This window comes from Alteromonas infernus (assembly GCF_902705815.1).
In genome coordinates this window covers 1-57,671 of the sequence record NZ_CACSIG010000084.1, presented here as the reverse complement: position 1 = coordinate 57,671, position 57,671 = coordinate 1, and the positions used below count along the sequence as shown (strand labels likewise).

Genomic DNA, 57,671 nt, shown 5'->3' with positions numbered 1-57,671 from the left:
GTTGCTCAAGGCGCACGGCATTTGTTTGCATAACGCTTTCATCATAAGGTAATGCGCCTTTTGCCATGCCACCGAGCGGGCCCATATTACTGCGCACTAGCTGAAATACCGCTTGGCGATACTGTGTTGCTGCTTTTGCGTGTTTTTCTGAAGATGCTTCTGTTACATCAGCTGCAACTGAAGTTGACATTACGGCACCTACGGTTGCCGCGACGATCATTGCTTTATTTAAAATTTTCATGCCTGTTCCCTCTATTTGCGTTAAGGACATCTGCAATTGCGGTAAAGCAGATGTCTAATATTTTGCTTATAAGTCTATCGTGACGAATAGTTAGTGTCAGCGCAATAAAAATAACGGTGAAACCGCCCTTTCAAGGGATTAGTGCCCGGTTATCGCACACGAAAACTCACCGCTATTTTGCTGCAAAGGAACATTTTGGACAGTCACTTATCTTATCCAAAGTACAGCTTCGGACAGTCACTTACCTTACTCAAAGTACATCTTCGGACAGTCCCTTACCTTACACAAAGTACAGCTTTGGACAGTCACTTACCTTTCTCAAAGCACAGCTTTGGACAGTCACTTGCTTTATCTCGACATCGCGATGTGATTTATCGCTGACATTTACCATTAATAAATACCTAGATACGAAAAAGCCCTCAATAAGAGGGCTTTTGCATTGGTCTCTATTTTAACTAATTAGTTAGTTAAATCGTCAAAGAACTTTTTCACGCCATCGAAGAAACCTTGCGCTTTTGGACTGTGCTTGCTTGAAGCCTTGCCCATAGACTCTTCTAGCTCTTGCAGTAGCTCTTTTTGACGTGATGATAGGTTAACTGGTGTTTCCACCACAACTTTACACATCAAGTCGCCCATAGCGCCGCTTCGAACCGACTTAACGCCTTTACCGCGTAGACGGAACATGCGGCCAGTTTGCGTTTCAGCGCTAATTTTCAGCTTAACTTTACCGTCCAAAGTAGGAACTTCAAGTTCGCCACCAAGGGCTGCTGTAGTAAAGCTTAGCGGTACTTCGCAATACAGGTTGTTACCGTCGCGTTGGAAGATGTCGTGTTCGCGAACGTGTACTTGCACGTATAAGTCACCTGCTGGCGCACCGTTCTCGCCCGCTTCACCTTCACCAGATAAACGGATGCGATCGCCTGTGTCCACGCCCGCTGGGATCTTAACGTTAAGCGTTTTAGTTTTTTCTTTACGGCCATGCCCATGACAGCTGTTACATGGGTCTTCAATGATCTTGCCCTTACCCGAACAGGTTGGACAGGTTTGCTGTACGGCAAAGAAGCCTTGTCGCATTTGAACTTGGCCGTTGCCGTGACAGGTTGGACAGGTTTTAGGTGAAGAACCTTTTTTCGCACCTGATCCATCGCACACATCACATTCAACCAGCGTAGGTACGCGAATATCAACGCTCTTACCGCGAACCGCTTCTTCTAGACTAAGCTCTAGGTTGTAACGTAGGTCTGAACCTTGACGAGCACGCGATTGACGTCCACCGCGACCACCGCCGCCAAAGATATCACCAAAAACATCGCCAAAGATATCGCCGAAGTCGGCACCACCACCGAAGCCGCCGCCACCGCGGTTTGGATCTACACCTGCGTGGCCGTATTGGTCGTATGCTGCACGCTTCTGCGAATCTGACAGAATTTCGTAGGCTTCCTGGATTTCTTTAAACTTATCTTCCAGGCCTTTATCGCCTTGCGTACGGTCAGGGTGATACTTCATCGCAAGCTTTTTATACGCTTTTTTAATTTCACGTTCGCCCGCGCTTTTATCTACCCCGAGTACTTCGTAGTAGTCTCGTTTCGACATATCGTTTACATATCCTACTTTTTTGTCGACAAGCATGTAATGCTTATCGAATCTACATCTGACTGTTGTGAAAATAACCTGATTAGGTTTTCAATAACGCCCAAGGTGGTTTACAAACAAGCTATTTAAACCAAACTATTTAAACCAAGTTATTTACACAACAAAGGCGCAACAAGAAATTCCTGCTGCGCCTGAACTGCTTAAACGGCCCGCTACTTTGAATTAACGGGCCTGACACAACAGTTTACTTCTTGTCGTCGTCTTTAACTTCTTCAAATTCTGCGTCAACAACGTCATCGTTTGCTTGACCAGAAGAAGCTTGCTGCTCAGCGCCTTCTGCGCCACCAGCTGCTGCTTGTTGAGCTTGCGCCGCTTCCATCAACTTGCTAGACGCTTGAATAAGTTCTTGCGTTTTCGCTTCAATTTCTGCTTTGTCTTCGCCTTTAACTGCAGTTTCAAGTGCTGAAAGTGCTTCTTCGATTGGCGCTTTGTCCTCTGCACTTAGTGCATCGCCAACTTCTTCAAGCTGTTTACGTGTGGCGTGAACCATACCATCAGCTTGGTTACGCGCTTGAATCAGTTCTTCAAACTTCTTATCAGCTTCTTTGTTCGCTTCCGCGTCAGCTACCATTTTTTCTACTTCTTCATCGCTTAGGCCTGAAGAAGCTTTGATAGTGATCTTCTGCTCTTTACCTGTGTCTTTATCTTTCGCAGACACGTGTAGGATACCGTCAGCATCTAGGTCGAAGGTTACTTCGATTTGCGGTACACCGCGCGCTGCTGGACGAATACCTTCAAGGTTAAACTGACCAAGAGACTTGTTGCCGCTTGACTGCTTACGCTCACCCTGTAGTACGTGTACGGTAACCGCAGACTGGTTGTCTTCCGCTGTTGAGAAGGTTTGTGACTTCTTCGTTGGAATCGTCGTGTTCTTCTCGATAAGCGCAGTCATTACGCCGCCCATAGTCTCGATACCTAGAGACAGAGGCGTAACGTCTAGCAGTAGTACGTCTTTAACGTCACCAGAAAGTACACCACCTTGAATTGCCGCACCTACCGCTACTGCTTCATCAGGGTTAACGTCTTTACGTGGCTCTTTGCCGAAGAATTCAGTTACATACTTCTGTACCAGCGGCATACGTGTTTGACCACCAACAAGGATGATGTCATTGATATCGCCTACTGATAGGTCTGAATCAGCTAGTGCTTGCTTAAGTGGGTTAAGCGAGTTTTTCACAAGGTCTTCAACCAAAGACTCAAGTTTTGCACGAGTTAGCTTTATGGCTAAGTGCTTAGGACCTGTTGCATCAGCTGTGATGTAAGGCAGGTTAACTTCTGTCTGTTGTGATGAAGAAAGTTCGATTTTCGCTTTTTCACCCGCTTCTTTAAGACGCTGCATAGCTAGCGGATCTTTACGAAGGTCGATACCTTGATCTTTCTTGAATTCTTCAACTAGGTAGTTGATAACACGGTTATCGAAATCTTCACCACCAAGGTGTGTGTCACCGTTAGTCGCTAGTACTTCAAACGTGTGCTCGCCGTCTACTTCATCGATTTCGATGATAGAGATATCAAAAGTACCACCACCTAAGTCGTATACTGCAACAACGTTATCGCCTTGCTTCTTGTCCATACCGTAGGCAAGAGCAGCAGCAGTTGGTTCGTTGATGATACGCTTAACTTCAAGACCTGCGATACGACCTGCATCTTTCGTTGCTTGACGCTGAGAATCGTTAAAGTAAGCAGGAACAGTAATTACTGCACCAGTTACTTCTTCGCCAAGATAGTCTTCAGCGGTCTTCTTCATTTTCTTAAGTACTTCAGCAGAAACCTGAGGAGGCGCCATTTTTTCGCCTTTAGCTTCTACCCATGCGTCACCGTTATCAGCACCTACAATTTTGAAAGGCATGATGTCGATATCGCGCTGTACTTCTTTATCTTGGAAGCGACGACCAATTAGACGCTTAATTGCGAATAATGTGTTTTCAGGGTTTGTTACCGCCTGACGCTTTGCAGATTGACCTACAAGTGTTTCACCATCGTTTGTATAAGCGATGATTGAAGGGGTTGTACGATCGCCTTCCGCGTTCTCAATTACGCGAGGTTTGTCGCCGTCTAGAACTGCGACACATGAATTCGTTGTACCTAAGTCGATACCTATGATTCTACCCATTTCGTGTCTCCGAATAAGTTTCTTAATACTGTACTTTTAGTGGGGTTATTCCCCGGCTTTTCAATAGATGCCAGTAAAAAAACTGACATTTTCGTGTGTTTGTCGCAAAAAAGCGTATTAAGCTTGCGTATCCACACCGTCGCTTGGCGCACGCGATACCATAACCATGGCAGGGCGTAACAAGCGGCCGTTAATTTGATAACCTTTCTGCATAACCGCCATCACTGTATTTGGCTCGTGGTCTGCACTTTCTTGCATCGACATTGCCTGATGCAAATCAGGGTTAAAGGTTTCGCCCTGCGGATCAATAAGGCTTAATCCAAATTTCTCAATAGTGCCTAAGAAAGTTTTGTGGGTCATTTCCACACCTTCTAAAAGCGGTTTAACGGCCTCATTGTCGCCATCAGTCATTTCGATAGCGCGCTCTAGGTTATCGATAACCGGAAGCAATTCGCCCGCAAAACGTTCAAGAGCAAATTTGCGTGCCTTTTCTACTTCACCTTCAGCACGACGACGTGCGTTGTCAGCGTCTGCACGCGCACGAAGCACGCCATCTTGCTGTTCTTTGATGGTTGCTTGCGCCTCAGAAAGTGCGGTTTCTAGTTCATAAATGCGCTGTGCATTTTCATCTAGTTCTACGCCTTCTGCTTCTGACGTTTCAACCTGCGCCTCTTCTGCGCCTAGTACAGTTTCATCAACTGCATTTTCTTGTTCTGCCTGCACGTCGCGATTATCGCTCATGCCTACCTCCACACGTTTTTCTTAATTAGGCGATGCCCAATAACACTCAAATTACTGGGAATTACTTCGTTGCGCTTAGTTATGGGGCTAGTTTTAAGGTGATCAAGGGTATCCACATTATTTTTGTGGGTGATTTTTAAAAAATCGTGGGAGATGCGCCATATGTAAAGAACATGTTATTGTAAATTTTTTTATAAACTCTACAGTCGCGAGTTTTGAAAATGCGTTCAACTGCACGAACTATCTATTACACGGAATAACTATGCTAAGTATATGGACGGTGGGAACTATCGTCGGTTTCTACCTTCTCGCGCTGTTTGCCTTGGCATTTTGGGGCGACAGGCATTTACGCGATAATCGGCAGCACCCTGTTCTCTATAGCCTTGGTTTAGGTGTGCACTGTACCTCTTGGGCGTTTTTCGGCACTACATCGCAAGCGGCACAATACGGCTGGGCAGTTATCCCTACGTATTTGGGTATTACGTTGACCATGGCATTTGCCTTTCCCGTAATTCTTCACATAAGTAGACTATGCCAGCAACACAACATCAGCTCGCTGGCTGACCTCATATCATTGAAGTACCAACACTCTCATTTAATTGCCGCTCTTATCACTTTACTGTGTTTTTTTGGTGTTGTTCCCTATATAGCACTTCAGCTAGACGCTATTACAAAGTCTATTAATTTACTCACTGGTGAGCCCCAAACCACCACACCTTGGTTAAGCATTTATGTGGCCGGTTTGCTCGCCATATTTGCTATAACCTTCGGCACGCGTACGCTGAATTTAACTGATAAGCACCCCGGTTTGCTGCTTACTATAGCATTTGAGTCAATTATTAAGCTTGTCGCCCTGTGGGCTGTGGGTATTTTTGTTTGCTTCTTTTTATTCGATGGCGCATTAGATTTAATATCTAACGCCGCATCCAATGACAGTGCTAGAGACGTCATTTATGCCGATAGCGCGCCATGGGTCTATTTATCACACGTAGCCCTTGGTGTTTGCTCTATGTTTGTACTGCCACGCCAATTCCATATGAACTTTGTTGAGCAGAACGGTGAGGGAGAGCTTAGAACAGCAAGGTGGCTATTTCCCCTCTATTTATTTGGAATGACCCTTTTTATTATTCCTATTGCACTTGCAGGAAAAATGCTGCTGCCGGTGAGTACAAGCTCTGATGCGTACGTGCTTGCCCTGCCTTTACATACTGAAAATATCGCGCTGTCGTCCTTTGCTTTCATAGGCGGTCTTTCTGCAACCACTAGCATGGTGATTGTTGCAACCTTGGCGCTGGGAATAATGATCTCGAACAATGTTGTCACGCCACTTTGGCTAAAAGCGCGACTAAAGACTTCGCCCAACCGCTCAATGCAACCAAACAAAATACTGTCTATACGTCGTATTACCGTTGTGGTCGTACTTAGCATTGCGCTCTGGTATCACTTGAATATAAGTCAGGCTGCTCCTTTAGTTAAAAGCGGAGTTATTGCCATTGCATTATTAGCACAGTGCATGCCCGTGTTAATGTTCGGAATCTATTGGCGGCGTAGCAGCAAAGCCGCTGCTGTATCCGCTTTATTAGTGGGTTCTACGTGCTGGGCGATATTTCTACTCTACCCCAGCCTGCTTTCTAGCTACTATTTTAACCCTGCTCCAACCGACCAAGCGCTTGGGCTAGGATTTGCCTTCTCGTTACTGGCTAATTGCATTACATTTGTTGTTGTGGCGTTCATTTCTTCGCGACACGGGACAAACGAAACCGACACGACACTGCAAAGCAATTCGCCCCCCAATTTACTCGTTAAAGTGCGTGACTTAATGGCGTTAACGGAACGGGTACTCGAAAGCGCCACCCATTCCCAGCTTGTAAAGCAACTTACGATTGATGTTGAGCGTGCATCAAGCAGCGGCTATGCCAGTCAGGCCCTTATTGATAGGGTGAATAAATTGCTTGCCGCCCAAGTGGGAGCGCCCAGTGCTCGAATATTACTAGGCGCTATCGCGGATACTGGTAGAGCTGCCTTGCCGGAGTTAGTTGACTGGGTAGAAGAAGCAACACAGTCTTTTCAATTCAATCACGAGGTACTTCAATCATCGGTACAAAATATTGAACAGGGAATCAGTGTAGTTGATGACAAGCTCCAATTACTGGCATGGAATGATAGATACGTAGAGCTTTTTGCTTACCCTAAAGGCTTTTTAAAAGCAGGTATGCCGATTACCGATATACTGAGTTACAACGCTAAGCGGGGCTTGTTCAACCCCTCATCCATTGATAAACGGGTGAGCTATATGCGTGAGGGTACCCGCCACAAGCATATCCGCAAGCAGCCTGATGGAAAAGTGATAGAGCTAAACGGTGCGCCCCTTCCTGGTGGCGGCTACGTGACTACCTATAGCGATATCACTGAATACATGGCAATTCAAAAAGAATTAGAAAGTGCAAAAGAAGATCTGGAGGAAAGAGTTACTCAACGCACTGCAGAACTAGAGGAAGCTAAGCTTCAGGCTGATAAAGCCAACGAAAGTAAAACCAAGTTTTTGGCCGCGGCTGGGCACGACCTCATGCAGCCTTTTAACGCCGCCACATTATTTGCCAGCATGCTAAGTAAAAAAACGCAAGGTAGCGAACTGGCTACGCTGTCTGAAGGCGTGGTGAATTCTTTGGACAATGCTCAGAGCTTACTTTCAATGCTACTTGATATGACGAAATTAGACGCTGGCGTTCTCATACCGCAAAAGACTGAATTTGCCATCGATGAGATGCTATCTTCGTTGGTACAAGAGTTCAGTGTTATTGCAAAGCAAAAAGGGGTTACGCTGAGGTATGTACAAACGAATGTCATAGTGTATTCAGACAAAAACTTGCTGCGACGTGTGCTGCAAAACTTATTGTCCAACGCGGTTCGCTATACCCCTAAAGGCAGCATTTTAGTGGGCGTTAGGCGCATACAAACTGAAAATACCGAGAAAACAATAAAGCTTTGTGTTTACGATACCGGTTTAGGTATTGCTGCACACCAACAGCATGAAATTTTTAGTGAGTTCCACCAGCTGGATAACAACAAAGGTGAAGGGATTGGATTAGGCTTAACTATTGTAGAGAAAATTTGTCGATTACTCGGCCATCAAGTAGGGCTAACCTCATTACCGGGAAAAGGTAGCTGTTTTAGTGTTACAGCAACACGCATAATGCATACGAGTGGTAATTCAAAACAAGTGCTGAAAACGGAAAGCTATAACAAAGAACTGTTTTTGGAAAACAAACGTTTCCTATTGGTAGAAAACGATGAGCAAGTCGCGAATGCAATGTGTGCTCTCCTTGCCGATTGGGGAGCAAATACAACCCTAATCACCAGTGGCACCGAGGCCCATAATGTTTCCCACCAGCACTTTGACGTACTTATTGCTGACTACCACTTAAACTATGGAGAAAACGGCTTTGATGTAGCGGCGATATTATCTGAAGAAAACGTGAGTTTCGCATTGAAGATATTGGTCACCGCTAATAGAAGCAACGAAATAAGAGAGAAAGCAGCAGCATCGCAATTTAGCTACCTACCTAAGCCTTTAAAGCCAGCGGCGCTAAAGCGCCTGCTTAAACAATCATTACCTCATCACCATTGACACTTCGGCAGTCCGAATTCGCAGGATAAATAAGCCAAACCTAACTTAAGTGCATTGCATTTTTGAACGCAATACCCGCCTTGGTTCTGTTGATAACACCAAGCTTTCGTAACACGGCTGACACATGTTGTTTAACGGTAGATTCGGAAATAGCCAGTTCGTAAGCAATCTGCTTGTTGAGCAAGCCATCTGATACCATTCTTAACACTTTAAGTTGATGAGGTGTGAGTTGTTTCAACCTAGCGGTGAAATCACCTTGGTCGGATACACTACCCGCATTAGAGGCAGCAGAGTTTTGTTGCGAATCTGAAGGCATCTGAACTGTTGGGGGTATCCAAGTTTCCCCATCCAATACGGTATTTACTGCATCAATAATACACTCAACCGAGGCCGATTTAGGTATAAAACCACTTGCACCTAATGCAAAAGACTTTGCCATGACGTCTGCCTCTTCTTGTGCGGTAATGACGATTACAAGCACATCAGGGTATAGCGCATGTACTTGTGCAAGGCCATTTAACCCTTCATTGCCTGGCATGGTAAGATCTAAGAAAAGCAGGTCTATGTCTTGAAAGTCTTCAAGATAAGAAAGGGTATCGGGGAAGGTGGATGTTTCTACAAGCTCGAGGTGCTCCACGCTGGTTAGTGCATGACACATAGCAGCCCTGAACAAAGGATGATCGTCAGCAATCAAAATTTTTACGGACATAATGCTATCAACTTGTAACTACCTTGTTAATTAACATACTATCACGCCGGTTTCAAAAGGTTAATGCTTTAGCGTAACTAGTTACACAACACCTACAACGCCCAACATTCTCGCAGGTACCAATCGCGTAAAAGTGAACACGCCTAAGCATAAAAGCTTAGGCGTGGTGAACAGCGTTTATTTTATCTAAGCCATACCGTTTAGAATCGATAGCCCACCGTAAGATGAACAGTACGCGGGTCACCGTAATAACCGATAAGTGTTGTATCGCCACCAAGACCTGGCCCAAAGTTACCCTCACCGTCTTGAGTGACAAAGTCATATCCACCAACCAGATACTCTTCATCGGTCAAGTTTTTCACGTGTAACCCAGCATACCAGTCGCCTTCAACACTTTCCCAGCGCGCGCTTAAGTTAACCATGCCATAGGCATCTTGTTGAATAAGGTCGCTGGTTTCGAAGATTAGATAATCATCGCGATAATAGTAGTTGGCGTTGAAAGTAATATCCCCGAAACTCGTTTCTAGTAGGTAATTGGCATTAAGATTAAAGGTATTCTCTGGCGTACTTGCTAGACCAATCAACGGAGGAATTGCATTGTTTTTCTTAATCTCAAAGTCAATATAACCGTAAGCAACGTCAAACTGAAGGTTATCCGTGGCTACCCACGTCATCTCCAACTCAGCGCCTTTCGCTGCGGTTTCTGCCGCGTTGCGCAAGCGCTGGTCAAGGGCCGTTGGGTCAGATAAATCACCTTCTACACCAATGTACTGACGATCTTTGTGATCATATGAAAATAAAGTGACATTCATGCGAAGCGCGTCGCTTAAATCGCTTTTTACACCCACTTCGAAGCTATCTACAACTTCAGGTTCTACACCAGGCTCATTGGTTTGAGCTCGAGGATTAAAGGTGCCTGATTTGAAGCCTTGTGAATAGCTTGCGAAGAACATGGTATCGCGGTTCATTTGATATTCCACACCCACTCGCGGGGTAAAGCGAGACCAGCTCTCTACTGCTGGCGCATCTAGAATATCGTCACCATCGGTGTCTGTCCCGAGCACTTGGGGAACAAGTTGCCCATCGGGCCTTACATAGCCATCAACCCAGTCAGTCGACGGGTAAACATTAGCAAATACCAAACCGTTGTTCACAAACGCCGACTTTTCTTCATCGGTATAGCGCGCACCTAACGACAAGGATACTTTATCGCTAATGTCATAGTTCATTTGCGCATACGCAGCCCAACTTTCTGAGTTATTACAGCCGGTAACTTCACGGGTCAAACCGGGGGCTCCTAACGCTTGCCCTAGCACACCTAAAATCGCATCGAAGTTTCCGCAGCTTTCACCGTCGTAAAAGTACAATCCCGAAACAACGCTAAAAGTATCACCCATATAGTTTGCTTGAAGCTCATGGGTATCATTACTATCGTCATACTCTGCTGGCACATCAAAAATAGGCAGTGGCGTATTGTCAAAATCAATGTTTGTGGGTGAATAGCTTTCTCTATGCGAACCAATATACTTAAGCTCTAAATCATCATTCACTTGGTATCGTGCTAGCCAGTTATAGCCTTCTAACTCGACTTTATTCCACGTAGGTAAGCTTGTGTAAGAATCGAAGACTGAATCAGGCACAGGCGCATCCGTTAAAATACTTGGAATTAAGCGATAGCCCCCTTTCGCATTTGACGTATCTTCAGTTTTATCCCAGCCAATACGGAAAAACAAATCTTCACTTGGGTGAACTTCTAGCGTTACACGGGCTGCCCAAAGATCTTTGTTATAGTTCTCTTTATCTTGGTTGGGCAACGCACTTACCAGATATTCGCCAAAGCCGTCGCGGTTTAAATTGGCATAACCCACGCCTAGATACACCGTGTCTTCAATCAATGGTATTTGTCCGGTCACTTTAATATCCCGCTGACTGTAGCTACCTACCGTAGCTTCAACATTCATTTGCGTATCGCCGGTCATTTCTTTCGTAACGTATTTAACCGCACCACCGATGGTATTTTTGCCGTACAGCGTGCCCTGCGGGCCGCGCAACACCTCAATGCGTTGCACATCCAAAAGGTCTAGTACCGCACCTTGGGGGCGCGCAATGTAGACATCATCAACATAAATACCTACGCCTGGCTCGTAGCCCCAAAGCGGGTCTTGCTGACCTAACCCACGAATAAATGCCGTAAGCGTTGAGTTAGTACCACGGCTCGTTTGTAGCGTAGTGTTGGGGGAGAACTGCTGCACTTCAGTCAGCACGCTAATGCCTTTTTCGCCAAGTTCAACCGCACCAATAGACGTAATAGCTACCGGCGTCTCCTGTAGCGACTCTACAGTTTTTCGTGCGGTAACTTCAATGCGTTCTAGCTTTCCTTTTTGCTCTTCGGCGTCGGTATTAGTTTGGCTATCCTGAGCAAATACCGGCGCTGAGCTTAGTACACTTGCCACCGCAAGGGCGCATAAGCTATGCATAGGGCGTTTTACTGAAGCTCTTTTTTGTTCTTCTGTTGTAACAGTGGCTGAATATGGTTGGTAGGGTGATACCAAGCTATTTGTGTGTGCTGATTTAGACATAGTGAGTCCTTGTTGTTCTAAGTTTTAGGGCCTAATGGTCTTTGCTGTACTTCAAAACTTCAAAGATCAATAAGCTCACGTCACTGTCGGATGTATTGCCTACGGTCAAAATCACTTTAGTTAATTAATTGTTAATAGTATGTAGTACCATCGTACTATGGGATTTTGGGAAAAGTAACGTCAAACTTTATGTCTGTTATGAATGCTTTTTATTTGATTTGCATACATTTTGTGGTTTTGGGTGTGCGCAAATCTTTAATCGACTTAACTGTTTCGGATCATCTGCGGTCACAGATTTTTAAGGAATAATAACTATGTTAAGTATGATTGGCTTGGTAGGCGGTCTGTTGTTGCTTATTGTGTTAACAATACGCGGAATGAACCTCTTTATTGCTGCACCACTGTGTGCGCTAGTGGTAGCTCTTACCAATAACATTGGCGTGTTCACAGGCGATGTGAACTTTGTTGAAACCTATATGGGCGGCTTTTCAGGCTTTATCGCTTCTTGGTTTTTTATGTTTTTACTTGGCGCGTTATTCGGTAAATTCATGGAAGACACCGGAGCTGCTGACGCTGTCTCTCGTTGGATCATTACAAAAATTGGCTACAAACGTGCTGTGCTAGCGGTAGTGCTGGCTTGCGCCATTTTAACCTATGGCGGTGTTAGCGTATTTGTCGTGGCGTTTTCGGTTTACCCTATGGCGGTAAGCTTGTTTAAAGATGCTAATTTACCGCGAAGGTTTATCCCTGCCGCTATGGCCTTTGGTTCGGTAACCTTTACCATGACCTCTGCAGGTTCACCTGAAATCCAAAACTGGATCCCCATTAAGTATTTAGGTACATCGCCTTTCGCGGCTTGGGAGGTCAGCCTGATCGTGGCGATATTTATGGCATGCTTCGGCTACTGGTGGCTGGCTAAAATGATTAGAAAAGCCGTGAACAATGGTGAGGTTTTTGAATCAAGAGCCAGCGACCCACAAGTACGTGAACGGGAATTACCCCACCCGCTCACCGGTATTGTGCCGTTAGTGGTGGTGCTAGTCATTTCATTTTTATTCCACGAAGAGCTCGCTCAACTGGCACTTATCCTTGCGTTAGGCGGCGGCGTGCTGTGTTTGTTGGCAATAAACTTCAAGTACTTTCATAGCTTGCCTGTTGCTATCAATGCGGGTACGACAGGGGCATTAATTGCCATAGGTAACACCGCTGCCGTTGTAGGTTTTGGTTCGATTGCGAAAAACACCGAAGCGTTTCAAACAACCGTTGCGCTTATGACTCAAATCCCGGGCAACGAACTGATAGGCGCTGCCATTGCCATAAGCGTTATTGCGGGGTTAACCGGCAGCGCCTCCGGCGGACAAGCCATTGCCCTTCCCTTAGTAGCGCCCCACTATTTAGACCAAGGCGTAGAGCCCGACCAGCTGCACAGAATCGTGTCAATATCATCAGGAGCATTAGACTCTCTACCCCACAACGGTTATGTGGTAACAACCATTCGCGCTATTTGTAACGAAACCCATCAGGCGGCGTACTGGGCAGTGGGTGCGCTAACCGTAGTGGTGCCGGTCATTGGTCTTGCCATGGCCATTGGCCTATTTAGCCTAATATAAGTGGTTTTTCACATAACGCAGAATTTACCGTGTTCACGACGCCAGTTAAAAAGGCATATTTAATATGAACAGAAAACCCAAGCACGAATTTGTTTTTCATCGTTTAATAGACGTAAGCAGAAAAGTAGCCGTTGGGCGCTTGCGCCCTTTGTTTAACGCGAATTACCGTATGTTACCAACTAAAAAGCGGAACGCGCGTATTAACATTCGTTCTAGCAAAGTGATAGGCCTAATTGCCTCCCTATTACTCGTATTTAACAGCCAAGTATTCGCTGAAACAAAGACAAGTTCCGCTTCGCTTACTGAAAACACTTCGAGCACCGGGTCATCAGACTCTGTTGTTTCAGGTACGTTAAACGCCGCGCCCATGATTGTGGAAAAGCAGGTATTTGAGATACCTCAATATACGACGTTCGGTGGTAGAGACATTAAAAGCGTAAAAGTAGGCTGGGAGGCATACGGAAAGTTAAACGCTGCAAAGACCAACGTTATTCTTATTACCCATTACTTTTCAGGCTCCTCTCATGCGGCAGGAAAATATCACATCAACGATGCTTCCCCCGGCTATTGGGATAGCGTAATAGGGCCAAGAAAGGCAATTGACACCGAACGCTTTTACGTTATTAGTGTAGATACGCTGGCTAATTTAAATGCTTACGACCCTCATGTAATCACTACCGGCCCGGCGTCAATTAACCCAGACACTGGAAAACCCTATGGATTAGATTTCCCTGTAGTGACAATACGAGACTTCGTAAATGTACAAAAAGCCCTGCTTGAAAGCTTAGGCATTCGCAAACTCTACGCGGTTGTTGGGCCTTCGATGGGGTCGATGCAGGCTATCGAGTGGGCTAGTGCCTACCCTGACTGGGTGGAACGCATGATTTCTGTTATTGGCGCAGGTCAAAGTGATGCGTGGACTACCGCAGCCCTTGAACACTGGGCTACGCCTATTAAATTGGACAGAAATTGGAACAAAGGCAATTACACACAAGAGCATGCACCGCTTGACGGCTTGGTGGGTTCCCTAATGTTGATTACCCAAAATGCCCTTACCCCTGCTTTTTTCAGAACACGGCAGCATGCTAGGATTTAAAAATGTTGAGTCTGGGCCGCTTAGCAATATCCACCAATCTCATAGTATTGTGAATTGGCTGCGCGAGCGGGCACAATCAAGAGCGAAAACCATGGACGCCAACCACCTTCTATATTTGGTGCGCGCTTGCCAGCTTTTTGTTGCAGGCCATCAAGACAACATGAAGCAAGGGCTTTCAGCTATAAAGGCTAAAACCCTGTTTATACCCGCCCAAACTGATTTGCTTCTTATGCCTTATTTATCGCAAAGTGCACACCATGGCTTAACCTCTTTGGGTAACAACAGCAGTTTAACAACCTTAGACGGTAAATTAGGACACTTAGAAGGGGTGGCCAATATTTCAGCCCAGGTCCACGCAATTCAACAATTTTTAGAAAATGATAAGGCAGCAATGCAATGAAAAAACTTAATTATTCTTTACGTCTAGCTCTGTCTGTATCTTTGCTGTCTGCAGGCTCACTAACGTTAAGTACCCTTGCCGGGGCGCAAGACAACCTGCCCAACCTCTCTCTCGACCTAAAACATGTGACCGTCTCGGGGCTTTCTTCAGGTGGCTATATGGCAACCCAATTTCAGTTGGCGCACAGCGACTGGGTAAAAGGTGTGGGCGTTATTGCTGGCGGCCCTTATTACTGTGCGCAAGGCGACATTACCACAGCCCTTGCACAGTGCGTAAATAAAGTAGAGGGCGAAATCAGCCTTAACGCGCTGAATAAAAAAGCAAAGCAATACGAAGCAGAAGGTAAAATCGCCTCGCTTAATAATATGAAAGGCGCAAAAGTCTGGCTTTTTCACGGTACGCAAGACACCAGAGTCATTGCACAAGTCAGCGACTTACTGTTTGAACAATACAAACAGTGGACAGACACTCAAAATATTACCTACATCAATGACAAGCCCATGGCGCACCTTTTTCCAACAAAAGACAAAGGCGTGAACTGTATGAAGTCTGAGAGCCCGTTTATTGGAAATTGTGACTATGATGCAGCGGGTGCCATGCTTTCGCATCTCGTTGAAGGTGTCTCTGCGCCAGATGAAACACTATCAGGGGTGCTACATTCGATAAATCAGCAGGAAATAGCCAGAAGCGATGCTAAGACGTTGGCGAGTGAAGGCTTTGTTTACGTGCCTGAAAGCTGTGCTAAAGGCGAAACCTGTAGAGCTCACATTAGCTTTCACGGCTGTAATCAATATGCAGATGCCGTGGGCGATGCTTACACCATGCAAACTGGCCTTAACGCGTGGGCAGACGATAACAACATTGTGGTGCTTTACCCACAAACTAAAAAGTCTTTGTTTATGCCACTAAATCCACAGGGCTGTTGGGACTGGTGGGGCTACGCTTCAAGCGATTACGCGAATAGAGATGGCGCGCAAGTTCGCGCAGTAAAAGCAATGCTGTTTTCACTCAATAGCGACACGCCAACTGTTGAGACTCCAGGAGGTACGAATGAATAGACGCACAGTATTTATTACAGGCGGTGCAAGCGGTATTGGTTTGGGGATTGCGGAAGCGATGATGAAACAGGGTCACCATGTGATCATCGCTGACATCAATGAACAGGCCGCGAAAGAAGCAGTAATTAAACTTGCGCATTTAGAGGGTTCGGCCAGTGCGGTGGCCGTTGATGTGTGTGACGCACAACAAGTCGCAGCTTTGCCAGAAGTACTGGGCAAACACACTGTAGATGTACTGATTAATAACGCGGGAATTCAGCACGTTTCTCGCATTGAAGATTTTCCAGCGGATAAATGGCAGCAGTTGATTAATATCATGCTGGTAGGCCCCGCCCTTCTGACTCAAGCATTTTTACCGGCAATGCGCGAGCAAAATTATGGCCGCATTATTAACGTTGGCTCAATCCATTCTTTGGTGGCCTCGCCTTACAAGTCTGCCTACGTGGCAGCCAAACACGGGCTGTTGGGCTTTTCAAAAACCATTGCCCTTGAAACCGGTGACTGTGATATCACTATCAATACCCTTTGCCCGGCCTATGTAAAAACACCGCTTGTCGAGCAGCAAGTTGCCGCACAGGCGAAAGAGAATAATTTGACCGAAGAAGAGGTGATAACAAAAATCATGTTAGAGCCCATGCCTAAAAAGCAATTTGTGAGTGTTGAAGAGCTTGCTGATACCGCAAGTTTTTTGATGTCGCCTAGCGCGCGTAATATCACCGGGCAAACTGTGGTGCTAGATGGAGGTTGGACCGCGAGATAAAAAGGCAGCAAAGTGAGCTGCCCTATTAAGCTGAGCTAATCCCTAAGGGGCAACCAAAGCCTGATTTCGATACTGTAACGGGCTCAGGCCTTTTATTGTCATAGCGTATTGAACAGTCCACTACTCCCAAAGCGATACGTAAATGGCAACCATTTCCTCAATCGTAGGAACTCTCGGGTTATTGTTAGGTGAGCCGGACGCCAACGCCTGTTCAGCCATGGTTGAGGCTAAGGCAAAAAAGGCTTCTTTATCGATGCCAAAGTCAGCGGGCGTAGGCACCTGTAAGTCTGCGTTAAGCATCTTTAGCTCGTTGATCAGTTTTTGATTTGCCATATCATCTGAATCACCTTGCGTAGCTATCCCCATCGCACGAGCGCATTGAGCATAACGTACTGGGGCACTGGGAATAGAAAATGCGGTAACCGCGGGTAACAACATAGCATTAGACAACCCATGAGGCACATGAAACGCCGCGCCAATAGGGCGACTCATACCGTGCACTAAGGCCACCGATGCATTTGAAAACGCAATACCGGCAAGCGTTGCTCCGAGCATCATCGACTCTTTAGCGGCGTTATTTGAAGGGTCGGCAAACACAGTGCGCAAGTTAGGTGCAATTAGTGCCATTGCAGAGAGTGCCTGTGCGTCACTGTAGAGGTTTGCTTTGCGGCTGACAAAAGCTTCTATTGCGTGTGTGAGCGCATCAATACCGGTATCAGCGGTAACCCGGGCCGGTAAACTCTGCGTTAGTGTATAATCTACCAATGCTGCAATAGGCATAAACCCCAAACCTACGCACAACATTTTTTCGGTAGTGACTTCGTCAGTAATAATAGTGAAACGAGTCACTTCCGAGCCCGTTCCGGCGGTAGTAGGTATAGCAATAATAGGTATCCCTGCTTCATCGACGACACGCGGAAACTTGTAGTCTTTCATTTGACCGCCATGCTTCCCGAGTATGGCAATAGCCTTCGCGCTATCGATTGGGCTGCCTCCTCCCAATGCGATAATACAATCGTAAGGTTGAGTATTGAGAGCATCAACGCCTCTGGAAATTGACGCTACCGTCGGCTCAGGGACAGTATCTGAAAACACATCAACCGTTATCCCAGCGGTTTCCAAGATATTCACGATGGCCGCGCTATAACCTAACTCGACCATTACCTTGTCGGTAACCAGTAACGGATTTCGGCAATTAAGCCCTTTCACAGTATCAGCAACACGCTCACTTGCCCCTTTCCCTATGTGCATCACCCTTGGCAGAATAATTTGATGAGACATTGTTCCCTCGCATTGATAGTCTTTATTTAAGCTGTGCCTTATTTAAAAATAAATAAGGCAAATGGATACGGCGGCTCTCGCGCCTGCGCTCACGCCCTTCTCTCAAAAACGTTAAGCCAGCATACCTAGCGCTGCGCTCAAAGCAATGGGAATGTAAAATTATTGTTACCCACCTTGAACTGGTAGCAAACGTCTACACCAACAGCGGCAATACACTACACAGGCTAAATGCGATAAAAATGTTCGAGAGCGCATTGGCTATCGCTTTACACTTTTCTTTTGTAAAACACTTGTGCTAATGTCCAACGATTGGAAATGAAAGGACATTAGCATTCCATGCCCTATCAAACCGTTGCTTTAATTGGAAAACCTCAACACGCTGCCACCCACGACACTTTGAATAGTCTTGCCGACTATTTGCTGGCCAAAGGGTGCAAACTGCTTGTAGAAGAAAGTATTGCTGAAGAGCTTGAAACTGAAAATCTAAAAAGTTGTAACCTAGTCACCATTGGCAAAGAGGCCGATCTTGCGGTTGTTGTTGGTGGCGATGGCAGTATGCTTGGCGCCGCTCGCGTTCTCGCCCGCTTTGATATTCATGTGGTGGGCGTGAATCGCGGTAATTTAGGTTTTTTAACTGACATACATCCTGATGAAATTACGCAGCAGTTAGACCTCATATTCCATGGTGAGTGCGTTGTTGAAGAACGCTTCTTACTTGAAGTTGAAGTTTACCGTCACGAAAAGTTAAAAAGTAACAACTCAGCAGTGAACGAAGTGGTGCTTCACCACGGGAAAGTTGCTCACATGATGGAGTTTGAAATTTATATTGATGAGCAGTTTGTATTTAGTCAGCGCAGTGACGGCCTAATCGTCGCCACGCCAACGGGCTCTACCGCTTACTCACTCTCGGCAGGCGGCCCGATAATAATGCCAACGCTCGATGCACTTACTTTAGTGCCCATGTTCCCTCATACATTGAGCAGCCGCCCTATCGTTGTTGATGCCGACAGCCAAGTATCAATGAAAGTGTCTAAAGTGAACAGCGACTCTCTTCAAGTGAGCTGTGATAGCCATATAGTACTCCCCGTACTACCGGGTGATGAAATTCGCATTAATAAAAGCGCAGATAAGCTTCATCTTGTTCATCCAAAAGGTTATAGCTATTTCAACGTGCTGCGCAAAAAATTAGGCTGGGGAAGTAAGCTTTATTAAACAAACACGCTGTTGACGAAGCGATTTCCTGCATTTCTTACACTAGCCTGTAGCATTTTCTTAAGCGCTACAGGCTTGAAAAATAAAGATTTTTTAATCTTCCGCAAAATCTTCTTTTAAATCCGTCGCTTAGCTCATCAAAGATATTCGGCATACCTGTTGCAACCTCAATTACAAGCTGTCGGCGTTAAGCAAAAATGCCTTGCCGCATTTTAAAACCGTCGCCGATATTTATATTTAGTAATAGGAGATATCATGAGTAATACCAATATCAAATTTACAGCCCCAGGAATGGATAACGATGCCGCTGCCAAAACAATTAAGGTATTGGATCAACGATTGGTCGCGTTATTAGATTTACAGCTCACACTTAAACATATTCACTGGAACGTGGTAGGGCCAAACTTTATCGGTGTACATGAAATGCTCGACCCCCAAGTTGACGCGGTGCGTGAAATGACAGACACCATAGCCGAGCGTATCGCAACATTAGGCGGAGTGCCTAAAGGCACGCCTAAAGCGATGTAGGGACGCAGTTGGCAAGATTATGAATTAGGTAAAGGCCTAGTACTAGATCACCTGAAAGCGCTGGATGCTGTATACGACGGTGTAAATGGCGACCACAGAAAGGCATTGGAACTTCTAGGTGAGATTGATCCAGTGTCTGAAGATATGATTACTGGTCAGCTTGCCGATCTTGAGCAGTTCCAATGGTTTGTTCGCGCTCACATTGAATCAGGTAGCGGTGAATTACAGCAGTAATTCGCGCTTTGTTAATAGCTTTTGTTAAAGGGCTATACGACTGACAACCATTTATGGTGGCCATAGTAAAGGAGAGCTAACGCTCTCCTTTTTACTGTATAAAAAACCTTTCCTCTATTTTTCTCATTTCACGTTACACATAACCCCAATTTTATCGAATAATTATATCCAATTGTTTTTATTGAAAATAATAAACTTTTAGTTACTAATTCATAAAATTTACTGCGACTTACCTTTACAGCACCAAATACTGTATATATTATCAGTTACTGTATATATCATCATGTTCAACTTTTTCGAGTGTGGTTATGTTAGCGCATCTTTCTATTTCAAATTTTGCAGTTGTTAAGCAGTTATCGGTTCATCTTGAAAACGGCCTTACCGCCATTACCGGTGAAACCGGAGCAGGTAAATCTATTGCTATTGACGCCCTGAGTTTATGCTTAGGCGAGCGAGCAGACGCCAATGCGGTGCGTAAAGGCAGCACCAAAGCTGAAATCATTGCTCACTTTTCACTTAACGGTAATGTGGCAGCTAAAACGTTTCTTGACGAGCAGGAATTAACGTCTGACGAAGATGAAAACAGCTGTTTTATTCGGCGGGTCATCTCTAAAGAAGGTCGTTCGAAAGCATTCATTAATGGTGTTCCAGCATCGTTGCAGCAATTGAAAGGGCTGGGGCAGTTCTTGCTCGCCATTCATGGGCAAAATACCCACCTGCAGCTGTTAAAAGAAGATCATCAAAGAGAGCTAGTGGACAGCTACGCTCAACACGATGATATTTTAGATAATGTGAAGGACGCGTACTCACAGTGGCGAGATAAACAACGTACGCTAAAAACACTTCAAGACCAAGCTCAACAGCGTGAAGACCGTCTTCAACTTCTTACCTACCAGGTACGTGAACTAGACGAGTTTGCTATTGAAGAGGGCGAATTTGAAGAGCTAGAAACAGAACACAAACGATTAAGCAACGGTCAAAGCTTACTAGAACAAGCGCAAACTAGTGTTTATAACTTGTATGAAAACGATGAAGGTAATGCCCTTTCGGTTATTCAAAGCAGCATTGAACGTTTAGGTGAGTTAGAAACGCACGACGCTAGCTTAACGCCCATTATTGAACTTTTAAATGACGCCTCAATCCAAATAGAGGAAGCGGCAGGTGAGCTACGCAGTTATTGCGACCACCTAGAGATTGACCCATTACGACTGCAGCAAGTAGAGGCGCGTTACGCAAAAGCGATGGATTTAGCGCGTAAACATAGTGTCATGCCAGAAGCCCTTTACAAACACCATCAAGAGCTAACCACAGAGTTTACATCACTTTCAGAACAAGACACATTGCTAGGCACTCTCGAAGGTGAAGTTGCCACGGCCCGCGAAGATTACTTACAGACAACTAAAGGCCTTTCTGAAAGCAGACAACAAGCAGCCATTAAATTAGGCCAAGATATAGAAGCGCAAATTCGTCAAATGAATATGCCTCATGCAAAAGTAGATATTCAAATTCAATACGACGAATTTAAAAAACCTGTTAGCACAGGTTTAGATACCGTTGAATTTAAAGTCTCGACCAACCCTGGTCAGGACGCCGACAAACTTGAAAAAGTCGTCTCTGGCGGTGAGCTTTCGCGCATAGGGTTAGCGATTCAAGTTATCGCGAGCGATCATAATGCTACTCCCACAATGATTTTTGACGAAGTCGATACGGGAATTAGCGGCCCTACCGCCTCTATTGTTGGTGGGCTTTTACGCAAGTTGGGTAAGCAGTCACAAGTTATGTGCGTAACCCATTTGCCTCAGGTGGCAGCTCAAGCTCACAATCAGCTATTTGTAACGAAATTGACCGATGGCGAAAGTACGGAAACCCAGATGCTGGCGTTAACAAAGCAAGATAGAATCGATGAACTCGCGCGGTTATTAGCAGGTGATAAAATCACTAAATCAGCCTTAGCTAATGCAAAAGAGCTGCTTAAAAGCGCTATATCGAACTAAAATGCAGTTGATTGGTCATAGTTGTCAATGTAGCATGCCTTCGCGCTTGCAATAAAACAGTCTCGAATTTCGCTTAGCGACGTTCGCTGGCACTAACAAAGGCAATACTGGACAAATTAACGAATGAAGTTGCAACACCTATTAGTAATTCTCGGCATCACACTAACATCAACCGCTTGCTCGAACTGGATTTATAGAATCGACGTTCCTCAAGGCAACTTTCTCGACCAAAGAGACGTTGAAAAGCTTCGGGTTGGCATGACAAAAGAGCAAGTCATTTATGTATTAGGTAATCCTGTCGTTCAAGACTCATTCGACGATGATACTTGGTACTACGTTTACGATATGAAGCGCGGCATGAAAAAGCGCGGCGAAGATTTTCAAAAACAAATGGTGATAAATTTCGTAGATAATAAAGTCACCACAGTTGAAGGTGACTTTGAGCTCTCCGAAGATTTCAATACCCCACTTGATAACTAAGTAACGTGAAGAAGGTAGCGCTCTCCCGCTACCTTTTCTGTTTCTACTTACTCTAATAGTGACATTTATTTTGTAGGGTAGTCAGCGGTTTAACATAAGTGAGTTTTGCATGGAACATAGTTTTTGGCACAGTAAATGGCAAAAAAATGAGATTGGATTTCATGAACCAGAAGGCAATGCGCTTTTGGTAAAACATGCTCACGTGCTGCTTAGCGGTGGCGAGCAATCGTCTCACCCTATACGCATATTTGTTCCCTTATGCGGTAAAACTCGCGATATTGCTTGGTTACTCTCTCAAGGAGTAGAAGTCGTCGGTGCAGAACTTAGCGAAGTTGCAATCACGCAGCTGTTTGAAGAGCTAGGCGCTATACCTACTGTGACTGAAACCGAACATGGAAAGGTTTACGCTAAAGACGGCTTGGCTGTGTTTGTTGGTGACATTTTCAAGCTTTCAGCAAAGGATGTAGGCAACGTTTCAGGCGTTTACGACCGAGCTGCATTAGTCGCACTGCCCAGTCAGCTGCGTGCGCAATACGCTTCGCATTTAATGGAAATTACTCACAAAGCGCCTCAACTTATTATTTCTTTTGAGTACGATCAGGATGAGCTCGCTGGGCCGCCATTTAGTGTAAATGAACACACAGTAGCGTCGCTTTACGCTGATAGTTACGTACTCAATCGCTTAGAGCGCTCAGTTTAGAGGGCGGTTTAAAAGGCAAAGTAGACGCAGAAAACCTTGTCTTCGAACTCGTCGCTAAATAGCGCTATAAAAGGCGTTCTTAGTTCGTGTTTGTAGCAATTTAGTTTTTACCTAAATTGCTTTGGTGCTGCACTCAACCATAGCAGGTACAAATGGGCTAGTTTCGCATAAATCTGCATGCTAAGGCGCCCTATAGCTCTACTAGCATTTCAACACCAAACAATATTGCGCCTATTAACCCACCGACAATCGTGCCATTAATGCGTACTTTCTGTAGGTCTCTGCCGATATTGAGCTCCACCTGCTGCGCCATTTCACGCTCACCCCAACTGTTAATAGTGTCGCGAATATGACGTGTTAAAAACTCCGCCAATTCGGGTGCCATATACTTCGCGGCCTCACCAATGTGCTTATTAAACGCTTTGGCAAGATCACTATCTTGCGTTAACGTTGTACCTAAATCTTTCAATAAGGCAGACACTTTCGTCTCAGCTTTACCGTTTTGCTCCTCTAAAGAAGTTACAAGCCAATTATGAAATTTTGCCCACGACTGGTGAACATAATCTTTTAAGGCCGGATCGTTAACAATCTTATCTTTATAGCCATTTACCTTTTGTTCCATCAACGGGCTATGCTGCAATTCGTACAAAAATTCATGAACCTGTTCATCGAAAGCGTGGCGAATGGGGTGATGTTCGTCTTGGTAAATATCTTCTAAAATACTCGAAACCGCCTTAACCGCTATCAAGGCCCCTTGTTCACTTAACCAACCGGATGGCAATAGCTTTTCGATTCTGCTGTATTCTGTTTTTAACCATACAACTAACGTATCTGCGATATAGACTTGCGTATCAGGCTCAGCCAATAAATTTGCTAATTTCCCTAGCACCTTGTCTAACACCACTTGGTGCTGACGCTCTTTTGTTACTGCCCCTAATGATGTGGCCATTAATTGTCTGAGATCGAGTTGGTTAATACCCTTTTCTGCCGTTTTAGCAATAAATGTTTTAACCGGTTTATCATCTAACACTCGTAAAACACCAGCAAAGGCATCGCATAAAAACCGACTTAGCCGTGTGGCGTTCTTATCTACCGATAGCCACCTCCCGGCACCTTTAGCAGGGTCACTATTGCGAATAAGGGTTTCAATGGCTTCAGGGTGAAAGAACTTCTCTTTAACGAAAAGGGATAAATTGTTAGCAATGACCGACTTATTACTGGCTACAATATTTGTATGAGGAATAGGATATTTTGCGGGTATAGGTTTAAATAAGGCCGTAACTGCGAACCAGTCAGCAAGCCCCCCAACCAAGGCGGCTTCACTCGCCATCTTTATCAAACCGAGCCACCAAGCACCTATCAAGCTCGGGTAGAATTTGGTCATTAGTATTGTGAGAATAAATACACTTGCGGCAAACACTAAGCAAGCCAATGCAAGCCTTTTCGCTCTATTCAATTGTAGGTATTTATCCGTCATTCACTGCTCCATCTACATTACTCGGTTTTTATCGCCGACCGTTACCTTTGTATCATTTTCTATTACAAATTGGCTCTTTAGTATCAAAGGTAAATACTTAAATTAGCCACGCTGAGAAAAAACCAAGCAATCGGTTTACTTCACGCCTTTCTCTGTAGCCTTAATGACTTCGTCACGTAATTTCAGAAACTTATTTCCCCGTGCACTTCTCTCGCAATGCAAACAATGGGCCTATTAATCCAATGCGAGGGGGCCAACATTTTTCATTCTGGCGGACGGAGTTTAAAAAAGAAAATTTTAAAACGGACACACACTTTCTTTTCCTAGTACCTACATGGTGTACAAAGTGGACACACACTTAATAAAGTAAAAACTTCATCCATACTCGTTTACCACGTACTGGCATAAGTGTCTGTCCACACCTGTACTTTTATACTTGCTTGACGCGTGTATGCATAAGTGTCTGTCCACAACTGTACTTCTATATTTGCTTGTCACGTATACACATAAGTGTCTGTCCACAACTGAACTTCTATACTTGCTTGCCCCCTGTACTCATAAGTGTCTGTCCTCATCTGTACTTCTATATTTGCTTGCCACCTGCACACATAAGTGTCTGTCCACACCTGTACTTCTATATTCGCTTGAGGTGTGTGCATATAAGTGTCTGTCCCTTTCAGTACTTTAGTGTGGCTCGGAAGTAGTGGTCAAATTCACTACTCGTTGGGAGATAAAGCTATAAACTTGTGTATTGTGCGACACACTCGTTTAAAGCCTTGCGTGATATAAACATAACATACTGATTTAAATGAATTTTACAATTTGGCATGGTTAGTGATACTGCAAGGGGTAAAGTAGGCGTACACAGCCTATGAAATCTCAATCAAGGATATAAAAATATGAAAAAGTCTATTATTGCTGGCACCGTTATGCTTGTTTCTGCCTCACTACTTAGTGGTTGCGTTATACACGTTGGCAATGCTCATGCTCTAGAAGGCAGCGACTTTAGCTCAATTCTAGGTAATATTGACATTGCAGAAGGAAAGCACGCCGGCGATATTTCTTCAGTAAACGGCAATGTTGAGATAAGTAACAATGCAGGTGCTGACGAAGTCAGCATTGTTAATGGCAACCTTGAAATGGGCAGTGATGTGACTGTCCGAAATATTGATATTGTGAATGGAGATGTGAGCGCTACATCTCATTTAACCGTGCTTAAAAATGTAGAAACCGTGAACGGGAACGTAACGCTACCGGTACAAAGCACTATCGGTGGCAGCGTTGAAACGGTAAACGGCGACATCGATGCGATAGATACAACAATTGATAAGCACATCAAAACGCTAAATGGCGACATTACTTTATCTGGTACCACCCATATTGCTGGAAATCTTATTTACAAAGAGAGTGAAAGTTCGTGGGGCAAACAATCTGATGACAAACCCACGTTAACTATTAGCGCTTCAGTAACCATCGAAGGGGATATTATATTAAAGCGCCCTGTACATTTAGATATTGAAAATGACGCTTTGATGCAAAAAGTCGTTGTAAGCTATCGCGACGCGCAGTAACGTATCGGCTTTTATTTTTACGCTTTCTGTTAATAAATGACTGAACAAGAAAAAATGCTGACTGGCGCATTGTACTTTCCGTCTGACAAGACGTTAACGGCAATGCGTAAACAGTGTCGTATACAGCTTGATGAACTAAATAGTATTTGCCAGAGCGAACACAATAAGCGTACTCGACTGCTTAAACAACTTTTTGGCAGTACAGGCAAAAGGCTGTATATCGAGTCGTCATTTAAATGTGATTACGGCGAAAACATTCATGTTGGCGAAAACTTCTTCGCCAATTTCAATTGCGTGATATTAGACGCGGCTAAAGTGACAATTGGGGATAACTGTATGATAGCGCCTCAAGTTGGCATTTATACAGCAACACACCCTATCGACCCCAAGCAGCGCGCTACCGGTATCGAGTTTGCTAAACCCATCACTATCGGCCACAACTGTTGGATAGGCGGAATGGCAGTGATAAACCCAGGAGTAACGCTTGGTGATAATGTGGTGGTGGCCTCAGGCGCTGTTGTGACTAAGTCTTTCAGCTCTAATGTGGTTATAGGGGGCAACCCAGCAAAAGTCATTAAGTCTGTTGACCTAAATCCAAAACCAGACTAGCCAATAACCATTTCTATAAGCTTATTGTACATAGCCTACCGTAATTTAATAAACTCAGCCGCCTACTACTTATCATTAACCCACATTTGTTAACAACGGTGTAGACGGCGGCCTTTAAACATTAGAACATGTCTTAGCTACGTTTGAAGTAATGTACACGCAACGTAGCAGTTAATTGGCGTTAAACTAGTCCCACTCGGGCGCAAAATCTGGGTTTACAATACGCTCACCATTGTCTAGCCCGTCTACAAGTGCAAGTTCATCATCCGAAAGCTGCACACCACCGTAAGCTAAATTTTCCTGCAAGTGCGTTTTACTGGTTGAAGATGGAATAGCATAAATGTGTCGTTTTTCCATCCACGCCAGCACTACTTGCGCTGGGCTTGCATTATGATTCTGGGCTATTTGCTGTAACGTTTCATCTTTCATGACTTTGCCTACTGCAAATGGCATGTAAGCCGTCGCTCGAATATTTTTCGCTTTGCAGGCATCCACCACCTTTCTATTTTGCATAAACGGGTGGATCTCGATTTGGTTTGTGTAAATTTCCCCCTTACCTAGAATTTCTTCCGCCTTGTCTAATAAATCAATGGTAAAGTTGGAAACACCAATATGGCGGGAGAGCCCAAGCTCTTTCGCTTTTGCTAAGCTGCCCAAATAGCTTTCTAGCGAGATGTCGTTGCCAGGGTATGGCCAGTGAATAAGTAACAAATCGACATACTCTAGCTTTAGCTTCTCCAAGCTTTCATGAACACTTGGAATAAAATGATCTTCACCTAGCGACTCATGCCACACTTTGGTGGTAACAAAAAGCTCGTTTCTATTAAGGCCGCTGGTTTTAATCGCGTCACCAACCTGCGCTTCGTTATCATAAAACTGGGCGGTATCTATGTGTCTAAATCCCACGTCTAATGCTTTACTCACTGACACTCGGGCTTCCTCACCTTCTAAGCGGAAGGTTCCCATTCCCATTTGAGGCATATCTTTCATTACCGTCTCCTTTTCCGGGTTGGTACATAGCTACTGGACGTAGCGCGTTCACCCATTGCTACGCCAACGTTAAAAAAGAAGATCGCATTTCCCCTTTTGGGGGTCGTAAATTGGTTTTTAGGTAAAGTCGTTGAGCCCTAACTTATTACCGCGATGTTAAATAGAGGCACTAAAAAGCCGCTGGCTTTTAAAAGCGAGCGGCTTTTTTAGAAAGACGAATTCAGCGTTGGGCTATTTGCGCTTTGCTGGGCGGCCCGCTCTTTTATTAAGGCCCTGTTGCTTGCGAACTTTATGCTTTTTCACTGAGCGGCGCATACGGCTTAAACGAGCGTGGTCGAGTTTACCTTGACGAACGTTCACCATAGTCTGCGTTTCATCAGGCAGCTGAACGTGATTGCGAAGCGCGTTTACGTCTTCTAGCCCTAGCTCAACCCACGCACCTTGCGGCAGACGTTTTTGAAGCTCGATTGGGCCGTACTTAACACGGATAAGGCGGCTAACTTGTACGCCTTGTGATTCCCAAAGACGGCGAACTTCACGGTTACGCCCTTCTTTCAAGGTCACGTTGAACCAACGGTTCATGCTTTCTTCTTCAGCATGCTGTGGCGTGGGCGTACCCGATATTGTTAGAAATTTGGCTTCACCGTCGTCTAGCTCTACCCCTTTTTGAAGCGTGTTTAGTGTCTTGGTCGAAACTTCACCAAACACACGTACGGCGTATTCACGTTCTACTTCGCACTTAGGATGCATTAAGCGGTTTGCAAGCTCACCATCGTTGGTAAACAGAAGCAAACCACTGGTGTTCATGTCTAAACGGCCAACGGTAATCCAGCGCCCTAGACGAATAGCCGGCAGACGGTCAAACACCGTATCTCGACCTTCTGGGTCGTGACGGCTACACAGTTCACCTTCTGGCTTGTTGTACATCAACACTCGACAAATTGGCTGCTCGGTTTGACGTGATAAAAGATGGCCATCAACGCGAATTTGCGCAGTGTGGTCAACTCTATCACCTAATGTCGCTACGGTACCGTTAACCGATACTCGGCCTTCCTCAATCCAACGTTCCATTTCTCGTCGCGAGCCTAGCCCTTGGTTAGCCAGTACTTTTTGCAACTTTTCAGTCATGGGTTTTCACTCTTTAATTGCTTGTTTACGGTCGCACGGTCTATTCAGACGGTGCCTCATTTAACACCTTAAGCGGCGAGTCAGATGCTATGCTCTCAGCCATGTTTTCAAACGCGTCAGCATTGGGCAAATCGCTCAATGAAGACATTGAAAAATAGTCTAAAAAACCTTTAGTCGTAGCATAGAGCGCCGGTCGCCCGGGCACTTCTTTGTGGCCTACCACTTTTATCCAGTCTCGTTCTGTGAGTGTTTTAATAATATTGCTGCTTACCGCAACACCTCGCACTTGCTCTATTTCACCGCGAGTAATTGGTTGGCGGTAAGCAATTAACGCCAGCGTCTCGAGCATTGCTCTAGAGTACTTTGGCGCGTTTTCTTGCCACAATTTACTTAACCACGGGCTCAAAGCATCTAACGACTGGAAGCGAAAGCCACTTGCTACTTCCACCAGTTGAATACCTCGTGGCTGATAATCTAATTTAAGCTCGTTGAGCACCTTACTTAAGGTTCTATCAGCAACGGAAAACTCGTTGAGTACCGTTTCTTTGAGCCGCTGTCTGGATATTGGTTTATCAGCAACAAATATTGCCGCTTCCACCAATTGCTTCAGCTGCGCCGTGTTAACTTTCTTCATGTGCACCTAATTTTACATGAATTTTCGCATAAGGACCTGCCTGAATGCATAAAATTAGCTGTTCTTTTACTAATTCTAAAATAGCTAAGAAACAAACCACCACACCGGCCTTACCTTCCTCTAGAGTAAACAATCGCTCAAGCGGTGTATATTCAACGTTAGTCAGTACCGACAGTATCAGCGACATTCGCTCTCGGGTACTTAACGCTTCCTTCTCAATCGTATGATGTTCAAACGCTTGTGCCCGCTTCATCGCCGCGCTAAACGCAAGTACAATTTCGGCCAGCGATATGTCTGGCTCAACGCGAATGGGCGCGACATTTTCACTGGTGTCCACCTGCGCTTTAAATACATCGCGCTCCAATCGAGGCTGCGTGTCTAGGTCTTCAGCCGCCTGTTTTACTAGCTCGTACTCTTTTAAACGGCGAATAAGTTCAGCGCGAGGATCTTCCTCTTCGTCATTATCATCACTGCGCTTTGGCAGTAATAGACGCGATTTAATCTCGGCTAAAATTGCTGCCATTAATAAATATTCTGCCGCTAACTCTAGTTTAAGCGCCATCATGGCATCCACATATTCCATGTATTGCTTTGTAACATCTGCAATAGGTAATGTAGTGATATCAAATTTCTGTTTTCTGATGAGATATAACAGTAAATCAAGGGGCCCCTCGAAAGTTTCTAGAATGACTTCTAGTGCATCGGGTGGGATAAACAGATCTTCAGGCTTTTCAATAAGCGCTTCGCCATTGATAAAAGCTAAGGGTAACGGTTGCTGAACAGGCGTTGAGAGCCCGTCGTTATTGGCAGGCTCTGTACTATTCACTGTATTTTCAACAAGGTTTGCCACTCTTTCACAACCATTTTATGCGCTAACGCTTTTATTATTATCTGTTTTTATTTGAGGCTTTTCGGTTCTCTTTACTATTAGCCGTTAATTTAGCGGACTTATTGAAGTGCTATTCAAATGGCGATGGGTCGCCCGTTCCATGACGCATAATCACAGGCGTGTCATCCGACAAGTCGATAACAGTAGTAGGGTGCTCGCCGATATAGCCACCGTGAATAATAAGCCCCACCTGCTTCTCTAAATTATCGCGAATAACGTCTGGGTCTGACTCTGCCATTGTATTGCCCGGCAAAATCAGCGATGTCGACATTAATGGCTCGCCCAACTCTTCAAGCAGTGCCAGCGCAATAGCGTTGTCCGGCACGCGAATACCAATGGTTTTACGTTTTGGATTTTGCAAACGCTTTGGCACTTCACGCGTTGCTTTAAGCACAAACGTGTAGTGCCCAGGCGTGTTGTTTTTAATCTGCCTAAACGCAGTATTATCAACTTTTGCGTAAATCGATAACTCCGACATATCACGGCACATCAGAGTGAAATTATGATCTTTATCAATTTGGCGTATACGGCAAAGCTGCTCTAAAGCTTTCTTATCTTCCATTTGGCAGCCTATGGCATAGCCCGAATCGGTAGGGTAAACCACAACGGCGCCGTCCCGAATTAACTCACATGCTTGGCTGATTAAGCGTTTTTGCGGGTTATCAGGGTGTACATAGAAAAATTGGCTCATCGTTACCTCATTGTCAAAAACCGTACAGATGAATTTACTCTGCCAAGGCTTTTTCTGTTTGTCTACTTGTGTCGTGCTTATCCGTGTACCGCTATGGCGTAAACCCAGCCAACATGTAACTGCCGGGTGTCAAAACAAGCAGCCCTCACGCCTAGTTTGAAGGTGAGCGTGCGTTTTCACTTGCACTTTCACCTACCACTTTTGGCATTGCTAACTGCTGCCAATTATGCCAGATAGGAGTAAGTTTACTGCTGATACCTAAGTTTTTACCTAGCTCAGTCCATCGCGACGGAAAGTGAAAATCGGAGCCGGCGGATGCGAGTAGATCATGATTTTCAGCAAGCTCATTAATGAGCTCTTGCTTCGTTTTATTGATCCCCGGGAAGGCTGTTTCAATAGCATCACCACCGAGTTGATCAAATAAGGCCACTAGGCGTCTTAGCCACTTTGCCGTCATGTCATAGTGAGCGGGGTGCGCAAGCACAGCTTGACCGCCAGCCTCCTGAATCCAAGTTATTGCGGTTTCAATACTTGGCCATTCGGCTTTTACTGCCGCTCGTTTGCCTTTCCCCAAATATTTTTTAAAAGCGGCCTGCATAGTGGGCACACCATAATTATTTACCAGCACTCGCGCGAAGTGCGCACGGGTAACTTGCCCTACCCCCGCTAATGCTTTGGCGCGAGGCAATACACCTTCAAATCCACACTTTTCAAGCTTTTCTGCAATTTTTTGAGCCCGAGTTTCACGGGTTTCAGACTGCCCTTTTAATCGCGCTAGAAATAGTGGGCAGTGTCTGTCCACATTTAAGCCTACAACATGAATGTCAAAACCATGCCAAGAGGTTGATATTTCAACGCCATCAATAATGGTTAGTGGCCGTTTTTGCTTAGCCTGTGTGGCATGCGCTTCTTCTAGCCCAGCAACGGTATCGTGGTCGGTAACCGCTAAGGCATCCACCTGCATAGTATGGGCGCGTAGAATTAATTCTTCAGGCGTTAAGTGGCCGTCTGAGTATTTTGTGTGGCTATGTAGATCTATTTTCAATGTATTATGCAAATTTCAGGTTGACACAAAAGGCAATTTGTTTTCTTCTATATACACAAAGTATACGTACTAACAGCTTCAAATCCTATTGAAGTTTGGAAAAAACAACGAGTAATTCATGCATTCTTACAACATCTCAACAGTATTAACAGTTGCAGCTTGGTGGTGGCACTCCCTAACTTAACGGGCGGTGTGCACTGTAGTGCGTGAATGAAAACACATAAAGGCCCGTTTATACGGGCCTTTTTTTTATCTTTTTGCAGTTGGAGAGTAGCAAAAATGAGTTTAGCGGAACTGGGAACCTCCCCAGGCAAGGTAGAGACAATTGAGCAGGTTGGGCACTACACCAATAACCCACTCGCCGCGTTCGCCCATCTATGTGGAAACAAAAGTAACGCGCTGCTGCTAGAATCAGCAGAGATTGATTCGAAAGATGACTTACAAAGCTTATTAATGGTAGATGCCGCGCTTCGCATGGAATGCAGAGGTAACCGTGTAGAAGTAAAAGCATTAACCGGTAATGGTGCATCAGTACTGCCTTTGTTCGCCTGCCACGCGCCAGAGGGCTTACACGTCACAGAAAGGACAGACACTTCGGTTACACTATTTTGTGACGACGCTGATAGTGAGCTTGACGAAGACAGTCGCTTAAAAGCGGCCAGCGTGATGGACGCACTTAGGATTGTTATTAACAAAATAACGCCTATTCGCCAGCACCCGCATGCCGTGTTTTTAGGCGGTGTATTTGCGTACGATATGTTAGCAGGTTTTGAAAAACTGCCCGATGTGGCAGAAGGTGAAAATGACTGTCCGGATTTTGTGTTTTACCTTGCAGAAACCTTGATAACGGTAGATCACCAAACCCGCGAAACCCATTTGATTGGAAGCGTATTTAGTGGTGGTGAAGTAGCGCAACAATATTTTGCGATCGCACAACGACTAGAGGCTATTCATCAACAGCTGCACGATATGCCCGCCCAGCCTGTATTAGTAAACAAAAATGCGGCTTCACAAAGTGCACAAAGTGGACAGACACTCAGTGCAACGGCGTCAGTACAAAACGGACAGACACTTTCGTCACTAGATGCAAGTGTAGATATAAGTGACGAGCAGTTTTGCACCCATGTACTCGATTTAAAGCAGCATATTCTTGCTGGCGATATATTTCAGGTTGTGCCATCACGCACATTCTCTCTCCCCTGCCCATCGCCTTTGCTCGCTTATGCTAAACTTAAAGAGTCAAATCCAAGCCCTTACATGTTTTACATGCAAGACGCTGCTTTCAGTATTTTTGGCGCGTCGCCAGAGTCGGCTCTTAAATACGAAAGCGAAAGCAACCAGGTAGAAATCTACCCTATCGCAGGCACGCGTCCTCGCGGAAAGCGCCCCGACGGAACTATCGACAGAGACTTAGACAGTCGCATTGAACTTAACCTTCGTGAAGACACCAAAGAAAAATCTGAGCATATCATGCTAGTAGACTTAGCGCGTAATGACGTTGCTAAAGTCAGTCGTCCTGGCACGCGCTACGTAAAGGATTTGCTTAAAGTTGACCGTTACTCTCATGTCATGCATTTAGTATCGCGAGTGGTAGGCCAGCTTCGTGATGATTTAGACGCCCTACACGCATATCAAGCGTGTATGAACATGGGTACGTTAGTAGGCGCCCCCAAAGTCAGTGCCGCAACACTCATTCGTGAAGTAGAACAAAAACGCCGTGGAAGTTACGGCGGCGCGGTAGGCTACTTGAACGGCCAAGGTGATATGGATACCTGCATTGTGATTCGTTCAGCCTTTGTGAAAAACGGCACCGCTTATATTCAGGCGGGTGCGGGCGTAGTGTATGACTCCGTACCCCAAGCAGAGGCCGATGAAACGCGCGCAAAGGCGCAAGCAGTTATAGGTGCGGTTAAAGCCGCGCTTCAGGCAGAAATGAAAAGCGGTGAGCCAGCGGTAAATGAAGGAGATAACGCATGAACCAACAAGTCACCACTTTATTTTTGCTCGACAATGTAGACTCGTTTACTTATAACCTTGTTGATGAACTGCGCACTCTTGATTTAGACATCAAAGTTTACAGAAACACGGTGTCTGCTGATATGCTATTTGAAAGAATGCAGGAGCAGGCGACGAAAGGCCCGGTTTTACTTATGTTATCTCCTGGGCCGGGTGCACCAAGTGAAGCGGGGTGCATGCCAGCACTCCTTAAGAAAGTACAAGGCGTATTCCCCGTCATTGGTATCTGCCTTGGCCACCAAGCTATTGTAGAGCATTATGGCGGTAGCGTAGGTCGCGCGAATCAGGTCATGCACGGCAAGTCGTCTGCCATCACCCATTCACGAGAAGCAATGTTTGAGGGCCTTCAGCAACCATTACATGTGGCCCGCTATCATTCGCTTGTGGCGCACCAACTGCCTGAAAATCTCACGGTTTGCGCATCGACCGTTAACGATGACGGTAGCGAAGCTGTGATGGCCGTTTACCATAGCGAAGATCGTATGCTTGGCTTTCAGTTTCACCCAGAATCCATTTTAACAGCTCACGGCAGTATGCTGTTAAAGCAAAGTATTGACTATTTAACGTTACAGGGAGCGAACCATGCTTAACGCAGGCCCTCTACTTGAACAACTTATGCTTCGCGAGTCGCTTTCGCAAACTGAAGCTTACAGCCTGTTCAATAGCATTATGCACGGCGAGCAAAGTGAAGTAATGATTGCAGCAGTGCTTACCGCACTAAAAATGAAAAAAGAGTCGCCAGGGGAAATTGCTGGTGCAGCCAGTGCCATGGTGGCTAACGCGCTTCCCTTTCCCACACCCTCTTACGAATTTGCAGATATCGTTGGCACTGGGGGTGACGGCCACAACACTATTAACATCTCCAGTGCAGCTGGTGTTGTTGCTGCAGCGTGTGGGGTGAAAGTAGCCAAACACGGTAACAGAAGCGTGTCGAGCAAGTCTGGCTCGGCTGATTTGTTTCGTCAGTTTGGTTTAAATTTAGACGTAACCCCCGAAATATCGCGAAAGTGCTTAGATGAAGCAAATTTCACATTTCTTTTTGCGCCGGTTTATCATGCCGGCATGCGCCACGCAGCCCCCGTCCGCGCTGCTATGAAGACAAGAACCTTGTTCAATATCTTAGGGCCACTGGTCAACCCGGCGGGTCCAACTCACGGTGTTTTCGGCGTATACTCCCCCGAACTGCTTGAACCTTACGCCAAAACCCTTATGCTGCTTGGCCAACACCGCGCCATGATTGTACACGGGGACGGTCTGGACGAGCTGGCGCTTCACGGTGAATCAATGATTTATGACCTTGAACATGGCGACATTCGAAAGCTTACGGTAACGGCACAGGACTTCGGTTTACCCCACTATTCACTGTCGGCCATTGAAGGTGGCGAGCCTGAAGAAAACAGACAATTTGTTGAATCGGCCCTTAACGGTGAAGGTAAAGAAGCGCACCGCGCCGCTATTGCTATGAACTGTGGCGCGCTGTTGAAAGTAACCGGTAAAGTCACCACGTTTAAAGAAGGCGCAGAAATGGCAATGAATGCCATGTCAGAAGGGCTCCCCATGCAGCTACTATCAAAAGTGGCCCAAATTACTCAGGAGGTAAGCACGAATGGCTAATGTGCTTGAGAAAATTGTTGCAGACAAACGAGAGGAAGTGGCCGCACGCAAAGATGCGCTAAGGCTAGAAAGTTTTAAAGCGGATTTAGTTCCTTCAGAAAAAAGCCTATTTGCTGCGCTTAGCGAGCCCAACGCCGGCTTTATCTTTGAATGTAAGAAAGCATCACCATCGAAAGGGCTTATTCGAGAAAAGTTCGATTTAGATGAAATTTTAGCGGCTTACACTCCCTACGCTGCCGGCATTTCGGTGCTAACAGACGAGAAATACTTTCAAGGAAAGTTTGAATACTTAGCTTATGTAACAGAGCGCGTTGCACAGCCCGTGCTTAACAAAGACTTTTTTGTTGATACTTACCAAGTGTATTTAGCGCGTCATTACAATGCCGACGCAGTACTACTTATGCTAAGCGTGCTTAGCGATGAAGAGTATCGTGCACTGGCTGACGTGGCTCACTCGCTTTCACTCGATATTCTTACCGAGGTGAGCAATGAAGAAGAAATGGAACGTGCAATAGCGCTAAAGGCGAATATTATTGGTATCAACAACCGTAATTTGCGTGACCTTTCCACGGATCTTGCCACCACAGAACGCTTAGTGCCGATGCTAGAAAAAGCCTCGCACGACTACGTGGTGATTTCAGAGTCTGGCATCTACACCCACCAAGACGTGCTGCGTTTAGCGCCCATATCCCAAGGTTTCTTAGTGGGCAGTGCGTTGATGGCGGAAGACGACTTACCGCGCGCCGTGAAAACGTTGGTAAATGGTGGCGTTAAAGTATGCGGATTAACAAGCATCGAACAGGCGCAAATGGCGTTTGACGAGGGTGCGAGTTTTGGCGGGCTAATCTTCGCGGAAAAGTCACCGCGCTGTGTTACTAAAGAGCAGGCGCACTCTATAACGCAAAGCGTCAACGGCGCGTTTGTAGGGGTATTTGTAAATCACGATATTGACGAGGTAGCATCGCTTGCTACGTCATTAAACCTTTTCGCAGTGCAGCTTCATGGTAGCGAAGATGAAGCTTATATCGCTGCGCTTGCTGAAAAGCTGCCTAAAGAGTGCGAAATCTGGGTAGTTGAAGGGATTAAAGCCTCCTCTACTGGCGCACTACCTGAAACAGTGGACAGACACTTAAACAATAAACGAGTTAACCGCGTACTTTTCGATTGCCAAGTGGGTGATGCGAAAGGTGGCACCGGTGAATCATTTGATTGGCAGTTGCTTAGTGGCATTGAGGCAAAGCCTAAGTTAGTGCTTGCTGGCGGTATCGATGCCGACAACGCAGCCGACGCTATCGCTACAGGGTGCGGAGTTATCGATGTAAATTCAGGCGTAGAGACTGCCCCAGGTAAGAAAAGTGCAGATAAGCTTAAGTCGCTGTTTGCTGCTTGCCGCCGTTACTAAATTAAAAAACAGGACAACGTAATGAACCAGTTAGATACAAAATTTGGCGAATTTGGTGGCATGTACGTGCCCGAATTACTTATTCCAGCCTTGGATCAGTTGGAAAAAGCTTTCTTAGATGCCAAAGAGGATCCTAGTTTTAACGAAGAATTTCTATCACTGCTTAAAGATTATGCCGGTCGACCTACGGCAATGACGTTAACTCGAAATCTTGTGAGCAACCCAAAAGTGAAACTTTACCTTAAACGTGAAGACTTACTTCACGGTGGCGCGCACAAAACCAACCAAGTGCTTGGTCAGGCTTTGTTAACTAAGCGCATGGGCAAAAAAGAAGTGATCGCAGAAACCGGTGCTGGTCAACACGGTGTGGCAACGGCGTTGGCATGTGCGCTACTTGGCTTGAAAGCGCGTATTTACATGGGTGCGAAAGACGTTGAACGTCAGGCACCTAACGTGTTCCGTATGAAGCTAATGGGCGCCGAGGTAATCCCTGTAAACGCAGGGTCTGGTACGTTAAAAGATGCGGTAAACGAAGCCATGCGCGACTGGTCAGCTAATTACGATACCGCGCATTATCTTTTAGGTACTGCTGCAGGCCCTCACCCCTTCCCTACTATTGTTCGTGAGTATCACCGAATGATTGGCGAAGAAACGCGTGCGCAAATAATGGAAAAAGAAGGCCGTTTGCCAGACGCGGTAGTGGCGTGTGTAGGTGGAGGCTCAAATGCTATTGGCATGTTTGCCGACTTCATTGATGAGCCTTCCGTTCGCCTAGTAGGCGTTGAGCCCGCCGGTAAAGGGGTTCACACAAAAGAGCATGGCGCAACCATAGTTACAGGAACAAAAGGTATTCTTCATGGCGCATACACCTTCATCATGCAAGACAAAGAAGGTCAAATTGAAGAAAGTTACTCAGTGTCGGCTGGCCTTGATTACCCTGCGGTTGGCCCTCAGCACGCTTATCTACACGACATTGGTCGCGCAGAATACGTAGCGGCAACCGATGAAGAAGCGCTAAACGCGTTTCAGTTGCTAGCAAGAAAGGAAGGGATTATTCCTGCGCTTGAATCATCGCACGCTCTTGCTCACGCGCTTAACATGGCTGATGAGGCAGAAGAAGAAACCATTATTGTGGTTAACTTATCGGGTCGTGGCGACAAAGACTTAGCGCACGTTATCAACATTCTAGGGGACGATTTATAATGGACAGATATGCACAGATGTTTACGGGCCTTGATAAGAAAAACCAAGGCGCATTCGTGCCCTTCGTCATGGTGGGCGACCCAGATTTAGCACAGTCAGAAGCTATTATCTGCCAGCTTATAGAAAGCGGAGCAGATGCGCTAGAGCTAGGCATTCCTTATTCAGACCCGATTGCTGACGGCCCAACCATCCAGGCTTCTGCCATTCGCGCGCTAGAAAGCGAGGTTACTGTAGCGGATTGTTTGAGTGTAATCGCCCGCGTTCGAGCAAAGTACCCTGAGGTGCCAATTGGCTTGTTGCTGTATAGCAACCTAGTAATGGCGCAGGGTATCGAAAACTTTTACAGTAAAGCGCGTGACGCTGGCGTAGACTCAATACTGGTGGCAGACGTTCCGATTCGAGAAGCTGCGCCTTTCCAAAAAGCTGCTGAAAACACCGGTATTTCGCAAATTTTGATTGCACCACCGAATGCGACTGAAGAGACCATGGAGAAGATTGGCGAGTACTCAGAAGGTTACACTTACCTATTGGGTCGCGCAGGGGTTACGGGGGCCGAAACTGCTGCGAATGTTCCAGCTTCTGAGCTTATCGAGCGTTTGAACAAACACAAGGCTGCACCTGCGCTACTAGGTTTCGGTATCTCAACGCCGGAGCAAGTTAAATCTGCTATTGATGCCGGCGCTGCAGGTGCTATTTCAGGCTCAGCGACAGTAAATATTATTGCCGCTAACTTATCGGACAGTCACAAAATGCTTAGTGAGCTAGGTACATTTGTTGAAAACATGAAAGCAGCGACAGCTAAGGGGTAATAAGCATGCTATACATGATTTGTGCTACCGATGTCGCTGACAGCCTTGAAAAGCGTTTGAATGCACGTCCCGCCCACTTAGCACGTTTAAACGTGCTAAAAGACGCAGGACGTTTAGTGATGGCTGGCCCCTTCCCTGCAGTTGATAGCCCAGATCCGGGACCAGCAGGGTTCACCGGCTCACTGGTTGTTGCCGAGTTTGACTCTTTAGAAGGTGCTCAAGCGTGGGCCGATGCCGACCCATATATCGAGGCCGGCGTTTATGAAAGCGTGATCGTTAAGCCTTACAAAAGGGTTTTACCTTAACTTAGGCTTATTTAGCTAAAAAGGTCCGAAAAGTACCGTTTAACAATATTTGGCTATACAAAAAGCCCTCGATGGTTGATGAATTCAACTATCGAGGGCTTTTTTGTTGCTAAGTTAAAGCCGCAATGATTTCACTTGCGCGCCCTAACTTCGCACATTGATTGTGGACAGACACTCAAATTCGGATTCGCAGCTGTGGACACACACTTAAAAGCGTTACCTATACTTAATGGACAGACACTTTGTGTATCAGGTAAACATCCGTTATCCGACGTTTTATAAGTCTACTTTTTCGTGTTCACCCATTTCATTTGGCTTAACGGTTTTACCTGTAAGCATTTTGAACATACCTTTAAGTGACGGGTCTGCGTCCCATACTTCTGCATCTTCAAGCTCAAATCGTAGCATTAGAAGCGACGGGTCTTCTTTACCTTTCTCGAACCAAGCTTCCACTGGGTTAGACCAATACTTATCAATAATTTTCTTTCTTGACTCAACGGTAAGCATTCCGCGAATACATGCAAATACATCGTGACCTTTAGATGCAAAATGCACCATCGCTTTACCCCCCTTGGCAATGCGATTGTCCCGGCTTGTGTAGAACCAGAACTCCCCACCTGCTTCTTTATCGAGCTGCGCATACATTGGCTCTGCATGCACATCCTCTCCAACAAGGCTTACCATCACTTTGGGGCTATCTGACATGGCTTTCCACATCGTTTTCTTGATATCACTAGACATAATTCCTCCTTGTAGAAAGAGTGACTGTCCGAATACATCATTTTCGGACTTACCACGCTTACCCTTCTTTCATTTTAAGACAACCTAGATACGCACAAGCTATGCCAATAGCTGCAGAATGACTTTCTCTGCCTAAGGTTACTTAAGTTACATTAAGTGAATTGCTTTAAATGGACAGACACGCTCTGTGGCCCGTTTGGTCGCTGCCAAGTAACAAAAAAACAATCAGAAACACATTTGAATTTTTCATATTTTTTGAAATCGCCTGTGAGTTTTAAGCCTTTCTCAGCTGTTCAATTACCTACTTTTGTATTTTGGACAGACACTTTTTCAATGTATGCGTAAGAATTACCTAACGAGATACCGCCGAAAAAAAGCTGTAACAGCGAAGAGTCTACATTTACAAAACTCTAGACAAGGCAGTTACCAAGGTTGAGCTAAGCCTTTTATTCATAATCTCTCATTTCTCTATAAGTGTTATTAAAACTACAAAGTGACTGTCCACTTTACCTTTGCACTCCTCTAAATAACACGTGAGTGTCTGTCCGCTTTTATGCGCTCCTCTAAATACTACGTGAGTGTCTGTCCGCTTTTTTGCGCTTTTTTGGAGCGCGATTTACATCGAGTGTCTGTCCCATATTATTTTTTGTCCCATTGCTGTGATTACTTAAGGCTTATGTACAGCTTTCTCTTGGCACGGTAGACTGAACTAAATTCAGAATGGGTTCAGTTTGCACCTATATACTTATCTATAATTTGGCCCGGGTGGGATAATTTTTTGTGAGGTTGTATGGCATTATCGCTTCGAGTTGCAGTGCTTTGCGTGGTATTAGCGTTCACTAGCACCACGCCCGCTATTGCGTTACAAAGTAACGGTGGCGGAATTTCAAAAGGTGAAGCTGCCGAGCGCGCTCGTGTTGCCGTCAATGGTCGTGTTCTTAAGATTGAGCAAACCTCAAAAAATTACCGGGTAAAAGTGCTGAAAAAGTCAGGACGTGTAGTATCAGTTGAAGTCGATAAGCGCTCAGGCAAGGTGAAAACAAGTAAAGGTAAGGATTAACATGCGTATCCTCGTAGCAGAAGACGATAGCCGATTATTAACCCAACTTGATGCATTGCTGCAGCAAAACGGTTATAGCGTTGATTTGGCTGACAACGGAGAGCATGCGCTTTTTCTGATTAAAGAGTATGACTATGATCTCGCGATTGTTGATATTGGTATGCCCAAACTAGATGGCTTCGAGGTTATTCGGAAAGCTCGCCAAGCAGATATCTCATGCCCCATTCTTATTTTAACCGCAAGAGATCGATGGCAAGAAAAAGTGGAAGGGTTAGATGCTGGTGCCGACGACTACCTTACCAAGCCATTTCATAACGAGGAATTGCTTGCGCGAACAAAAGCGCTAATTAGACGTGCCTCAGGACAAGCCAACCCAACTATCCAATTTGGGCCAATCTCTTTAGATACGGTAAGCGAAGAGCTATCAATAAATGGCAAAGCGTTAGACTTAACCGCCTATGAATATAAAGTGATGGAATACCTGATGCTCAACCCCCAGAAGGTTATTTCAAAAACTGAACTCACTGAACACATTTACGACCAAGACTTTGACTTAGACAGCAATGTTATTGAAGTGTTCGTGGGAAGGTTACGTAAAAAGCTCGACCCTGCTGGGGACTTAAAGCCCATAGAAACCCTTAGAGGTAGAGGCTACAGGATAAATAGAAGTCTATGAGACAGTTGTCTCTTCGCCTAAGAAGTATTTTTCTAGCAATAGTCCTTTTAGCGTTCTTCGCTCCTTTTACCGTTGTCATTTTAGATGAAGCTTATACCGACAGCCTGACCGAGGCTAAAATGAGCGAGCTTAGGTTGATGAACTTAGGCTTATTATCAGCGTTTGAGCTAGATGGCGATCTGCCCTATATGCCAGAGATTTTATATGAGGAGCAGCTGAACCTTCCAGGCTCAGGCTACCTTGGCGTGATCGTGTTTAGAGACGAAGTTATTTGGCAGTCTGCGTCTGCACTAGAGTATACCTTTACCCCGCCTAATATAGATGTAGCTGTTGGCAATGAGCTTTTTTTGGAGTCGTATACACCTGCCTTCGATAAAAATGCTAACTTTTTCGTTTATGCTTTCACCGCTGAGTTTGCTTCTAGCCGAGACTTTGAGCCAGTACGGTTTTATATTTTTAATAATAGAGCGCTTTTCGAAGATGAACGAAGCACCTTTTTAAGCACTACATGGCAATGGATTTTTACGCTGTGTTTAGCGCTGCTTATATTTATCGTAATTGGCATAAGCCTTGTACTTTTACCTGTGAGAAAGTTAATTGACGAGATATCACAGGCTTCTCGCGGTGAAAAGCGTCAACTATCGTCGCGGTACCCCGTTGAATTTGATTCTTTAAAGCAGTCTATAAATGGGCTTCTTCATACTGAAGCGGCGCAAAGAACAAGGTACAAAAACAGCTTAGGTGATTTGGCGCATAGCTTGAAAACACCTCTTGCCGTCGCCTCAGGGCATAAGACACTACCAAGTGAAGTAGGCGAAGCGCTAAGACAAATTGATAACATCATAAAACGCCAGCTAAAAAGAGCTAGTGCCGGTAAAACGGGGTGGCAACAAGGCATTGCCGTGCAACCTGTTCTCAATAAACTCGCTGATGCAATGGACAAAGTTTATCAAGAAAAAGCCCTAACTATTGAGTTCGAAGTAGATGATAACATTCAGTTTAAAGGTGATGAAACTGACTTCATGGAACTTAGCGGAAACCTTCTCGACAACGCGTGTAAAGCGGCGAAAAATAGGGTTCTCGTATCCGCAAAAATCAAGTCCGGTTGGCTTGTTATACATGTCGAGGATGATGGCCCAGGCATACCGTACGATAAAAAAACACTGCTTTTAGAACGCGGAACGCGTTTAGACACCTACGAAGAAGGCCATGGCATAGGTATGGCGCTAGTAGCTGACTTAGTGTCAATTTACGAAGGAAGAATGCAGATTGAGGATAGTGAACTAGGTGGAGCAAATATAGTACTTCAATTTCCGAATCACGCGTAATTAACAAGCAAAAAATTAGTAATAAGAAAAGGGGCTTCCTTTTTTTACTGATTGATTCGCCATATTTCTTAAAGTGCAGCTTAAGCTGTCAAAGAAATAATATTCGAAATGATCGTGGAAATGACGGTGGACAGACACTCAAAGCCAAATCTAAAATGGGACAGACACACCAACTTGCTGAGAAATCGCAGAGTACCTTTCAATGGCATGCATAGGTGAAGCAAAAGTGGACAGTCACTCCTTCAGTCATTAACTTCTAATAAAAAGCTTATTGAGCTGAATAAAAAGTGTCTGTCCACTGAGAATTCATCAAAAGTTACTTTGCAGTAGCTTTTTCACCCTCACTTGAAAGCAATACGGCTAACCACTTGCTCTCTTCTCGTGACTCAAGCGCAATTTTTACAACCATAGTAAGAGGTACTGAAAGAAGCATCCCTACCGTCCCTAATAGCCATCCCCAAAAAATTAATGAGAGAAATACTACAAGCGTTGATAGTCCCATTCCTTTTCCCATTAATCTAGGCTCTACCATGTTGCCCATAATCGTATTGACGAGCAGAAAGCCAAGTGCTGCAAAGCCTGCTGAGGCAGGACCTAGCTGCACAAATGCAATTAATACAGCAGGTAAGGCCGCAATGATTGAGCCTATGTTTGGAATAAAATTCAACATAAATGCCAAAACGGCCCACAGCATAAAGTGGTCCACACCCATCACATAAAGCCAAACGCCAATAATTACTCCTGTGCCTAAACTAACCACCGTTTTTATAGCGAGGTAGCTATTCACTGACCGTATAAACTTATCAATATGCTTGAGCTTCATATCAGGGTCGGCAAGTGCAATATGTAAGCGACGTGGAATACTGTCAGCTTCAAACAGCATGAAGATAACTGTTAAAAGGATTAAAAATAAGTTAGATAGCACGCCCCCCATCCCACTTATGAAATTAGTCGCAACAGACATCGCAGTAGAAGGGTCTAGGTGCGAAGCAATGAGTTCACGGTTGATGTGAATGTTAAATTCAGCAAGCTTCGCTACTACCCATGCAAACTCAGTATTCAACTTGCTTCTGTACTCTGGAAGATTCTCTCGAAACTCCGTCATAGACTGGCCTACTAAGCCAGCTAAAAGAAAACCAAATACGACAATAAGCAGTATAACAAACGTGATAGAAAGCCACTTAGGCACGCCGAATTTCGAGGTCCAGCGTATAATTGGGCTACACGCTATAGCGATAAAAACAGAGAGAAAAAATGGCACCATGATCGCACTGGCTGCTTTTACGCCGGCCATTACTACCACTAAGCATGCTAAAACGATAAGAATTTTTGCTGTTGGCGAGCCTAGTTCCATTGACATTTTGTGCTACATTCCTGATTGAAACGACAATACTTTACAACGACTTATAAACAACTACAAACAAGAGACTCCAATGAACTTTAATCTTGCAACTATAAAAATTAAAAACTTGAGACTACGCACTTACATTGGCATTAACGAAGATGAAATCAAAAACAAGCAAGACGTTGTTGTTAATGTAAAAATTGATTACGACGCAGAGAAAGCAACGAATACAGACGATATGTCTGACGCGTTAAATTATAAAACGATTACTAAGGCAATAATTAAGTTAGTAGAAGATAACCGATTTTCTTTGCTAGAAAAGCTCACAGCAGACGTTTTAAGCATAGCGGCAGAGCACTCATCTGTTCGATATGCTGAAGTAGAAGTTGATAAACCACACGCTTTGCGATTCTCCGACTCGGTTTCGTTAACGCTTTCTTGCAATAAGACTGGATAAATTAAAGGTTTAAGGAGAATTCGGTGAACATACTCATGACCGGTGGTACCGGGCTAATTGGTAGCGAATTTATTAGAAAATACGCGAACGAGCATTCGTTTACCGTGGTCTCTCGTAACGCAAACAAAGCCCGACAAGTGTTAGGCGATAGCATTCAAACACTAGAAAGTATTGCGTCCCTCACAAACATTGAAGCGTTTGACGCTGTAATAAATCTAGCGGGCGAACCAATTGCTGACAAACGGTGGACAGACACTCAAAAAAAGAAAATTTGCGATAGCCGCTGGAGCACGACCGCTGAGTTAGTGGCTAAGATAAATGATAGCGATAAGCCTCCAAAAACACTCATATCTGGCTCAGCTATTGGGTTCTACGGCAATCAGGGCGACAGGCTCGTTACCGAAGAAACTCATCCATATGACGAGTTTACGCATGACCTATGTGCTAAATGGGAGACTATCGCAAATGGCGTCAACCTGAATAGAACTCGTGTTGCGACTTTACGAACAGGAGTTGTGCTATCTGATAAGGGCGGAGCGCTAGACAAAATGGCTCTGCCGTTTAAGCTTGGCGTGGGAGGCACATTAGGCAGCGGAGATCAGTATTTGGCGTGGATCCATTTACAAGATATGGTCCGCGCCATTGCATTCCTATTGGAGCATGATGCTTGCAAAGGGCCTTTTAATCTAACGGCACCAGAGCCAGTAACCAATAAAGCTTTTTCTAAGTCACTAGCGTCGGCATTAGGTCGCCCCTGCCTTTTCAACGTACCGAGTTTTGTTATGAAAATGGCAATGGGAGAGTCGTCAACCATGATTTTAGAAGGTCAGCGTGTGATTCCGAAGAAGCTAACGACCGCCGGGTTCAAGTTTGATTACCCTACCGTCGATGAGGCGCTTTCTGAAATTTATAGTGCTTAACGGTACGTCAGCCGCAGTCAATGAGCATTAGTGGAGCATTAGTGGACAGACACTCGGGGTAAAGAAAGTGACTGTCCTTTTTATTAAATCGAAGTTTTGATTTCCACTACTTTGATACATTCCAACTTAATTGCCCTACTCGATTCCAGATAGCTATTGTATAGAGGTACTTGTATTGCCATAACTGTGGCGAACTAGAAGTGCGAGTTGAACCGCTATTATGCTGGTAATTCATGAAATGCAGATGTGAAGCGGACAGACACTCATTCAATTAAAGTGTCTGTCCACAATAGGCCCTCATTTAATAACGAAATGGCTCTGAGCTCGCCGCTACACCATATTGCGCAGCATTTGACTAGTATTAAGCGTCAATAGTCGCCAGCACCCGAACGCGCCTAGAAGGCCTACAACCACTGCCCCAACACTTGGGGCTATAGCCCAATATTCAGGATGAAGGCTTGCTTGCATCTGGAAAACCGAGGTTTGAAGCAGGTAAAGGCTTAATTCATTCGCCATTGCCGCCATAAATCCGGCTACAACTCCAATGATAACAAACTCAAAAATAACGCTTTTTCGAATAAGAGCGCCCTTAGCTCCTAATGTGCGAAGGATGGCTATTTCCTGCCTTCGTTCTTCCATACTCGCTTGGACTTGTGCAATTAATACCAAGCTTCCTGCAAGTAAAACGAGTACGAGTATAAACTCTACGGCAACGGAAACTTGATCTACTATCTCTCGCAGTTGATTGATTCTCGCATCCACATCGAACATAGTTATCGACGCAAAGGGCTTCAACAGATTAGTCAACTCAGCTTTTCTTTCAGATGGTAGGTAAAAGCTCGTGATATAAGTGGGACTAAATGCGGCCATCGCTTCCGGATGGATGACGAAGAAAAAGTTTGGCTGCATGGTTTGCCAATTCACTTTACGCAAACTCGTTACTTTAGTCTCTACAATTTCGCTACCTACGTTAAAGGTAAGCCTATCGCCCATCCGAATGTTTAACCTTTCAGCCACACCTTCTTCAACGGATACGGGAAACCACCCTTCGTCATAGTTCGCATCTACGCCACCATGCCAATTTCCTTCAATAACCTCATTTTCTTTTTGTAACGTGTTACTCCAGGTGAGATTAGCTTCTCGCCCTAACCCTCGGCGGCCTTCACGATTCGGCTCATCTTCTTTAGAAACGTCGGTATTTACCCCCTCGCCATTTACCGACACGAAACGGCCTCGAATGACAGGGTAAAACTCCTGTATATCCACGCCATTTTCAGCAAAGTGTCTGTCCAACTGCGGTTGGATGTCTGGAGTAATATTTATTAAGAAATAATTTGGTGTACCTTCTGGTAACTGCGAACGCCATTGCGAGACCATGTCATTTCGCATTACAAGTACTACCAATAGCAGCATAATGGTGACCGAGAAGCTAATAAGCTGAACACTGTTATCCATAGCGCGACGTTTGATACGCGCCCATGCTAACTGCCAAGGCCCCATTCTACCGCTGCCAAGTTTACGTCCAAGCGCAATCAATATGAATGTAGCGCCTAGTAGCCCAAGCACTAAGGCTGCGCCGGATACAAACAAAATGGCGCTAATTTTAAGGTCTTGGCTATACATCCACATCAATAAAAATATTGCGCCCCCTGAGGCCACGAATTGGATACTACGAGAACGCAGATTTGCCGAGATGTCTTTTCGTAATACCCTCAACGGTGGCACAGAAAATAGCTGCATTAGTGGATATAAAGAAAACAGTAACGCGCAAGTAGCCCCCGTGGCTATGGCTATCAAAAGTGGCCGCCAGTGCCATACGTTCAGCGACACGTCTACTCTATCAGCAACAAGCGAAACAACAATCTGCTGCCCAATAAACCCAATTATTAAACCAATAAGAATCCCAAGAGCAGTAATAAACAGTATTTGGAACAAGTAGACTTTGCGGATGACCTTGCTTGTAGCGCCTAGTGTTTTCATAATTGCCACTGGGTCGAAATGCCGCTGAGCATAACGCTGGGCAGCAACGGCAATAGATACCGCTGCCAATACAATGGCGAGTAGGCTCGCTAATAGAAAGTAGCGCTCTGCCCTGGCTACGGAGCGTCCAATAGCCGACTCATCATCTTCCACCGTCCTCCATGAATGAAGATCATCGTTAAGTTGTGGTAATAGCCAGCTATTAAAGCGTTCAATATCACCAGTATCGCCAGCGAGAAAACCTACGTAGCGCGCCCTACTGCCTGGGCCCGTTATCGCTGTTTTTTCTAAATCATCAAGGTTCATAAGCGCTATAGGGTCGGTGTTAAAAACGCTAAAACCTGCATCTGGTATATCGACAAGTACACGCGTGACGGTAAAAGTACCATCCCCTATTTCGATTTCATCGCCTATTAATAGGCCCAAACTTTGAAAAAGTCGCGACTGTACCCATACTTCGCCGGTTTGCGGCAAATCTGTAGCAACTTGTTTTTCTCCAAAAGGCTTTTCGGCAACATTAACTATACCTTTCAAAGGATAAGAATTATTCACCGCACGTAAATCTACAAGCGACATCTCATCGCCATTAAAGACCATTGAGCGAGTAGAAACCTGCTTAGCCGTTGATAGACCCTCTTGTTGAGCCTTAATCAACCACTCCTCATTGATAGGGTCATCAGAACGTAGTTGAGCGTCAGCCGCAATAAATGCCGCGGAACGTGCCTTAAGCGCTCCTTGTAAACGCTCACTAAAAAGCGAGAGTGATAAAACCGCGGCAACCGATAAAACGATTGCAAGTAAAATGATAGTAAGCTCACCACGTCTGGCTTCATGTTTAAAAAGTCGCCACGCCAAATTGAAAGATGTCGACATTTATACTGCCTCTTTTTTACTGACAACATTTATATCAGTCGTCTCAACAAGCTCTCCAGCATTCATAGTCAACTGTCTATCACAGTGCTCTGCCAATTCGTTATCGTGCGTAACTAAAACAAGCGTAGTGCCTTTTTCCCTATTCATTTGAAACAATAACGATTCTATTTTTGCACTGTTTTTGGCATCAAGATTACCCGTCGGCTCATCGGCAAATAATATTTTAGGCGAAGTTATAAAAGCACGCGCAATGGCCACTCTCTGCTGCTCGCCGCCAGACAATTGGTTAGGGAAATGGTGAGCCCGGTGCTTAAGTCCAACCTGCTCTAGAATATTCATGGCGAGGGCTTTGGGGCTATCTAGACCAGCAATTTCGGCGGGAAGCATCACGTTCTCAAGCGCAGTTAAGCTCTGCACAAGCATAAAGCTCTGAAAAATAAAGCCTACTTTATTTCCCCTTAATACGGCTCGCTCTTCTTCTCCCATACTATGTAGCCCTTCGCCGTCTAGGAAGATTTCACCTTCCGTAACTTGATCAAGCCCTGCCAACAAGCCCAAGAGGGTTGATTTGCCCGAGCCTGACGCACCGATAATGGCAACTGACTCACCTGACTTGACTTCAAAAGAAATAGGACTAAGGATCTGCAAAGAACCTTCGCTCGTATCCACTACTTTAGTTACAGAATTAGCTTTTATCATATGGGGTCGTCAATTCGTGTTTGTTAAATTTCGTTATTTATTCGCTTTTGTACTTATTATTTTAATACCCTTTCAAGCGCTATCAGATCAAGGTGAGCAAGGTGACACAAGCGAAAAGGCGGTTTTGCTTATTTTAGGTGACAGTCTATCTGCGGCCTACGGGTTGCAGCAACATCAAGGCTGGGTCAGTTTGTTACAAAAGATGTGGGAAGACGACAACATTCCGATTGATATTGTAAATGCTGCGGTAAGTGGTGAAACAACAGATGGCGGATTAGCGCGCTTTCCGCGGTTATTAGATCAACATACGCCATCCCATGTATTAATTGAATTAGGCGGTAACGATGGGCTTCAGGGGCATAACATAAACAAAATAAAAAATAACTTGAATTCATTAGTTAATGTGGCGAAAGAAAACAATGCCGTTGTATTTCTTCAAGAAATGCAGATCCCTTCGAATTACGGTAGGCGTTACACGCAAATGTTTACTCAAAACTTCAGCAAAGTGGCTGACGAGCAAGATATAGCAACGATTCCCTTTTTTCTTGAAGAAATAGCGCTTAATCAAGAATTAATGCAAAACGATGGCATTCATCCCAACGCTGAGGCACAGCCTTTGATTGCTAATTTTATGGACAGACACTTAAGAAGTTTAATTCTTGATGTTCAATAAATATGCTATTCTTGACTAATCTACGATCTTGGTATGAGGTTTATCTATGGATGTATCATCTGTTAATTCGATGCCCGTCTCGACGGTTTTAGAGTCACCCCAGCGCCCTCAGCAGCAAGTTGAGCCTCGTAGTGAGCAAGAAAACCGCACAGCGCAGCCGCAAAATACGCAGCAAACGTCCAGTTCTACAGACAGTCGCGTTGGGTCGCGTGTAGATGTATTTGTATAGCTATAGTTGAACCGAAGGGACAGACACTTGTATTAAGTCTCTCGTTGACGCAGCGACACGTTACTAAAAATGTGCTTAAAGTGGCTCAAAGTGGGCTTAAAGTGGACAGACACTTTCATTCGACATGTGTCTGTCCACTTTTTGATTCACTTTTTGATTACAATGGGTGTCTCTCCATTTCTTAGTATACTTTTCCGACTAAAACTGTCCTAAAGACCACTTAAACTTTACGCCGAACGCCCCATAATGCAGGTAATTAACTTGGGGATACGGACATGCCTTTACCTAGATACAAACAAATAAATACCGATGTGACACCCTACTATCACTGTATTTCCCGTTGCGTAAGACAATCTTACCTCTGTGGTCGAGATGCTCGCACTGGAATTAATTATGAACATAGAAGAAAGTGGATTCAGGATAGGCTACATAAACTTTCACAGGCATTTGCCATTGATTTATGCGCTTATGCTGTGATGCATAATCATATTCATATAGTGCTTCATGTAGCAAAAGGAAGAGTTGACGGGTGGACAATGGATGAAGTGTTGCTGAGGTGGAGAATGTTTTACAAATGCCCACCCCTTGTCCAACGCTATTTTGATGATTTTGATTCGGTAACTGCAAAAGAGCTTGTCGAATTACAAGCACTTTCGGTGATATACAGAGAGCGGCTTCAAAGCATCAGCTGGTTTATGCGATTGCTTAACGAATACATTGCAAGAAGAGCTAACAAGGAAGATGAATGTAAGGGATATTTTTGGGAAAGGCGGTTCAGATCTCAAGCCATCCTAGATGAAAAAGCACTCGCAAGTGTAATGGCTTATGTGGATTTAAACCCTATACGAGCAAAGATTGCACGTACTCTCAAGGGCTCGCATTTCACCAGTATTCAATATCGCTTGAACGCCCAACGTGTTAATAAGACACCCAAGTTTCTGATGCCGTTTAGCGATAAACGCGTAAAAGATAAAGCCTCCTTGCCCTTCGCTTTCGTTGATTATATTCAGCTAATTAATGACACTTTGACCGCCGAACAGAATGACTCAGTTCAAAAACTGCCCTTGCTTCCTAGCCGATTACTTACCAAACTAGGTATGACAAAGGAGAACTGGCACCTAGTTACCAACAATTTTGAAACACTTTTTACCGGGCCTGTAGGATGCCCAGAAATGATGGACAATTTTGCTAAATGCTGCCAAAGGGCATGCCGCCCGAACCTAGCAAATGCCCAAAAGTATTTATCTTAACCTAAGTGGCAATGACCTCAACTATCAGCCTGGCGAGCCAGTACCTCCACGATATCTTGCGAGTTTGTTAACCGTCTAATATCGTTAAATAGAAGTTCAGCTTCTGGGTACTGCCTTTTTAGGTAGCCGCACCATTGCTTGATCCGGTTTGGGTAATACCTGCCTTTATCACCAAAAATTTCGTAACCTGAATATTGAATAAGCAGCGCAGCAAGTTCAGGCCAAGGCATAGGCGCTTGACGACCTTTGATACATAACGCCAAATTAGGCATTGCCAACGCGCCGCGGCCAACCATCAAATTGGTGCATTCAGACTGTTCCTGACAGCGTTGTGCATCTTCAGCACTCCATATTTCTCCGTTAGCAACGAGCGGTATATTAGTATGTTGTTTAATTTTTGCTATCCAATCCCAGTATGCTGGAGGCTTATACCCTTCAGTTTTAGTCCTTGCATGGACAACTAATTCTGACGCGCCGGCTTCAGTTATTGCCACAGCATTTTCCACCGCTAACGACTTATCTTCAAAACCTAATCTTATTTTAGCTGAAACTGGTATCTCAGCTGGAACTGCATCTCTCACAGCTTTTACAATGTCATAAAGAGTTTGGGTTTCTTTAAGTAAAACCGCTCCCCCTTTGCTCTTGTTTACCGTCTTGGCAGGACAACCAAAATTGAGATCTACGCCAGGAGAACCTAACTCCACTGCAGTTTGAGCATTTTCAGCAAGCCACTTGGGGTGCTGCCCTAGTAATTGAACACGCACAGGCACCCCTGATGGCGTTTTCCCACCATTATGAAGTTCCGGACATAATCTATAGAAAGTCTTTTTAGGGAGTTTTTGGTCCACAACCCTAACAAATTCAGTAACACATTGATCGAAGCCGCCCACGCGAGTAAGCATATCTCTCATCAAATGATCTACAACGCCCTCCATAGGGGCAAGCATTACTTTCATTAAAAAATATCTCGGGTTGTTTAAATGAAAATTGGCGCGGGAGTTTAGCAAAAAGTCGTGATCTCAGCCAGGATTTGATAGTTGTTATATGGGATTGAGTGTCTGTCCGCTTATACCGCGCTTTTTATCAATTCACACACTATATCAATTAAAGGGATGTCACTCTCAAAGTTCGACATTAACATTCTCAGGCCGGGAAAAAAGTGTCTGTTCGAAGTCCACACGTATATATGAGGCGATAAGTTCGTTAGTAGAATTAACGAATTTCACTTGGGTTAAGTGTCTGTCCTAGCGTTGCCTTGTGGCGCGTTTTTAAGCGCAAATAGGCGAGAAATTACAGCTTTCTTTTGGGAGTTTGTGTATGTCCGCCAATGAGTAATTTCATCGATAGTGCGATTGCAACCCGAGCAAACGTCATCATCATCCAGTTTACACAGCGCGATACAGGGTGAGGTGATATTCATACTGCTTTTGTTCTATTTAAACCTTGTTGCTGATTGCGTTCCTGAGATGCGGCAATCGCCAATTGCGCCGTTTCCGACAGCTCTTTACTAGACCATAGACATACGTGACAACCAAATTGTCGTTCTAAATAAGATGCAAACTCAGTGTCTGTCCTACATTCTTGCTTTATTAAATGCTGCTTTTTACCGTCGTAAATAACTGCGGAAAATATATACACGATGAGCCTCCCTAATAAGAGGCTCAAATATACATCTAGACGTCTAAACGTTCAAGCGGCTATTTAATAAAGTTCAGTGCGGCGCATATCGCTGACACTTGTGCTTCATTGCAGTTCTCAGGCGTCGCATTATCGCTATCGGGATACACCTCAGTAGTAGTGACGTACTTTGCATCGGTCAACCCGCCACAAAGCGATAGCGCCTTTTTGTCATAGCAAATAACACCTTCACTCACTACATCAGCACCAATTATTTTGCCGTTCTCATCGGCAGGCGCAATATGGGTTACCTCCTTAACCGCATCAATGACCGCTTTTTGAAATTCTAGCTGAGGGTTGGATGTATTGGCTACCGTGTAAAAACCATCAGGGATGTTCCAGTTATCATGCGTTACTCCGTCTCGAGCAGCTAGTGCGGGTCTAAACTCACTGTTGTCTGTGTCGGTAGTTTCGTGCAAATCGATGTGAAGCGCTAAAGGTAGAGCCAATTCATTCACTAGCTTAATCAGTTGAGCTGATTCTGGAGCGGGAGAGCCCGGGTAGAAGGAACGGTTAGGATCTAACGCTAGCGGATTCCATCTGTTTATTGTTTCATAGCCCCAGGGGCTAACGCACGGAACAACTACGATATTAAATAAGTCTTTAAAAGTAGCCAGCTTCGCTTCAATAAACTGAAGGGCTCCTTGTACACCGCTCGTTTCATAGCCGTGCACACCGCCTGTGATAAGCGCAGAAGGCTTATTAGAGTCAATATTTATTGGGACAACAGCATACAATGGGTAACGCGCTTCGTCATAAGGTAATGCACCATATTGCTTTAACTGAAAACCTTCAGGAACAATTTTGCTAAGTTTATCAAGCACCTCTTCCTGATAACTTCGCTTCACCGACTGCTGTGCTTTCCACTGTGCTTTTTCTTCATTGCCCCATGGCTTGCCTGGAGTGCCTATTGGATAAATTTGCTGCATATAATACCTCTTTTGTATTTCTAAGATCATAACAGGTCAATCGTGTGACGTGTCAAAACCGTAAAAACTTTCTAGGTATTGGCGACATTAGAACTTTACACTTGCGACCACAGAGTCGAGAAAGGCAAAATGCGGCTGCAGAAAAGTGTCTGTCCACTTTGTCTTTGGACAGAAACAAAAAAACCAGCCGAATGGCTGGTTTTTTCGATATGGCGTCCCCTAGGGGATTCGAACCCCTGTTACCGCCGTGAAAGGGCGGTGTCCTAGGCCTCTAGACGAAGGGGACTGAAAACTTTAATTCGAAAGCTAAGCTCTCGATATTTTAGTAAATAAAGGCAAGCAGGTTGCTTATTTTACTAAACTTTCAGTCAGAAGTTGAATTAATCAACTCCAGCCTATTTCACAGTATTAACCGACTGTGACGCGATAAAATGGCGTCCCCTAGGGGATTCGAACCCCTGTTACCGCCGTGAAAGGGCGGTGTCCTAGGCCTCTAGACGAAGGGGACTGAAAACTTTATTTCGAAAGCTTGGCTTTCGATATTTTAGCAAATCAAGCTCGTTGCTTATTTTACTAAACTTTCAGTCAGAAGTTGAGTTAATCAACTCCAGCCTATTTCACAGTATTAATCGACTGTGACGCGATAAAATGGCGTCCCCTAGGGGATTCGAACCCCTGTTACCGCCGTGAAAGGGCGGTGTCCTAGGCCTCTAGACGAAGGGGACTGAAAACTTTATTTCGAAAGCTAGGCTTTCGATATTTTAGCAAATCAAGCACGTGGCTTTTTTTACTAAACATTCAGTCGGAAGTTGAGTTATTCAACTCCAGCCTATTTCACAGTATCAATCGACTGTGACGCGATAAAATGGCGTCCCCTAGGGGATTCGAACCCCTGTTACCGCCGTGAAAGGGCGGTGTCCTAGGCCTCTAGACGAAGGGGACAGAAATTTTGTTCAATGAAGCAAAGCTTCACTAAATTTCTGTAAGTGAGAGGTGAGCTCTGCGAACCGAGCGGCCTTATTCTTACTGAAATTTCTATCCAAAGTTTACTAAACTTCAGCCTATTTAAATCACAACTTAATGTGACTTGGTGGAGCCAGGCGGGATCGAACCGCCGACCTCCTGCATGCCATGCAGGCGCTCTCCCAGCTGAGCTATGGCCCCATCATGGTACCAGTCATTTTGTGTGACTGTTCCGTGACAGCGGGGCGCATTCTAGGCATCCCCCCCTGTCATGTCAACGCTTTTTTTATGAATTTTCTCTGTTTGCTATAAAAGTGAGCGCTTTGTCGATTCTCTCGCCAACTTTCTCTTTTGAAAGAAGGTTCAGCGTAACATCCAAAGACGGTGAATTACCGCCCCCGGTAACTGCTACACGTAGCGGCATACCTACCTTGCCCATACCTACTTCTAATTCTTCAGCGGTACTATTAATAGCGGCCTGAATATTTTCAGGGCTCCACTCTTCTATCGACATAAGTTTATCTTTAACAAGCTCTAATGGGCCTCGAGCGACCGGACGAAGGTGTTTTTTCGCCGCGTTCGCGTCAAACTCATCATAGTCTTGATAAAAGTACGTAGAAATCTCTGCCAGCTCTTTAAGAGTCTTTACACGATCTGCTTGAATAGCAATTACAGACTCAAGCGCTGGGCCTGCAGTTAAATCAACATTTAATGCATCAAAATGCCATTTTGCATGTGTTGCCACTTCGCTTGCTGGTAAACTTTTAATGTAATGTTGGTTCAACCAGATTAATTTTTCGGTATTAAATGCCGACGCAGATTGACCAATTGCATCTAAGCTAAACTTTTCAATCATCTCATCTACTGAGAAAACTTCCTGGTCACCATGTGACCACCCCAACCTAACAAGGTAATTCAATACCGCTTGTGGCAAGAAGCCGTCGTCTCGGTATTGCATTACGCTTACCGCACCATGGCGTTTAGACAACTTTTTTCCATCATCGCCTAAAATCATAGATACGTGAGCATAGTCGGGAATAGGCGCACCTAATGCTTCAAGAATATTAATCTGACGTGGCGTATTGTTAATGTGATCTTCACCACGAACAACATGGGTTATGCCCATATCCCAATCGTCAACAACAACACAGAAGTTATAAGTAGGCGTGCCGTCAGTACGTTGAATGATCAGATCATCAAGCTCGGTATTACTTATCTCAATTTTCCCGCGTACATGGTCGTTAATAACCACCTTGCCTTCTAACGGGTTTTTGAAGCGAATAACGAAAGGCTGACCTTCTGAGTGATCTGTTCTATCTCTCCATGTCCCAGGGTAACGCGGTTTTTCTCCACGCTCTTTTTGAGCCTCGCGTATTGCATCAAGCTCTTCCGAACTCATAAAGCACTTATACGCCTTCCCTTCGTCCAATAGCTTTTGAATTAACTCTTTGTATCTGTCAAAGCGCTCAGTTTGATAAATAGGACCTGTATCCCACGTTAAACCTAACCACAGCATTCCGTCCAGAATGGCTTGCTTTGCTTCTTCAGTTGAACGCTCAATATCTGTGTCTTCTATACGAAGAACAAATTCACCGCCTTTACTTTTTGCAAGAAGCCAAGAATAAAGCGCAGTTCGTGCGCCACCAACGTGAAGATAGCCTGTTGGGCTGGGTGCAAATCGTGTAACAACCGACATGGTCACTCTCTATAGTTAATGTGTTTCTAAAGTTGAGCGCATTCTACCAGTGTCCGCGCGACTTCAAAAGTAAGTTGAGAATAAGTAGAACAAGAAAACTTATAGAAATGAAAAATGAATGAAAAATGGACAGACACTCACTGCTATTTGTTTGTCGCTAAAAACTCTTGTCGAAGGCGGGCAGAGTATGAGTGTCTGTATTGGACAGTCACTCATATTCCTTATGTTTCTCTCGAGTTGTCTCAAGTTAAATGGTCTGGGAAACAGAAATCATGAAACGGACAGTCACTTCTATTCTCGCTAGAAGGTTTTTCCCTTCTTTTTCTTAAATTCAATTTAAACCGCAGGTTTGCAGTAAAGTCTTAGCCGCACGTTGATATTGAACGGACATTCACTTTTAGTCTCATACTGTTATGCGCCGATTAAGTGTCTATCCGTTTTGACTACATTTTGAATTTGGGGTGAAATGAGTGTCTGTCCCTTTCGATTACTTTTGACTAAATATGTGTCTGTCCCTTTTCGATTATAAGTGTCTGTCCTTTTTTAATTTCTTTTTTAATTTGGGGTTAGTAAAACGCTGTTCTTTTCATCAATTTAGTCAAGATACCGTCAGAGTGACTAAAATTCGGGCACACAGTCATTTTTCTTTAATTTTCTTGTTGACACTAACGGAACCGACTCTATAATACCGCCCCACTTGCTTAGGCAAGGTTTTAAAAAAATATGGACGCTTAGCTCAGTTGGGAGAGCATCGCCCTTACAAGGCGAGGGTCAC

Annotated in this window: 47 protein-coding genes, 5 tRNA genes and 3 pseudogenes (1 of these 55 running past the window's edge); 27 read left to right on the top strand and 28 right to left on the bottom strand. The window is 44.9% G+C overall.

Annotated elements, in window-relative coordinates; translation table 11 throughout:
- The 4 genes from ACX5J7_RS19205 to grpE all read right to left on the bottom strand — a co-directional run.
- Positions 1 to 241, bottom strand: the start of a protein-coding gene (locus ACX5J7_RS19205; RefSeq protein ID WP_015066792.1) for a c-type cytochrome. The gene continues 242 nt to the left of window position 1, outside the view; only the first 241 of its 483 coding nucleotides appear in the window; it begins with the start codon at positions 239 to 241; its stop codon lies off the left edge, out of view.
- A gap of 459 nt (positions 242 to 700) precedes the next feature.
- The gene (dnaJ, locus tag ACX5J7_RS19200) at positions 701 to 1,834 is read right to left on the bottom strand and encodes a molecular chaperone DnaJ (protein WP_015066791.1); all 1,134 of its coding nucleotides are present in this window, start codon (positions 1,832 to 1,834) and stop codon (positions 701 to 703) included.
- A 244-nt stretch (positions 1,835 to 2,078) separates the two neighbouring features.
- On the bottom strand, positions 2,079 to 4,007 hold the full coding sequence (gene dnaK / locus ACX5J7_RS19195) for a molecular chaperone DnaK (RefSeq protein ID WP_012517895.1): 1,929 nt from the start codon (positions 4,005 to 4,007) through the stop codon (positions 2,079 to 2,081).
- Between the two features lie 117 nt (positions 4,008 to 4,124).
- Positions 4,125 to 4,748 (bottom strand): nucleotide exchange factor GrpE, encoded by a 624-nt coding sequence (grpE, locus tag ACX5J7_RS19190; RefSeq protein WP_012517894.1) that lies wholly within the window; start codon positions 4,746 to 4,748, stop codon positions 4,125 to 4,127.
- Between the two features lie 262 nt (positions 4,749 to 5,010).
- Here grpE and ACX5J7_RS19185 point away from each other — a divergent pair, with 262 nt between their 5' ends.
- Positions 5,011 to 8,376 (top strand): PAS domain-containing hybrid sensor histidine kinase/response regulator, encoded by a 3,366-nt coding sequence (locus tag ACX5J7_RS19185; RefSeq protein WP_498707901.1) that lies wholly within the window; start codon positions 5,011 to 5,013, stop codon positions 8,374 to 8,376.
- 40 nt (positions 8,377 to 8,416) lie between these two features.
- Here the strand turns inward: ACX5J7_RS19185 and ACX5J7_RS19180 are convergent, their stop codons facing one another.
- Together ACX5J7_RS19180 and ACX5J7_RS19175 are read right to left on the bottom strand one after the other, a co-directional pair.
- On the bottom strand, positions 8,417 to 9,085 hold the full coding sequence (locus tag ACX5J7_RS19180; RefSeq protein WP_483380008.1) for a response regulator: 669 nt from the start codon (positions 9,083 to 9,085) through the stop codon (positions 8,417 to 8,419).
- 200 nt (positions 9,086 to 9,285) lie between these two features.
- On the bottom strand, positions 9,286 to 11,664 hold the full coding sequence (locus ACX5J7_RS19175) for a TonB-dependent receptor (RefSeq protein WP_498707900.1): 2,379 nt from the start codon (positions 11,662 to 11,664) through the stop codon (positions 9,286 to 9,288).
- A 314-nt stretch (positions 11,665 to 11,978) separates the two neighbouring features.
- Between ACX5J7_RS19175 and ACX5J7_RS19170 the strand changes: the two genes are divergently transcribed.
- From ACX5J7_RS19170 to ACX5J7_RS19155, 4 genes and pseudogenes are all read left to right on the top strand, one after another.
- Positions 11,979 to 13,274 carry a GntP family permease gene (locus tag ACX5J7_RS19170; RefSeq protein ID WP_012517887.1) on the top strand — a complete coding sequence of 432 codons (1,296 nt, stop codon included), beginning with the start codon at positions 11,979 to 11,981 and terminating at the stop codon, positions 13,272 to 13,274.
- A 64-nt stretch (positions 13,275 to 13,338) separates the two neighbouring features.
- Positions 13,339 to 14,770: pseudogene (locus tag ACX5J7_RS19165) on the top strand (E22 family MetX-like putative esterase).
- The gene (locus ACX5J7_RS19160; protein ID WP_498707898.1) at positions 14,767 to 15,828 is read left to right on the top strand and encodes an extracellular catalytic domain type 2 short-chain-length polyhydroxyalkanoate depolymerase; all 1,062 of its coding nucleotides are present in this window, start codon (positions 14,767 to 14,769) and stop codon (positions 15,826 to 15,828) included. The pseudogene ACX5J7_RS19165 and the gene ACX5J7_RS19160 overlap by 4 nt, the downstream one beginning before the upstream one ends.
- The gene (locus ACX5J7_RS19155) at positions 15,821 to 16,588 is read left to right on the top strand and encodes a 3-hydroxybutyrate dehydrogenase (RefSeq protein WP_015066784.1); all 768 of its coding nucleotides are present in this window, start codon (positions 15,821 to 15,823) and stop codon (positions 16,586 to 16,588) included. The genes ACX5J7_RS19160 and ACX5J7_RS19155 overlap by 8 nt, the downstream gene beginning before the upstream one ends.
- A gap of 120 nt (positions 16,589 to 16,708) precedes the next feature.
- Here the strand turns inward: ACX5J7_RS19155 and ACX5J7_RS19150 are convergent, their stop codons facing one another.
- Positions 16,709 to 17,869, bottom strand: coding sequence for an iron-containing alcohol dehydrogenase (locus ACX5J7_RS19150; protein WP_498707897.1), 1,161 nt, complete (start codon positions 17,867 to 17,869; stop codon positions 16,709 to 16,711).
- A 336-nt stretch (positions 17,870 to 18,205) separates the two neighbouring features.
- Between ACX5J7_RS19150 and nadK the strand changes: the two genes are divergently transcribed.
- From nadK to tmpT, 5 genes and pseudogenes are all read left to right on the top strand, one after another.
- Positions 18,206 to 19,081, top strand: a complete 876-nt coding sequence (nadK, locus tag ACX5J7_RS19145; RefSeq protein ID WP_012517882.1) for an NAD(+) kinase — start codon at positions 18,206 to 18,208, stop codon at positions 19,079 to 19,081.
- A 255-nt stretch (positions 19,082 to 19,336) separates the two neighbouring features.
- A pseudogene (dps, locus tag ACX5J7_RS19140) lies at positions 19,337 to 19,843 on the top strand (DNA starvation/stationary phase protection protein Dps).
- A gap of 308 nt (positions 19,844 to 20,151) precedes the next feature.
- Positions 20,152 to 21,837, top strand: coding sequence for a DNA repair protein RecN (gene recN, locus ACX5J7_RS19135; protein ID WP_498707896.1), 1,686 nt, complete (start codon positions 20,152 to 20,154; stop codon positions 21,835 to 21,837).
- Positions 21,838 to 21,960: 123 nt separating this feature from the next.
- Entirely contained in the window at positions 21,961 to 22,317 is a 357-nt protein-coding gene (locus ACX5J7_RS19130; protein WP_012517879.1) for an outer membrane protein assembly factor BamE, read from the top strand.
- 109 nt (positions 22,318 to 22,426) lie between these two features.
- A pseudogene (tmpT, locus tag ACX5J7_RS19125) lies at positions 22,427 to 23,079 on the top strand (thiopurine S-methyltransferase).
- A 128-nt stretch (positions 23,080 to 23,207) separates the two neighbouring features.
- On the opposite strand, the gene ACX5J7_RS19120 reads toward tmpT, so the two are convergent.
- Complete coding sequence (locus tag ACX5J7_RS19120; RefSeq protein WP_498707895.1) at positions 23,208 to 24,494, bottom strand: DUF445 domain-containing protein; 1,287 nt, start codon at positions 24,492 to 24,494, stop codon at positions 23,208 to 23,210.
- Between the two features lie 899 nt (positions 24,495 to 25,393).
- Between ACX5J7_RS19120 and ACX5J7_RS19115 the strand changes: the two genes are divergently transcribed.
- Positions 25,394 to 26,065, top strand: coding sequence for a hypothetical protein (locus ACX5J7_RS19115; RefSeq protein ID WP_015066776.1), 672 nt, complete (start codon positions 25,394 to 25,396; stop codon positions 26,063 to 26,065).
- 36 nt (positions 26,066 to 26,101) lie between these two features.
- The gene (locus ACX5J7_RS19110; RefSeq protein WP_498707894.1) at positions 26,102 to 26,674 is read left to right on the top strand and encodes a sugar O-acetyltransferase; all 573 of its coding nucleotides are present in this window, start codon (positions 26,102 to 26,104) and stop codon (positions 26,672 to 26,674) included.
- A 186-nt stretch (positions 26,675 to 26,860) separates the two neighbouring features.
- On the opposite strand, the gene dkgB is transcribed toward ACX5J7_RS19110, so the two are convergent.
- The 6 genes from dkgB to ACX5J7_RS19080 form a co-directional block, all read right to left on the bottom strand.
- Entirely contained in the window at positions 26,861 to 27,664 is an 804-nt protein-coding gene (gene dkgB / locus ACX5J7_RS19105; RefSeq protein WP_015066774.1) for a 2,5-didehydrogluconate reductase DkgB, read from the bottom strand.
- Positions 27,665 to 27,895: 231 nt separating this feature from the next.
- Positions 27,896 to 28,792, bottom strand: coding sequence for a 23S rRNA pseudouridine(2605) synthase RluB (gene rluB, locus ACX5J7_RS19100; RefSeq protein WP_015066773.1), 897 nt, complete (start codon positions 28,790 to 28,792; stop codon positions 27,896 to 27,898).
- A 40-nt stretch (positions 28,793 to 28,832) separates the two neighbouring features.
- Positions 28,833 to 29,426 carry an SMC-Scp complex subunit ScpB gene (scpB, locus tag ACX5J7_RS19095; protein ID WP_474376615.1) on the bottom strand — a complete coding sequence of 198 codons (594 nt, stop codon included), beginning with the start codon at positions 29,424 to 29,426 and terminating at the stop codon, positions 28,833 to 28,835.
- Positions 29,413 to 30,276, bottom strand: a complete 864-nt coding sequence (locus ACX5J7_RS19090) for a segregation and condensation protein A (RefSeq protein WP_012517867.1) — start codon at positions 30,274 to 30,276, stop codon at positions 29,413 to 29,415. Before ACX5J7_RS19090 ends, scpB begins: the two co-directional genes overlap by 14 nt.
- A gap of 109 nt (positions 30,277 to 30,385) precedes the next feature.
- Entirely contained in the window at positions 30,386 to 31,006 is a 621-nt protein-coding gene (locus ACX5J7_RS19085; protein WP_012517866.1) for an L-threonylcarbamoyladenylate synthase, read from the bottom strand.
- A 151-nt stretch (positions 31,007 to 31,157) separates the two neighbouring features.
- On the bottom strand, positions 31,158 to 32,051 hold the full coding sequence (locus tag ACX5J7_RS19080) for a PHP domain-containing protein (protein WP_462835889.1): 894 nt from the start codon (positions 32,049 to 32,051) through the stop codon (positions 31,158 to 31,160).
- Between the two features lie 279 nt (positions 32,052 to 32,330).
- Between ACX5J7_RS19080 and ACX5J7_RS19075 the strand changes: the two genes are divergently transcribed.
- From ACX5J7_RS19075 to ACX5J7_RS19045, 7 genes are read left to right on the top strand one after another with little or no spacing between them, the layout of a single operon-like run.
- Positions 32,331 to 34,028 carry an anthranilate synthase component 1 gene (locus ACX5J7_RS19075; protein ID WP_498707893.1) on the top strand — a complete coding sequence of 566 codons (1,698 nt, stop codon included), beginning with the start codon at positions 32,331 to 32,333 and terminating at the stop codon, positions 34,026 to 34,028.
- Positions 34,025 to 34,657, top strand: a complete 633-nt coding sequence (locus tag ACX5J7_RS19070) for an aminodeoxychorismate/anthranilate synthase component II (RefSeq protein WP_498707892.1) — start codon at positions 34,025 to 34,027, stop codon at positions 34,655 to 34,657. The genes ACX5J7_RS19075 and ACX5J7_RS19070 overlap by 4 nt, the downstream gene beginning before the upstream one ends.
- A complete protein-coding gene (trpD, locus tag ACX5J7_RS19065) occupies positions 34,650 to 35,681 on the top strand; it encodes an anthranilate phosphoribosyltransferase (RefSeq protein ID WP_498707891.1) in 1,032 nt (343 codons plus the stop codon). Before ACX5J7_RS19070 ends, trpD begins: the two co-directional genes overlap by 8 nt.
- Complete coding sequence (gene trpCF / locus ACX5J7_RS19060) at positions 35,674 to 37,083, top strand: bifunctional indole-3-glycerol-phosphate synthase TrpC/phosphoribosylanthranilate isomerase TrpF (RefSeq protein WP_278383419.1); 1,410 nt, start codon at positions 35,674 to 35,676, stop codon at positions 37,081 to 37,083. Before trpD ends, trpCF begins: the two co-directional genes overlap by 8 nt.
- Before the next feature lie 21 nt (positions 37,084 to 37,104).
- Positions 37,105 to 38,286 carry a tryptophan synthase subunit beta gene (trpB, locus tag ACX5J7_RS19055; RefSeq protein WP_012517860.1) on the top strand — a complete coding sequence of 394 codons (1,182 nt, stop codon included), beginning with the start codon at positions 37,105 to 37,107 and terminating at the stop codon, positions 38,284 to 38,286.
- Positions 38,286 to 39,095 (top strand): tryptophan synthase subunit alpha, encoded by an 810-nt coding sequence (gene trpA, locus ACX5J7_RS19050; RefSeq protein ID WP_498707890.1) that lies wholly within the window; start codon positions 38,286 to 38,288, stop codon positions 39,093 to 39,095. Before trpB ends, trpA begins: the two co-directional genes overlap by 1 nt.
- 5 nt (positions 39,096 to 39,100) lie before the next feature.
- Positions 39,101 to 39,400 (top strand): YciI family protein, encoded by a 300-nt coding sequence (locus ACX5J7_RS19045; protein WP_071958899.1) that lies wholly within the window; start codon positions 39,101 to 39,103, stop codon positions 39,398 to 39,400.
- A gap of 276 nt (positions 39,401 to 39,676) precedes the next feature.
- Here the strand turns inward: ACX5J7_RS19045 and ACX5J7_RS19040 are convergent, their stop codons facing one another.
- Positions 39,677 to 40,141 (bottom strand): pyridoxamine 5'-phosphate oxidase family protein, encoded by a 465-nt coding sequence (locus tag ACX5J7_RS19040; protein ID WP_498707889.1) that lies wholly within the window; start codon positions 40,139 to 40,141, stop codon positions 39,677 to 39,679.
- 790 nt (positions 40,142 to 40,931) lie between these two features.
- On the opposite strand from ACX5J7_RS19040, the gene ACX5J7_RS19035 reads away from it, so the two are divergent.
- From ACX5J7_RS19035 to ACX5J7_RS19025, 3 genes are read left to right on the top strand one after another with little or no spacing between them, the layout of a single operon-like run.
- Entirely contained in the window at positions 40,932 to 41,201 is a 270-nt protein-coding gene (locus ACX5J7_RS19035) for a PepSY domain-containing protein (protein WP_015066764.1), read from the top strand.
- Between the two features lies 1 nt (position 41,202).
- A complete protein-coding gene (locus ACX5J7_RS19030) occupies positions 41,203 to 41,877 on the top strand; it encodes a response regulator transcription factor (RefSeq protein ID WP_141151816.1) in 675 nt (224 codons plus the stop codon).
- Complete coding sequence (locus tag ACX5J7_RS19025) at positions 41,874 to 43,205, top strand: ATP-binding protein (protein WP_498707887.1); 1,332 nt, start codon at positions 41,874 to 41,876, stop codon at positions 43,203 to 43,205. Before ACX5J7_RS19030 ends, ACX5J7_RS19025 begins: the two co-directional genes overlap by 4 nt.
- Positions 43,206 to 43,521: 316 nt before the next feature.
- Here ACX5J7_RS19025 and ACX5J7_RS19020 read toward each other — a convergent pair whose 3' ends face one another.
- A complete protein-coding gene (locus ACX5J7_RS19020) occupies positions 43,522 to 44,565 on the bottom strand; it encodes an AI-2E family transporter (protein ID WP_024016031.1) in 1,044 nt (347 codons plus the stop codon).
- Positions 44,566 to 44,638: 73 nt separating this feature from the next.
- On the opposite strand from ACX5J7_RS19020, the gene folX reads away from it, so the two are divergent.
- A complete protein-coding gene (gene folX, locus ACX5J7_RS19015) occupies positions 44,639 to 45,007 on the top strand; it encodes a dihydroneopterin triphosphate 2'-epimerase (RefSeq protein ID WP_012517852.1) in 369 nt (122 codons plus the stop codon).
- Positions 45,008 to 45,030: 23 nt separating this feature from the next.
- Positions 45,031 to 45,927 (top strand): TIGR01777 family oxidoreductase, encoded by an 897-nt coding sequence (locus tag ACX5J7_RS19010; RefSeq protein ID WP_020744907.1) that lies wholly within the window; start codon positions 45,031 to 45,033, stop codon positions 45,925 to 45,927.
- A gap of 330 nt (positions 45,928 to 46,257) precedes the next feature.
- On the opposite strand, the gene ACX5J7_RS19005 is transcribed toward ACX5J7_RS19010, so the two are convergent.
- On the bottom strand, positions 46,258 to 48,780 hold the full coding sequence (locus ACX5J7_RS19005; protein ID WP_498707886.1) for an ABC transporter permease: 2,523 nt from the start codon (positions 48,778 to 48,780) through the stop codon (positions 46,258 to 46,260).
- On the bottom strand, positions 48,781 to 49,479 hold the full coding sequence (locus ACX5J7_RS19000; protein ID WP_278383498.1) for an ABC transporter ATP-binding protein: 699 nt from the start codon (positions 49,477 to 49,479) through the stop codon (positions 48,781 to 48,783).
- Between the two features lie 16 nt (positions 49,480 to 49,495).
- Between ACX5J7_RS19000 and ACX5J7_RS18995 the strand changes: the two genes are divergently transcribed.
- The 3 genes from ACX5J7_RS18995 to ACX5J7_RS18985 all read left to right on the top strand — a co-directional run bounded on the left by ACX5J7_RS18995 (position 49,496) and on the right by ACX5J7_RS18985 (position 51,631).
- The gene (locus tag ACX5J7_RS18995; RefSeq protein WP_015066757.1) at positions 49,496 to 50,152 is read left to right on the top strand and encodes an arylesterase; all 657 of its coding nucleotides are present in this window, start codon (positions 49,496 to 49,498) and stop codon (positions 50,150 to 50,152) included.
- Between the two features lie 46 nt (positions 50,153 to 50,198).
- Positions 50,199 to 50,381: a hypothetical protein gene (locus ACX5J7_RS18990; protein ID WP_015066756.1), complete on the top strand. Its 183-nt coding sequence runs from the start codon at positions 50,199 to 50,201 to the stop codon at positions 50,379 to 50,381.
- 275 nt (positions 50,382 to 50,656) lie between these two features.
- Positions 50,657 to 51,631 (top strand): transposase, encoded by a 975-nt coding sequence (locus ACX5J7_RS18985; RefSeq protein WP_023559608.1) that lies wholly within the window; start codon positions 50,657 to 50,659, stop codon positions 51,629 to 51,631.
- A 17-nt stretch (positions 51,632 to 51,648) separates the two neighbouring features.
- Here ACX5J7_RS18985 and dusC read toward each other — a convergent pair whose 3' ends face one another.
- The 10 genes from dusC to gltX form a co-directional block, all read right to left on the bottom strand.
- Positions 51,649 to 52,587, bottom strand: a complete 939-nt coding sequence (dusC, locus tag ACX5J7_RS18980; RefSeq protein ID WP_015066754.1) for a tRNA dihydrouridine(16) synthase DusC — start codon at positions 52,585 to 52,587, stop codon at positions 51,649 to 51,651.
- A 275-nt stretch (positions 52,588 to 52,862) separates the two neighbouring features.
- Complete coding sequence (locus ACX5J7_RS18975; RefSeq protein WP_015066753.1) at positions 52,863 to 53,051, bottom strand: DUF1289 domain-containing protein; 189 nt, start codon at positions 53,049 to 53,051, stop codon at positions 52,863 to 52,865.
- Positions 53,048 to 53,269 carry a hypothetical protein gene (locus ACX5J7_RS18970; RefSeq protein WP_498707884.1) on the bottom strand — a complete coding sequence of 74 codons (222 nt, stop codon included), beginning with the start codon at positions 53,267 to 53,269 and terminating at the stop codon, positions 53,048 to 53,050. The genes ACX5J7_RS18975 and ACX5J7_RS18970 overlap by 4 nt, the downstream gene beginning before the upstream one ends.
- 59 nt (positions 53,270 to 53,328) lie before the next feature.
- Complete coding sequence (locus ACX5J7_RS18965) at positions 53,329 to 54,237, bottom strand: M14 family metallopeptidase (RefSeq protein WP_278383500.1); 909 nt, start codon at positions 54,235 to 54,237, stop codon at positions 53,329 to 53,331.
- Positions 54,238 to 54,447: 210 nt separating this feature from the next.
- Positions 54,448 to 54,523 (bottom strand) — tRNA-Glu (locus ACX5J7_RS18960).
- 146 nt (positions 54,524 to 54,669) lie between these two features.
- A tRNA-Glu gene (locus ACX5J7_RS18955) sits at positions 54,670 to 54,745 on the bottom strand.
- 141 nt (positions 54,746 to 54,886) lie between these two features.
- Positions 54,887 to 54,962: transfer RNA gene (locus ACX5J7_RS18950), tRNA-Glu, on the bottom strand.
- Positions 54,963 to 55,103: 141 nt separating this feature from the next.
- Positions 55,104 to 55,179, bottom strand: a tRNA-Glu gene (locus ACX5J7_RS18945).
- A 146-nt stretch (positions 55,180 to 55,325) separates the two neighbouring features.
- A tRNA-Ala gene (locus tag ACX5J7_RS18940) sits at positions 55,326 to 55,401 on the bottom strand.
- Between the two features lie 85 nt (positions 55,402 to 55,486).
- A complete protein-coding gene (gene gltX, locus ACX5J7_RS18935) occupies positions 55,487 to 56,896 on the bottom strand; it encodes a glutamate--tRNA ligase (protein WP_474376936.1) in 1,410 nt (469 codons plus the stop codon).
- Between the last annotated feature and the right edge of the window lie 775 nt (positions 56,897 to 57,671).

What these genes read in the sequence shown, in the direction of transcription:
- dnaJ (WP_015066791.1), bottom strand. Translation starts at nt 1,834, where the DNA reads ATGTCGAAACGAGACTACTACGAAGTACTCGGGGTAGATAAAAGCGCG.
- dnaK (WP_012517895.1), bottom strand. Translation starts at nt 4,007, where the DNA reads ATGGGTAGAATCATAGGTATCGACTTAGGTACAACGAATTCATGTGTC.
- grpE (WP_012517894.1), bottom strand. Translation starts at nt 4,748, where the DNA reads ATGAGCGATAATCGCGACGTGCAGGCAGAACAAGAAAATGCAGTTGAT.
- ACX5J7_RS19185 (WP_498707901.1), top strand. Translation starts at nt 5,011, where the DNA reads ATGCTAAGTATATGGACGGTGGGAACTATCGTCGGTTTCTACCTTCTC.
- ACX5J7_RS19180 (WP_483380008.1), bottom strand. Translation starts at nt 9,085, where the DNA reads ATGTCCGTAAAAATTTTGATTGCTGACGATCATCCTTTGTTCAGGGCT.
- ACX5J7_RS19175 (WP_498707900.1), bottom strand. Translation starts at nt 11,664, where the DNA reads ATGTCTAAATCAGCACACACAAATAGCTTGGTATCACCCTACCAACCA.
- ACX5J7_RS19170 (WP_012517887.1), top strand. Translation starts at nt 11,979, where the DNA reads ATGTTAAGTATGATTGGCTTGGTAGGCGGTCTGTTGTTGCTTATTGTG.
- ACX5J7_RS19160 (WP_498707898.1), top strand. Translation starts at nt 14,767, where the DNA reads ATGAAAAAACTTAATTATTCTTTACGTCTAGCTCTGTCTGTATCTTTG.
- ACX5J7_RS19155 (WP_015066784.1), top strand. Translation starts at nt 15,821, where the DNA reads ATGAATAGACGCACAGTATTTATTACAGGCGGTGCAAGCGGTATTGGT.
- ACX5J7_RS19150 (WP_498707897.1), bottom strand. Translation starts at nt 17,869, where the DNA reads ATGTCTCATCAAATTATTCTGCCAAGGGTGATGCACATAGGGAAAGGG.
- nadK (WP_012517882.1), top strand. Translation starts at nt 18,206, where the DNA reads ATGCCCTATCAAACCGTTGCTTTAATTGGAAAACCTCAACACGCTGCC.
- recN (WP_498707896.1), top strand. Translation starts at nt 20,152, where the DNA reads ATGTTAGCGCATCTTTCTATTTCAAATTTTGCAGTTGTTAAGCAGTTA.
- ACX5J7_RS19130 (WP_012517879.1), top strand. Translation starts at nt 21,961, where the DNA reads ATGAAGTTGCAACACCTATTAGTAATTCTCGGCATCACACTAACATCA.
- ACX5J7_RS19120 (WP_498707895.1), bottom strand. Translation starts at nt 24,494, where the DNA reads ATGACGGATAAATACCTACAATTGAATAGAGCGAAAAGGCTTGCATTG.
- ACX5J7_RS19115 (WP_015066776.1), top strand. Translation starts at nt 25,394, where the DNA reads ATGAAAAAGTCTATTATTGCTGGCACCGTTATGCTTGTTTCTGCCTCA.
- ACX5J7_RS19110 (WP_498707894.1), top strand. Translation starts at nt 26,102, where the DNA reads ATGACTGAACAAGAAAAAATGCTGACTGGCGCATTGTACTTTCCGTCT.
- dkgB (WP_015066774.1), bottom strand. Translation starts at nt 27,664, where the DNA reads ATGAAAGATATGCCTCAAATGGGAATGGGAACCTTCCGCTTAGAAGGT.
- rluB (WP_015066773.1), bottom strand. Translation starts at nt 28,792, where the DNA reads ATGACTGAAAAGTTGCAAAAAGTACTGGCTAACCAAGGGCTAGGCTCG.
- scpB (WP_474376615.1), bottom strand. Translation starts at nt 29,426, where the DNA reads ATGAAGAAAGTTAACACGGCGCAGCTGAAGCAATTGGTGGAAGCGGCA.
- ACX5J7_RS19085 (WP_012517866.1), bottom strand. Translation starts at nt 31,006, where the DNA reads ATGAGCCAATTTTTCTATGTACACCCTGATAACCCGCAAAAACGCTTA.
- ACX5J7_RS19075 (WP_498707893.1), top strand. Translation starts at nt 32,331, where the DNA reads ATGAGTTTAGCGGAACTGGGAACCTCCCCAGGCAAGGTAGAGACAATT.
- ACX5J7_RS19070 (WP_498707892.1), top strand. Translation starts at nt 34,025, where the DNA reads ATGAACCAACAAGTCACCACTTTATTTTTGCTCGACAATGTAGACTCG.
- trpD (WP_498707891.1), top strand. Translation starts at nt 34,650, where the DNA reads ATGCTTAACGCAGGCCCTCTACTTGAACAACTTATGCTTCGCGAGTCG.
- trpCF (WP_278383419.1), top strand. Translation starts at nt 35,674, where the DNA reads ATGGCTAATGTGCTTGAGAAAATTGTTGCAGACAAACGAGAGGAAGTG.
- trpB (WP_012517860.1), top strand. Translation starts at nt 37,105, where the DNA reads ATGAACCAGTTAGATACAAAATTTGGCGAATTTGGTGGCATGTACGTG.
- trpA (WP_498707890.1), top strand. Translation starts at nt 38,286, where the DNA reads ATGGACAGATATGCACAGATGTTTACGGGCCTTGATAAGAAAAACCAA.
- ACX5J7_RS19045 (WP_071958899.1), top strand. Translation starts at nt 39,101, where the DNA reads ATGCTATACATGATTTGTGCTACCGATGTCGCTGACAGCCTTGAAAAG.
- ACX5J7_RS19040 (WP_498707889.1), bottom strand. Translation starts at nt 40,141, where the DNA reads ATGTCTAGTGATATCAAGAAAACGATGTGGAAAGCCATGTCAGATAGC.
- ACX5J7_RS19035 (WP_015066764.1), top strand. Translation starts at nt 40,932, where the DNA reads ATGGCATTATCGCTTCGAGTTGCAGTGCTTTGCGTGGTATTAGCGTTC.
- ACX5J7_RS19030 (WP_141151816.1), top strand. Translation starts at nt 41,203, where the DNA reads ATGCGTATCCTCGTAGCAGAAGACGATAGCCGATTATTAACCCAACTT.
- ACX5J7_RS19025 (WP_498707887.1), top strand. Translation starts at nt 41,874, where the DNA reads ATGAGACAGTTGTCTCTTCGCCTAAGAAGTATTTTTCTAGCAATAGTC.
- ACX5J7_RS19020 (WP_024016031.1), bottom strand. Translation starts at nt 44,565, where the DNA reads ATGTCAATGGAACTAGGCTCGCCAACAGCAAAAATTCTTATCGTTTTA.
- folX (WP_012517852.1), top strand. Translation starts at nt 44,639, where the DNA reads ATGAACTTTAATCTTGCAACTATAAAAATTAAAAACTTGAGACTACGC.
- ACX5J7_RS19005 (WP_498707886.1), bottom strand. Translation starts at nt 48,780, where the DNA reads ATGTCGACATCTTTCAATTTGGCGTGGCGACTTTTTAAACATGAAGCC.
- ACX5J7_RS19000 (WP_278383498.1), bottom strand. Translation starts at nt 49,479, where the DNA reads ATGATAAAAGCTAATTCTGTAACTAAAGTAGTGGATACGAGCGAAGGT.
- ACX5J7_RS18990 (WP_015066756.1), top strand. Translation starts at nt 50,199, where the DNA reads ATGGATGTATCATCTGTTAATTCGATGCCCGTCTCGACGGTTTTAGAG.
- ACX5J7_RS18985 (WP_023559608.1), top strand. Translation starts at nt 50,657, where the DNA reads ATGCCTTTACCTAGATACAAACAAATAAATACCGATGTGACACCCTAC.
- dusC (WP_015066754.1), bottom strand. Translation starts at nt 52,587, where the DNA reads ATGAAAGTAATGCTTGCCCCTATGGAGGGCGTTGTAGATCATTTGATG.
- ACX5J7_RS18975 (WP_015066753.1), bottom strand. Translation starts at nt 53,051, where the DNA reads ATGAATATCACCTCACCCTGTATCGCGCTGTGTAAACTGGATGATGAT.
- ACX5J7_RS18965 (WP_278383500.1), bottom strand. Translation starts at nt 54,237, where the DNA reads ATGCAGCAAATTTATCCAATAGGCACTCCAGGCAAGCCATGGGGCAAT.
- gltX (WP_474376936.1), bottom strand. Translation starts at nt 56,896, where the DNA reads ATGTCGGTTGTTACACGATTTGCACCCAGCCCAACAGGCTATCTTCAC.